General features: G+C 64.0%; 49 protein-coding genes and 1 pseudogene (2 of these 50 running past the window's edge). 25 read left to right on the forward strand and 25 right to left on the reverse strand.

The window, feature by feature from the left end; genetic code table 11:
* The 3 genes in view from AC58D2_RS11145 to AC58D2_RS11155 are tightly spaced (at most 58 nt apart) and all read right to left on the reverse strand, a layout consistent with a single transcriptional unit that may run on beyond the window.
* Positions 1-279, reverse strand: the beginning of a protein-coding gene (locus tag AC58D2_RS11145) for a 4-(cytidine 5'-diphospho)-2-C-methyl-D-erythritol kinase (RefSeq protein WP_497390248.1). It extends 561 nt beyond the left edge of the window; the window shows 279 of its 840 coding nt (coding positions 1-279); its start codon is at positions 277-279; the stop codon falls past the left edge of the window.
* Between the two features lie 10 nt (positions 280-289).
* On the reverse strand, positions 290-1,897 hold the full coding sequence (locus AC58D2_RS11150) for a tetratricopeptide repeat protein (RefSeq protein ID WP_497390250.1): 1,608 nt from the start codon (positions 1,895-1,897) through the stop codon (positions 290-292).
* 58 nt (positions 1,898-1,955) lie between these two features.
* Complete coding sequence (locus tag AC58D2_RS11155; RefSeq protein WP_497390252.1) at positions 1,956-3,611, reverse strand: electron transfer flavoprotein-ubiquinone oxidoreductase; 1,656 nt, start codon at positions 3,609-3,611, stop codon at positions 1,956-1,958.
* A 118-nt stretch (positions 3,612-3,729) separates the two neighbouring features.
* Between AC58D2_RS11155 and AC58D2_RS11160 the strand changes: the two genes are divergently transcribed.
* The 4 genes from AC58D2_RS11160 to AC58D2_RS11175 all read left to right on the forward strand — a co-directional run bounded on the left by AC58D2_RS11160 (position 3,730) and on the right by AC58D2_RS11175 (position 8,192).
* Positions 3,730-4,515: a uracil-DNA glycosylase family protein gene (locus AC58D2_RS11160; RefSeq protein WP_497390254.1), complete on the forward strand. Its 786-nt coding sequence runs from the start codon at positions 3,730-3,732 to the stop codon at positions 4,513-4,515.
* Positions 4,516-4,518: 3 nt separating this feature from the next.
* Positions 4,519-6,285 (forward strand): lytic transglycosylase domain-containing protein, encoded by a 1,767-nt coding sequence (locus AC58D2_RS11165; protein ID WP_497390256.1) that lies wholly within the window; start codon positions 4,519-4,521, stop codon positions 6,283-6,285.
* Positions 6,275-6,799 (forward strand): molybdenum cofactor biosynthesis protein B, encoded by a 525-nt coding sequence (gene moaB / locus AC58D2_RS11170; protein ID WP_497390258.1) that lies wholly within the window; start codon positions 6,275-6,277, stop codon positions 6,797-6,799. Before AC58D2_RS11165 ends, moaB begins: the two co-directional genes overlap by 11 nt.
* Before the next feature lie 565 nt (positions 6,800-7,364).
* Entirely contained in the window at positions 7,365-8,192 is an 828-nt protein-coding gene (locus AC58D2_RS11175) for an alpha/beta fold hydrolase (protein ID WP_497390260.1), read from the forward strand.
* 116 nt (positions 8,193-8,308) lie between these two features.
* Here the strand turns inward: AC58D2_RS11175 and AC58D2_RS11180 are convergent, their stop codons facing one another.
* From AC58D2_RS11180 to AC58D2_RS11200, 5 genes are all read right to left on the reverse strand, one after another.
* Positions 8,309-9,043, reverse strand: a complete 735-nt coding sequence (locus AC58D2_RS11180) for an IclR family transcriptional regulator (RefSeq protein WP_497390262.1) — start codon at positions 9,041-9,043, stop codon at positions 8,309-8,311.
* Between the two features lie 117 nt (positions 9,044-9,160).
* A complete protein-coding gene (locus AC58D2_RS11185; protein ID WP_497390264.1) occupies positions 9,161-10,324 on the reverse strand; it encodes an acyl-CoA dehydrogenase family protein in 1,164 nt (387 codons plus the stop codon).
* On the reverse strand, positions 10,321-10,716 hold the full coding sequence (locus AC58D2_RS11190; protein WP_497390266.1) for a DUF7508 domain-containing protein: 396 nt from the start codon (positions 10,714-10,716) through the stop codon (positions 10,321-10,323). Before AC58D2_RS11190 ends, AC58D2_RS11185 begins: the two co-directional genes overlap by 4 nt.
* Positions 10,677-11,081, reverse strand: coding sequence for a hotdog family protein (locus tag AC58D2_RS11195; RefSeq protein WP_497390268.1), 405 nt, complete (start codon positions 11,079-11,081; stop codon positions 10,677-10,679). The genes AC58D2_RS11190 and AC58D2_RS11195 overlap by 40 nt, the downstream gene beginning before the upstream one ends.
* 10 nt (positions 11,082-11,091) lie before the next feature.
* Complete coding sequence (locus AC58D2_RS11200) at positions 11,092-11,595, reverse strand: FAS1-like dehydratase domain-containing protein (RefSeq protein WP_497390270.1); 504 nt, start codon at positions 11,593-11,595, stop codon at positions 11,092-11,094.
* Positions 11,596-11,775: 180 nt separating this feature from the next.
* Between AC58D2_RS11200 and AC58D2_RS11205 the strand changes: the two genes are divergently transcribed.
* From AC58D2_RS11205 to AC58D2_RS11220, 4 genes are read left to right on the forward strand one after another with little or no spacing between them, the layout of a single operon-like run.
* Entirely contained in the window at positions 11,776-13,119 is a 1,344-nt protein-coding gene (locus AC58D2_RS11205; protein WP_497390272.1) for a spinster family MFS transporter, read from the forward strand.
* Between the two features lie 41 nt (positions 13,120-13,160).
* A complete protein-coding gene (locus AC58D2_RS11210) occupies positions 13,161-15,992 on the forward strand; it encodes a TonB-dependent receptor domain-containing protein (protein WP_497390274.1) in 2,832 nt (943 codons plus the stop codon).
* Between the two features lie 4 nt (positions 15,993-15,996).
* Positions 15,997-17,205, forward strand: coding sequence for a CaiB/BaiF CoA transferase family protein (locus tag AC58D2_RS11215; protein ID WP_497390276.1), 1,209 nt, complete (start codon positions 15,997-15,999; stop codon positions 17,203-17,205).
* On the forward strand, positions 17,202-18,989 hold the full coding sequence (locus tag AC58D2_RS11220; protein ID WP_497390278.1) for an acyclic terpene utilization AtuA family protein: 1,788 nt from the start codon (positions 17,202-17,204) through the stop codon (positions 18,987-18,989). Before AC58D2_RS11215 ends, AC58D2_RS11220 begins: the two co-directional genes overlap by 4 nt.
* 353 nt (positions 18,990-19,342) lie before the next feature.
* Here the strand turns inward: AC58D2_RS11220 and AC58D2_RS11225 are convergent, their stop codons facing one another.
* Positions 19,343-19,738 carry a hypothetical protein gene (locus AC58D2_RS11225; protein ID WP_497390280.1) on the reverse strand — a complete coding sequence of 132 codons (396 nt, stop codon included), beginning with the start codon at positions 19,736-19,738 and terminating at the stop codon, positions 19,343-19,345.
* Positions 19,739-19,943: 205 nt separating this feature from the next.
* On the opposite strand from AC58D2_RS11225, the pseudogene AC58D2_RS11230 reads away from it, so the two are divergent.
* Positions 19,944-20,057, forward strand: a pseudogene (locus AC58D2_RS11230) (flagellar biosynthetic protein FliQ); the annotation flags it as partial.
* A gap of 33 nt (positions 20,058-20,090) precedes the next feature.
* On the opposite strand, the gene AC58D2_RS11235 reads toward AC58D2_RS11230, so the two are convergent.
* Both AC58D2_RS11235 and traA read right to left on the reverse strand, forming a co-directional pair.
* Positions 20,091-20,795: a DUF6118 family protein gene (locus AC58D2_RS11235; protein ID WP_497390282.1), complete on the reverse strand. Its 705-nt coding sequence runs from the start codon at positions 20,793-20,795 to the stop codon at positions 20,091-20,093.
* A gap of 9 nt (positions 20,796-20,804) precedes the next feature.
* A complete protein-coding gene (gene traA / locus AC58D2_RS11240; RefSeq protein WP_497390284.1) occupies positions 20,805-23,759 on the reverse strand; it encodes a Ti-type conjugative transfer relaxase TraA in 2,955 nt (984 codons plus the stop codon).
* A gap of 172 nt (positions 23,760-23,931) precedes the next feature.
* Here traA and AC58D2_RS11245 point away from each other — a divergent pair, with 172 nt between their 5' ends.
* Genes AC58D2_RS11245 through AC58D2_RS11255 form a run of 3 tightly spaced genes read left to right on the forward strand, consistent with a single transcriptional unit; the run spans position 23,932 to position 25,400 of the window.
* Positions 23,932-24,237 (forward strand): conjugal transfer protein TraD, encoded by a 306-nt coding sequence (locus AC58D2_RS11245; protein WP_497390286.1) that lies wholly within the window; start codon positions 23,932-23,934, stop codon positions 24,235-24,237.
* 22 nt (positions 24,238-24,259) lie between these two features.
* The gene (locus AC58D2_RS11250) at positions 24,260-24,541 is read left to right on the forward strand and encodes a conjugal transfer protein TraD (protein ID WP_497390288.1); all 282 of its coding nucleotides are present in this window, start codon (positions 24,260-24,262) and stop codon (positions 24,539-24,541) included.
* Positions 24,531-25,400 carry a hypothetical protein gene (locus AC58D2_RS11255; protein ID WP_497390290.1) on the forward strand — a complete coding sequence of 290 codons (870 nt, stop codon included), beginning with the start codon at positions 24,531-24,533 and terminating at the stop codon, positions 25,398-25,400. Before AC58D2_RS11250 ends, AC58D2_RS11255 begins: the two co-directional genes overlap by 11 nt.
* Positions 25,401-25,429: 29 nt before the next feature.
* Here the strand turns inward: AC58D2_RS11255 and AC58D2_RS11260 are convergent, their stop codons facing one another.
* The 5 genes from AC58D2_RS11260 to AC58D2_RS11280 form a co-directional block, all read right to left on the reverse strand.
* Positions 25,430-25,885 carry a Ros/MucR family transcriptional regulator gene (locus tag AC58D2_RS11260; RefSeq protein ID WP_497390292.1) on the reverse strand — a complete coding sequence of 152 codons (456 nt, stop codon included), beginning with the start codon at positions 25,883-25,885 and terminating at the stop codon, positions 25,430-25,432.
* Between the two features lie 87 nt (positions 25,886-25,972).
* Positions 25,973-26,917, reverse strand: a complete 945-nt coding sequence (locus AC58D2_RS11265; RefSeq protein ID WP_497390294.1) for a sigma factor-like helix-turn-helix DNA-binding protein — start codon at positions 26,915-26,917, stop codon at positions 25,973-25,975.
* Positions 26,914-27,402, reverse strand: a complete 489-nt coding sequence (locus AC58D2_RS11270; RefSeq protein WP_497390296.1) for a hypothetical protein — start codon at positions 27,400-27,402, stop codon at positions 26,914-26,916. Before AC58D2_RS11270 ends, AC58D2_RS11265 begins: the two co-directional genes overlap by 4 nt.
* Positions 27,403-27,619: 217 nt before the next feature.
* The gene (locus AC58D2_RS11275) at positions 27,620-28,540 is read right to left on the reverse strand and encodes a nucleotidyltransferase and HEPN domain-containing protein (protein WP_497390298.1); all 921 of its coding nucleotides are present in this window, start codon (positions 28,538-28,540) and stop codon (positions 27,620-27,622) included.
* A 122-nt stretch (positions 28,541-28,662) separates the two neighbouring features.
* The gene (locus AC58D2_RS11280) at positions 28,663-30,411 is read right to left on the reverse strand and encodes a ParB/RepB/Spo0J family partition protein (RefSeq protein ID WP_497390300.1); all 1,749 of its coding nucleotides are present in this window, start codon (positions 30,409-30,411) and stop codon (positions 28,663-28,665) included.
* Positions 30,412-31,142: 731 nt separating this feature from the next.
* Between AC58D2_RS11280 and AC58D2_RS11285 the strand changes: the two genes are divergently transcribed.
* From AC58D2_RS11285 to AC58D2_RS11300, 4 genes are all read left to right on the forward strand, one after another.
* Positions 31,143-31,379: a helix-turn-helix transcriptional regulator gene (locus AC58D2_RS11285; protein ID WP_497390302.1), complete on the forward strand. Its 237-nt coding sequence runs from the start codon at positions 31,143-31,145 to the stop codon at positions 31,377-31,379.
* A gap of 46 nt (positions 31,380-31,425) precedes the next feature.
* Positions 31,426-31,572: a hypothetical protein gene (locus tag AC58D2_RS11290; protein ID WP_497390304.1), complete on the forward strand. Its 147-nt coding sequence runs from the start codon at positions 31,426-31,428 to the stop codon at positions 31,570-31,572.
* A 76-nt stretch (positions 31,573-31,648) separates the two neighbouring features.
* Positions 31,649-33,283, forward strand: a complete 1,635-nt coding sequence (locus AC58D2_RS11295) for a recombinase family protein (protein ID WP_497390306.1) — start codon at positions 31,649-31,651, stop codon at positions 33,281-33,283.
* Positions 33,284-33,336: 53 nt separating this feature from the next.
* A complete protein-coding gene (locus AC58D2_RS11300) occupies positions 33,337-34,425 on the forward strand; it encodes a PA0069 family radical SAM protein (protein ID WP_497390308.1) in 1,089 nt (362 codons plus the stop codon).
* Positions 34,426-34,667: 242 nt separating this feature from the next.
* Here AC58D2_RS11300 and AC58D2_RS11305 read toward each other — a convergent pair whose 3' ends face one another.
* The 8 genes from AC58D2_RS11305 to guaB all read right to left on the reverse strand — a co-directional run bounded on the left by AC58D2_RS11305 (position 34,668) and on the right by guaB (position 46,021).
* The gene (locus AC58D2_RS11305; protein WP_497390310.1) at positions 34,668-36,272 is read right to left on the reverse strand and encodes a long-chain fatty acid--CoA ligase; all 1,605 of its coding nucleotides are present in this window, start codon (positions 36,270-36,272) and stop codon (positions 34,668-34,670) included.
* Positions 36,273-36,350: 78 nt separating this feature from the next.
* A complete protein-coding gene (dnaE, locus tag AC58D2_RS11310) occupies positions 36,351-39,842 on the reverse strand; it encodes a DNA polymerase III subunit alpha (RefSeq protein WP_497390312.1) in 3,492 nt (1,163 codons plus the stop codon).
* A gap of 80 nt (positions 39,843-39,922) precedes the next feature.
* The gene (locus AC58D2_RS11315) at positions 39,923-40,396 is read right to left on the reverse strand and encodes a glutathione peroxidase (RefSeq protein ID WP_497390314.1); all 474 of its coding nucleotides are present in this window, start codon (positions 40,394-40,396) and stop codon (positions 39,923-39,925) included.
* A gap of 48 nt (positions 40,397-40,444) precedes the next feature.
* A complete protein-coding gene (locus tag AC58D2_RS11320; protein WP_497390316.1) occupies positions 40,445-41,122 on the reverse strand; it encodes an ABC transporter ATP-binding protein in 678 nt (225 codons plus the stop codon).
* A complete protein-coding gene (locus AC58D2_RS11325; RefSeq protein WP_497390318.1) occupies positions 41,115-42,365 on the reverse strand; it encodes a lipoprotein-releasing ABC transporter permease subunit in 1,251 nt (416 codons plus the stop codon). The genes AC58D2_RS11320 and AC58D2_RS11325 overlap by 8 nt, the downstream gene beginning before the upstream one ends.
* 376 nt (positions 42,366-42,741) lie before the next feature.
* Entirely contained in the window at positions 42,742-43,290 is a 549-nt protein-coding gene (locus tag AC58D2_RS11330) for a tetratricopeptide repeat protein (protein ID WP_497390320.1), read from the reverse strand.
* Positions 43,291-43,301: 11 nt separating this feature from the next.
* Positions 43,302-44,492 carry an RsmB/NOP family class I SAM-dependent RNA methyltransferase gene (locus AC58D2_RS11335; RefSeq protein WP_497390322.1) on the reverse strand — a complete coding sequence of 397 codons (1,191 nt, stop codon included), beginning with the start codon at positions 44,490-44,492 and terminating at the stop codon, positions 43,302-43,304.
* A 71-nt stretch (positions 44,493-44,563) separates the two neighbouring features.
* Positions 44,564-46,021, reverse strand: coding sequence for an IMP dehydrogenase (guaB, locus tag AC58D2_RS11340; protein WP_497390324.1), 1,458 nt, complete (start codon positions 46,019-46,021; stop codon positions 44,564-44,566).
* 239 nt (positions 46,022-46,260) lie between these two features.
* Between guaB and AC58D2_RS11345 the strand changes: the two genes are divergently transcribed.
* From AC58D2_RS11345 to AC58D2_RS11385, 9 genes are all read left to right on the forward strand, one after another.
* Entirely contained in the window at positions 46,261-47,634 is a 1,374-nt protein-coding gene (locus tag AC58D2_RS11345) for an MFS transporter (protein ID WP_497390326.1), read from the forward strand.
* Positions 47,565-49,676, forward strand: coding sequence for a glycoside hydrolase family 97 protein (locus AC58D2_RS11350; RefSeq protein WP_497390328.1), 2,112 nt, complete (start codon positions 47,565-47,567; stop codon positions 49,674-49,676). The genes AC58D2_RS11345 and AC58D2_RS11350 overlap by 70 nt, the downstream gene beginning before the upstream one ends.
* A gap of 2 nt (positions 49,677-49,678) precedes the next feature.
* Positions 49,679-50,758, forward strand: coding sequence for an ABC transporter ATP-binding protein (locus AC58D2_RS11355; protein ID WP_497390330.1), 1,080 nt, complete (start codon positions 49,679-49,681; stop codon positions 50,756-50,758).
* A gap of 115 nt (positions 50,759-50,873) precedes the next feature.
* A complete protein-coding gene (locus AC58D2_RS11360) occupies positions 50,874-51,896 on the forward strand; it encodes a LacI family DNA-binding transcriptional regulator (protein ID WP_497390332.1) in 1,023 nt (340 codons plus the stop codon).
* Positions 51,897-51,918: 22 nt separating this feature from the next.
* Positions 51,919-53,187: an extracellular solute-binding protein gene (locus tag AC58D2_RS11365; RefSeq protein WP_497390334.1), complete on the forward strand. Its 1,269-nt coding sequence runs from the start codon at positions 51,919-51,921 to the stop codon at positions 53,185-53,187.
* Positions 53,184-54,080, forward strand: coding sequence for a carbohydrate ABC transporter permease (locus AC58D2_RS11370; protein WP_497390336.1), 897 nt, complete (start codon positions 53,184-53,186; stop codon positions 54,078-54,080). The genes AC58D2_RS11365 and AC58D2_RS11370 overlap by 4 nt, the downstream gene beginning before the upstream one ends.
* Positions 54,077-54,889 carry a carbohydrate ABC transporter permease gene (locus AC58D2_RS11375; RefSeq protein ID WP_497390338.1) on the forward strand — a complete coding sequence of 271 codons (813 nt, stop codon included), beginning with the start codon at positions 54,077-54,079 and terminating at the stop codon, positions 54,887-54,889. The genes AC58D2_RS11370 and AC58D2_RS11375 overlap by 4 nt, the downstream gene beginning before the upstream one ends.
* A gap of 34 nt (positions 54,890-54,923) precedes the next feature.
* Positions 54,924-56,270 (forward strand): GH1 family beta-glucosidase, encoded by a 1,347-nt coding sequence (locus AC58D2_RS11380; protein ID WP_497390340.1) that lies wholly within the window; start codon positions 54,924-54,926, stop codon positions 56,268-56,270.
* The gene (locus AC58D2_RS11385; protein ID WP_497390342.1) at positions 56,267-57,136 is read left to right on the forward strand and encodes an endonuclease/exonuclease/phosphatase family protein; all 870 of its coding nucleotides are present in this window, start codon (positions 56,267-56,269) and stop codon (positions 57,134-57,136) included. The genes AC58D2_RS11380 and AC58D2_RS11385 overlap by 4 nt, the downstream gene beginning before the upstream one ends.
* Positions 57,137-57,155: 19 nt before the next feature.
* Here AC58D2_RS11385 and AC58D2_RS11390 read toward each other — a convergent pair whose 3' ends face one another.
* On the reverse strand, positions 57,156-57,671 hold the end of the coding sequence (locus tag AC58D2_RS11390) for an SGNH/GDSL hydrolase family protein (RefSeq protein WP_497390344.1). It continues 627 nt past the right edge of the window; 516 of the gene's 1,143 nt are visible here — the last part of the coding sequence; its start codon lies off the right edge, out of view — the gene reads right to left on this strand; its stop codon occupies positions 57,156-57,158.

Here is a 57,671-nt window from a genome sequence, read left to right on the forward strand (position 1 = left end):
GCTCTTCGTCAGACCGATCGCAAGCGTCGGAACCCGGGCACTTCCGTAACGATCGCGAAGCAGCGACAGGGTGCGCAATACCAGATTGTCCGCTCCGGTCCCCAACTCCGCGGCGAACTCTCCCGAAATCGTCAGCCTGTCGGCACCGGCGATCTCGACGACCAGCGAATCCCCCCGATCGACGAAAGCGAACAGCGTCTCGATATCGTGATAGCCGTCCCCCCGGCGCCCGCGCACATGAAGGGCCAGGTTGATCTTTGCCCAGGCGGTTTCCTGCATGTCCTGAACCTCAGGGAGCGAGGGTTGCGGGCGTCAGGCCGTCGCGAAGCTTGGCCTCGAGCCGCGTCGCCATATCCGCATCGGCCACGAGCGCCGCGGCGCGCCACACATAACGCGCCGAAAACTTTCGCCCGACCTTCCAATAGGCGTCGCCCAGATGTTCGACGATGACGGCATTTTCGGGATCGCCGCGCTGGGCGCGCTCGAGCAACGGCACCGCATCGCCGACGCGACCGGTCAACAGATACGCCCAACCCAGCGAGTCGGTGATGCTCGGGTCCTGGGGCTGCTGCTTCCAGGCCGCCTCTATTCGCGCCAGCGATTCATCGACGTTACGGCGACGCTCAAGCGCCGAATAGCCCGCGAAGTTCAGGATGGCCGGATCGTTCGGCCGCAGCGCAAGGGCCTGCTCAATCAACGGTTCGGCCTTTGCCCAATCGTCCGCGCGAAGCGCAAGGTCGGCCTCCGCCACCAGAATTGTCGCGTGCAAGGCCCGGTCGTTCTCGCTGTCGCCCAGCGCCTGTGCGAGCCGCGCATAGGCCCGCGCTGCCGCGTCTGTATCGTCCGACTGACGCGCGACATCGGCGAAACGGATCAACAGGCTGCGCGGCGCGGAGCCGTCCGCCACGGCGCTTTCGGCAAGGCGTACCGCCTCCTGCCGATCGTCCATCTTGGCCAGCAGTTCGGCGCGACGCATTACGAGCACCGGCGGCAGGTCGCCGTCTTTCGGCGAGAGGAGCGCGAGCGCCGCGCCGGTCCGGTCGCTGCGATCGAGTGCCTCGACCATCGTCGTGCGAACCTGCCAGTCGTCGGAATCGAGCCACCAGGCGGCGCGCGCAAAGAGGAGCGGCACCTCCGGGCTGCTCTGCGGAATCCGGGCCAGGCCGTCGGCCAGCAGGCCAAGCCAGTGCGCGACGCCCGCCCTTGGCGTCGTCACCGGCTGATCGGGCAGCAACAGCAGCGGGTCCTCCCGCTCCCCCGCCGCGAGGGCGATCCGGGCGCGCAGCCGGTCGGCTTCGCGGCCCCGTCGCAGCCCATCGAGCGATGCCGCGACGCGCAGCGCCACCAACTGGCTGGTGCGGTCGGTCAGCTTGATCGTGCCGAGAAGCGCGATGGCATCATCCGGCCGCCGCGCAGCCAGTTCGACAAGCACGGCTTCGAGTTGCAAGGCGGGCTGGGGCTTGTTCGCGGGAAACGCCGCAAGCAAGGGGCCTTCCGGCCGGCGTTCGCGAGCGCCGACATCGGTCCACGACGCGATTGCCGGCGCGATCATCCTGGATATCACGTCGACGCCGGCCTTGTCCTGCCGCCCCTGCATATAGGCGCGCACGGATTTCCAGTCCGACCGGCGCAGCGCATCGACCACGAGCACCAACTGCGCATCGAAGCGCCGATTTCCGCTCTCCCACAGCGCGGCGGCGGAATCGCGCGCGGCATCGAGGTCGCCCGCCGCAATCGCCTGTTCGAGCATCTTGCCGCGCAGGCCGGGAAGGTCGGGAGCATGGCTCGATACCGTCGTCAGCGCCGCCAGCGCCGCCGCCGGGTCGCCAGCGTGCTCCGCCATGCGTGCACGGACGAACGCATCGAGCGCCGTCTCGCCATTGTCCGCCGCCTGCACGGGCACCGCCGTCAGAACCGAGGCCGCAAGCAGCGACAGAGCGGCGGATCGAACGGTCTTACATATTCGGGTAATTGGGACCTCCGCCGCCTTCGGGAGTGACCCAGTTGATATTCTGGGTCGGATCCTTGATGTCGCAGGTCTTGCAATGCACGCAGTTCTGCGCGTTGATGACGAACTTCGGATCGCCCTCGTCCTCGCCGACCACCTCATAAACCCCTGCCGGACAGTAACGCTGCGCGGGCTCGTCATAGAGCGGCAGATTATATTCGATCGGGATCGACGGGTCCTTGAGCTGCAGGTGGCAGGGCTGGTCTTCCTCGTGATTGGTGTTCGAAAGGAACACCGACGAAAGGCGGTCGAAGGTCAGCACGCCATCGGCCTTCGGATAATCCGGCTTCGGCATCATATCGGCGCGATACAGCGTCGTATTGTCGGGATGATGCTTCATCGTGAACGGCATGCGGATACCGAAATTTTCAAGCCACATCGTGATGCCGGACAGGATCGTGCCAGCCATGTCGCCGTATTTTTCCACGAGCGGCAGCACGTTGCGGACGATGCCGAGTTCCTTCTTCACCCAGCTTTCGTCATAAGCGGCCTGATACGCCTCCAGCGTATCGCCGGCGCGCCCGGCGGTCACGGCGGCAAAGGCCGCCTCGCCCGCCATCATGCCCGATTTCATCGCCGTATGCGTGCCCTTGATCCGCGGCACGTTCAGGAAGCCCGCGCTGTCGCCGATCAGCGCGCCGCCCGGAAAAACGAGCTTCGGCACCGACTGATAGCCGCCGTCGCTGATCGCCCGCGCGCCATAGGACACGCGCTTGCCGCCCTTCAGAATCTTCGCGATCTCGGGGTGCGTCTTCCACTTCTGCATCTCCTGAAAGGGGGAGATGTGCGGGTTGCGATAGTTGAGCCAAGTCACGAAACCCAGTGCAACCTGTCCGTTGGCCTGGTGGTAGAGGAAGCCGCCGCCGTTCGCGTTGGCGTCGAGCGGCCAGCCCTGCGTATGGATCACGCGGCCGGGCGCATGGTTTCCGGGATCGATGTCCCACAATTCCTTGACCCCCAGGCCATAGACCTGCGGTTCGCAATCGGCGTCGAGTGCGAATTGCGGTTTCAACTGCTTGGTCAGATGACCGCGCACGCCTTCGCCGAAGAAGGTATATTTCGCGTGGAGTTCGAGCCCGGGGGCATAGTCCGGCTTGTGGCTGCCATCGCGGGCCACGCCCATGTCGCCCGTCGCGACGCCTTTGACCGAACCATCGTCGTTGTAGAGGATTTCCGCTGCGGGGAATCCGGGGAATATCTCGACCCCCAAGCCCTCGGCCTGTTCGGCAAGCCAGCGGCAGAGATTGCCAAGGCTACCCGTATAGGTGCCCTTGTTGTGCATGAAGCCCGGCGAGATGAATTCGGGCAGGCCGAACTTCTTCTTCTTGCTCAGGATCCAATGCTGGTTGTCGTTGACCGGCACCTCGGCAAGCGGGCAGCCGGACTCGCGCCACTCGGGGAGCAACTCGTCGAGCGATTTCGGATCGACGACCGCCCCCGAAAGGATGTGCGCCCCGACTTCGGACCCTTTTTCGAGGATGCACACCGACACGTCATTGCCCGCTTCGGCCGCAAGCTGCTTGATGCGGATCGCCGCCGAGAGACCAGCCGGCCCCGCGCCTACGATGACCACGTCATAGGGCATCGATTCCCGTTCGCTCACCGATAATACCTTTCTGCCGTCCCCGCGCCGATCATTCACCGCAACCGGCGCTCATTCTGTCACGAATTGCGATGCCCGCCAATTGACGTATCCGTCAACTCCTGTCTCAAACAAATTGATGGGTGGGCAGAATTCAGCCTTGTTGGCGCAAAGCTATTGCGACTGGTGGTCGCTCGCGGGTGTCGATGCCCTGGTGGGCGAGACGCCGGCCGGTTGGCTGACTCCGCCACCGGCGAACGACCCGCCCTCGAAGACGGGTCCCCTCGCCGCCCCCGAACCCGAGCCGATTCCGCTTCCCGCCGCGCTACAGCGACAGGCGCCCGCCCAGAAGAGCGAACCCGCGGGGCCGGTCGAATTGCCCCGCGAATGGGCGGCGTTTCGGGCGTGGCTGGCCGACCACCCCGACGTGCCCGGCAGTCAGTGGGACGCCCGCCGCGTCCTTCCGGTCGGCGACGTCGGCGCGCCGCTGATGCTGCTTACGGCGTGGCCCGAAATCGACGATCAGCGCGACGGCGAACTTTTCGTCGGACCGGCAGGTCAGCTTCTGGACGCCATGCTGCGGGCGATCGGCATGCAGCGTGCCGATTGCTACCTCGCCCCCCTCGCGGTCACGCGCCCACCCGGCGGACGCTGCGACGCGGCCGAGGCGGAGGCGCTCGACCGCCTGCTCTGGCACCACCTGACCCTTGCCAATCCGCAGCGCCTGCTGCTGATCGGTAGCGACATCGTTCGGATGGCGACGAAGACAGCCCTTCCCGATGCGCGCGGAAGGTTACTCGAAATTAACCATCAAGGCGGCAAGGTGGCGGCGGTGGCAGTCGCAAGCCCTGCGATGCTGCTCGCCAGGCCGGCGCACAAGGCAGCCGCCTGGGATAGCCTGAAACTGTTCAACCGGGGACGTTGACAGATGTTTAAATCGACCGTGACGCTGACCGCTTCACTTTTCATCGCCGCAGTCGCGGCGCCTTTTCCTGCGATGGCGGCCGATGCCGATCCCGCCATGAGCTTCGCGCCGCAGACGGTACCCGACATTCTCTCGTCGAAAGAGAAGCAATTTTATTCGCAGGTTCTCGCCGCAATCCGCGGGCAGCGCTGGGCCGATGCCCAGACATTGCTGGCGCAATCGAAGGACGGCCCCCTCGACGATTTCCTGCGTGCCGAATATTGGCTCGCGGCAAACAGCCCGCGCGCCGAGGTATCGGACCTGATGCCGATCCTGTCCCGGTCACCCTGGCTGCCGCAGGCGGCGCAACTCGGCCGCCTCGCCACCAGGCGGGGTGCGACCGATCTGCCGTCGCTTCCGACCGAAATCTCTTTGTCCTGGTCGGGCAGTGCGCCGCGCCGGCTGGGTGCCGATTCGGTGAGCGATCCCTTTGCATCCGGCCTCGCCAGCAGCATTCCCGACCGCATCAAGAATGACGACCCGGCAGGCGCCGAGGCGCTCCTCAACGCGGTCATCGACAAGCTCAGCCCCGACGCCCGCGCCGAATGGACGCAAAAGGTCGCCTGGTCCTATTATATCGAGAACGACGACGCGAACGCGCTGCGGCTTGCGCGCGATTGCACCGGCGGCCGCGGCGCTTGGTCGACCCAGGGGGCCTGGGTGGAAGGGCTCGCCTCGTGGCGGACGCAGGATTATCGCGGCGCGCTCGTTGCTTTCGACCGGGTCGCTCGCGAGGCGCCCGACAGCGAGTTGCGCGCCGCGGGCTATTATTGGTCGGCCCGCGCGGCGATCGCCGCCGGCCAGCCCGAACTCGTCCAGCCGCGCCTGCGCGCCGCGGCCGCCAATCAGGAAACGCTTTACGGACTGCTTGCGGTCGAAACGCTGGGTGAAGAACCGACGAGCCAGCGCGAGAACCTGCGTCCGGACCGCAGCGCGTGGCGGGCATTGGAGAAGCAGCCGAATGTCCGCGCGGCGATGGCGCTCGCCGAGATCGGCGAGGACGGCTACGCCGGGGAGGCGTTGCGCTATCAGGCCAAGATCGGCGACCCGAGCCAGCACGAGCAACTGATCGGCATCGCCGAGGCGCTGAGCCTGCCCGAAACGCAGCTTTGGCTTGCTCACAATACGCCCCAGGGCCGCCGCCTCGCAGCCTCGACACGCTATCCCCAGCCGAAATGGGAACCTGTCGGTGGCTGGAAGGTCGATCCCGCGCTCGTGTTCGCCCACACGCTTCAGGAATCGCGCTTTCAGCGCACCGTGGTCAGCGCGGCGGGCGCCTATGGCCTGATGCAGGTCCGCCCCGGCACCGCGAGCGACATCGCGCGCTGGGATGGCGACAAGATCAAGGCCGCGCTCAGCGATCTGAAAACCCCGTCGGTGAACATGGATCTCGGCCAGCGATACCTGCAATATCTGAGCCGTGAATCGGCCACCGGGGGCCTGCTGCCAAAGGTCATCGCGGCCTATAATGCCGGCCCCGCGCCCGTCGCGCGCTGGGAGACCGAAGTCCACGACAACAACGACCCGCTGCTCTATATGGAATCGATCCCTTATTGGGAGACGCGCGGCTATGTCGGCACCGTGCTGCGCAATTACTGGATGTACGAAGCGCAGCAGGGCAAGCCGTCAGACAGCCGCGCTGCGCTGGCGCAGGGCAAATGGCCGCGCTTTCCCGATGGCAAGGATCGCGTGCGGCTGACCTGGGCGGGCGGCCTCGGCCATGCCGATTGACGAAAGCCGGGCATTCAAGCCGGTTCGTATCGCGATCCTGACGATCTCCGACAGCCGTAGCGCGGCCGAGGACAGATCAGGCGACACACTCGAGGAACTGTTGACCGGCGCGGGCCATATCCTCGCCGCGCGCGCGATCATAAAGGACGAGGTCGACCTGATCGTCTCGCGTCTCCACAACTGGATCGACGATCCAGAGGTCGATGCGGTGATCACGACCGGCGGCACCGGCCTCACCGGCCGCGACGTCACGCCCGAGGCGCTGCATCGCCTCGACGGCAAGGACATTCCGGGCTTTGGCGAGCTGTTCCGCTGGCTCAGCTATCAGACGATCGGCACCTCGACGATCCAGTCGCGCGCCTGCGCGGTCGTCGCGCGCGGCACCTATATCTTTGCGTTGCCTGGCTCGACCGGCGCGGTGAAGGATGCGTGGGAGGGCATATTGTCGACCCAGCTCGACAGCCGGCACCGCCCCTGCAACTTCGTCGAGTTGATGCCGCGGTTGACCGAATAGGCCAAATTCACTTCGTCATCCCTGCGAAAGCGGGGGCCCAGAGCGACTCAGCGCACGCCTAGATGGCTGAACTGGGTTCCCGCTTTCCCGGGCACACCGATGTTATAACTCGCTTGAACTTGTCATTTGAAGTTTTTCCGAAGGCAAAGAATGGCGCCTTTGCGCCTGTTTTCGGTCGTTCAGGTACCAATTTGCGATCCCGAAAGGCGGTCTCGCTCGCTCAAGGCGCTGAGTATCCGGCCGAGGGGTTTCCGGCTGGCATCAGCAATTGCGTGCCCACCGCTGCCGACCTATGCGGAATGAGCCAAGAGACCTTCATTAGCGTGAACAAGGCCTGACTGAATTCCATTGGCTTTCATTGCGCCCGGATCAATCGAATAGCCAACATCTTCTGGCTTTGATCAAAGTGTCATGATCCTGGAACGATCGCTTGGAAAGCTGGCAGGATTCCTTATGCGTGGTCGTTTGATAGGGTCATCGATGAACCCGTGCATGCATGAGGAGAAGTGTGCCAGTGATTACACGGCCTCCATTTAGCGTGTTGTCCAAAGGGTCTCCAATCCCGGTGTTGACGCCCGATGGCATAAACATAGCGGCTTACGAATGGGGCAATCCAAATGGGTCGGAACTCTTGTTCGTCCACGGTTTCTCGCAAAGCTATCTCGCGTTCAGCAAACAGTTCTGCAGCGAGCTTGCCGAGCATTTTCGTATCATTGCCTTTGACTTGCGCGGGCATGGCGAGTCGGACAAGCCGACATCGCAGGAAGCCTATTCGGATGGCCGTCGGTGGGCTGACGACGTCGCCGCCGTTATCAAATCCGCCCAACTGACCAATCCCTATCTCATCGGATGGTCGCTGGGCGGCCGCGTGGTAGCACAATATCTCGACGTGTATGGCGATCATGCATTAGCGGGCGTCATTCTCGTCGGCGCCCGGGCGGCGGCCCCTTCGCCTTCCAGTTTTTTTGGCGTGGGCGCTGCAGCGCTGCCCCAAATGCTAGCCTTGGAGAGCGACGACAATATCCAGGCGACGATCCGGTTCCTTCACGAATGCTTCGAACAGCAACCATCCGCCAACGATTTTGCCTACATGTTGGCCTATAATATGCTGACTCCACCCTATGTCCGCCGGGGCATTCAAGCGTGGCATGGGGTGTTCAATGATGTGATGAAGCGCATCGAGGTGCCGACATTGGTCGTACACGGCACCGAAGATCGGATCGTCGCGAGAGACGCCGCCGAGTTCACGACCTCATTGATCGCTGGGAGCAAGCTGGTTTGGATCGAGGGTGCCGGTCACTCTCCATTTTGGGAAAACCCTGATGCGTTCAACGCAGAAATCCGATTGTTCGCCAGTTCGGCGCAAGCGTCGCAACTGAACCCGAAACAATGAATCGTCGATTGAAAATCTCAGGATTCTCATCACTCATGTCGCGACCTGAACGGGGTTCGTCTATGTTGCTTTCGCGATCGATGCGTTAGAGCCGTCCGCGCAGCCGCGAGATTTCATCATGCATTGAGCAGATCGTTTATCTGGGCACTGGCGGTTAAGACGGCGAGAGCGGCCTGAGGAATATTTTCATCGGGGAGCCGTTCGCTAGGTACCACCAAGGCGAGAGCGCCGAGCGGTGCCAGGTTGCGTACGCCGATCGCGCAGGCCACACTATTGATACCGCGCGTCCAGCCGCTGCGGCTGACCGCATAGCCCTGATCCCGAATGACCGCGAACTCATCCATCAGCGCGGCACGGTCAAGCTTCTTCGCCTCGGGCACCGTGGCGATGATCTGATCGAGCAATGCCTCGGCGTCAGGGTGGTGCGCAAGAATAACCTTTCCCGCCGCAGTAAAGGCGGCAGGCGCTCTTCCGCCTTCGCGCTGCGACACCCGTAATGGATTACTTGACTGGATACGATCGATATAGATGACGTCGGAATCGACGAGGCGAGCCAGCACCACGGTCTCGCCCGTCGCCTGATGTAGCTGTTGCAGAAAGGCCGACCCGGCGCGCTTGACGGGATCGCGATTGGCGATCAGCGAACCGAGTTCGAACAGCTTGATGCTGGCTACGTAGCGCCCCGAATCCAACTCCTTCACCGCATAGTCTTCTTCGATCAGGCTCTGGAGCAGTCGATGGATGTTGCTCTTCGGCAAATCGAATTCGCGTGCGAGGTCCGACAGGCGCTGAGCGCCATTCCGGGCGAGATAGTCCAGGATGCGCAGCGTTCGTAATACGGCTGGTGTCATGAAGTTGCACGGCCATCGGCAAGGAAGAATAGCGGAGAGAGGCTCACGATAGTCATGCGACGACGCTAGCCCGTCGGATGAAGCCAGTCCAGCGTCGGCCGCATGACGCGAGGGCCATCAACCGGCGACCTTCCCGAGCAGGTCGCGAGCGATGATCATCTTCTGCACTTCCGTGGGTCCTTCGCCGATGCGGCGAATGCGCAATTCGCGATACCAGCGCTCGAGCGGCAACTCCTTGCTGACGCCGAGTCCGCCGTGGATCTGGATCGCGCGGTCGACGACCCGGCCGGCCGCCTCGGTGGCCACGATCTTGGCGACCGCCGCTTCGGTGCGGAACGATTCGCCGGCATCGGCCTTGGCGGCCGCAGCCAGTACCAGCAGGCGCGCGCTGCGTAGATCGATTTCATTCTCTACCAGCATCCATTGGATGCCTTGGTGCTCGGCGAGACGTTTGCCGAAGGTTTCACGGATCTTGGCGTAATCGATCGCCATGCGATGCGCGACCTCGGCGACACCGATGCATTGCGCGGCATAGGGAATGCGCTGCGCGCTGAGCCGATCGTTGGCGAGCGCGAAGCCCTTGCCGGCTTCCCCAAGTCGCTGCGCATCGGACACCCGCACGTCGTCAAACGACATCTCCGTCGCATAATGGGCCGACCGCAGCGTGTGGACAACGCGTCGCACCTGGAAACCGGGCGTATCGGTATCGACAATGAAAGCGGTGATTCCCTCCCGGCCCTCTCCGGTACGTGTGAAAATGATGCCATAGTCGGCATCGTCGGCACCGCTGATCCACAGCTTTGCCCCGTTGATGACCCAATCGTCCCCGCTGCGCACGGCGCGCGTGCGGATCGCCCGGGCAGGGTCGCTGCCGCCACTCGGCTCGCTGAGACCGAAGAAGCCGCGCTTTTCGCCTCTCAGCGTCGGATAGAGATAACGCTCCTTCTGGTCGTCGGTCGCTTCATAAAGCTGGGCGAGACCAGCGCCGCCGAACACGCCGTAGCAGGCGGTGTATAGGCCCCCGCGATGCTGTGTCATTTCCATGGCGAGCAGCGCGCGTGTCGTGACGTCGAGACCCGGTCCGCCAAACTCCTCCGGGATGTCCATGCCATACAGGCCGAGATCCTGAACCTTCTTCTTCAGCCGGGCATAGTCGGCGGGTTTCAACTCGCTGGCATCGGGGTCGAGATCGGCTTCGAGCGGCACGATCTCCTCGCGGACGAAACGCCGGACGACGTCGATCAGCGCCTGCTGCTCCTGGGTGGGTGTAAAATCGATCATGATCGTGTTTCCTCAGATTGCGGACCAAGACGGCCAAGCGCGAATGCGTCCTCGGCGGGATTGAGCGGGGGCAGCACGCCATGCCGGGACCGGTGGTCCATCAGCAATTCCTTCCACCGCGAAATATATTGCATGTTCAACTCGACGCGGAATTGCGTCCCCTGCCCGGCATATCCGGCCAGATAGTCGCCCAGTGCGGAACGCAGGCCGAACAGCGACCGCCCGCCGGCATAGCCGATATAGAGTGTGCTTCCGTCCGCATCGCCGATTTCATAGACGCCAAGCGTCGCGGGCAGATCGGCGATCGCCGCCTCCGTCAACGGCCGCCAGGCCTCTCGGATGCCGAGCCCGCTCACGAACGCCGCCGCACCGTTGCGGTGCCCTCCAGGCATGTTTCACCATCCTGATTTGTCTCGGTCATGGAGAGATGCAGCGTCCGTCCAGAGTCCGCGACAGCGGTGATGGCCGCCGATGCCGTCAGCGTGTCCCCCGCGACGGCTGAGCGCGTGATGCGATAGTCGACCTGAGCAATCGTCCAGTCGGGGCCCAGTCCCTCGGTCAGCGCCCTGAGGGCGTTCGCCGCGTGCAGATGGGAATGGACGACCAGCCCCCGATGCCCCTCATGCTCGGCCCAATCGCGGTCGAAGTGGATACGGTGCCCGTTCCAGGTCACCGCGCTATAGCGGAACAGTTGCAGCGCGGTCGGCTGCATGGTCACGTCGGGAAGGCGATCCCCGATCTCGTGCGTGTCGTTCATCGGAACTCCCCTAAGGCCGCGCGAGGATCGTGCGGCGGTTGCGATTGAAGATAGTGCCGGCGGCATCGACGAAGTCGTGGCGCGTGGTAACGAAGACGATGGGGCCGCTACGTCCTTGCTTTCTCTCGACCTTCTCGATGACTTCCTCGTTATAAAGATCGAGGCCCTCGGTCACCGGCGCGAGTAGCTCCATTTCCTCGCCGGCTCCCATTACGCGCAGGGTCCCGGTCGATGCCTCACGCGCGATCCCGTCGGATGTCAGTTCGGATTCCGGAAGCCCGGCGCCCCATTCGACCACAGCGGACAGAAGGTTGGGAGGTGCTACCAGCCCCGCATAGCCGGCAGACCGGGCCGCCGCTTCGTCATGGTGAATCGGATTCGTCTCGCCGATGGCGAGCGCATAGCGCCGGATCATGCGCCCATCCACCACGCCCAGATGCCGCCGATGCATCTGGCCGATGCGCTCCGTCATCTGCGCCTGATAGGTGTCGAGTGCCGCGAGATTTTCCATCATGCATCCTCCATATTTATTCCGATGTTCTATAAGGTAGAATATAGGAACGGATTTATGTTGACAATGGAAAAATTATGATCGATTTTTGACATGGTGATGCGGATATCTGCGATTCTTTTGCCATTTTCGTAGATATAGTTCTGTATCATAGAACAATATAATATTATTTGGGAGAGACCGGTGCACAGCCCTGGCGCCTTTGAACAAGAGCGGACGATCGCGCCGCAGCCCACCGGCTATCGCAGATATGCCGTGTCCCTGCTGCTTGTGCTGTTTGTCCTGAGCTTTCTCGATCGACAGATCATCAACATCCTTGCCGAGCCGATCAAAAACGATCTCAAGCTCGCCGACTGGCAGATCGGCATCATGTCGGGGTTGGCGTTCGCGGTCCTCTACACGGTAGCCGGCATACCCATTGCGCGCCTGGCCGAACGCGGCAACCGGCCGCGGATCATCGGCATTTCGGTGGGGGTCTGGAGCCTATTTACCGCGGTTTGCGGGTTGGCCACCGGATTCGGCTCACTCCTGGCTGGGCGAGTTGGCGTGGGTATCGGGGAGGCGGGCCTGACACCGCCTGCCACGTCGCTGATTATGGATTACGCACCGCCGGAAAAACGCGCGTCCACACTGGCTCAATATCATTTGGGCGTCCCGATCGGCTCCCTGCTGGGGCTCGCGCTGGGCGGGATCCTGGTAGATTGGGTGGGGTGGCGGCACGCCTTCATGGTGGTCGGCCTGCCTGGCCTCCTGCTGGCGATACTGGCCGGGTTGACGCTGCGCGAACCGCGGCAGCGGCTCATCGGCATGTCGACAGGCGCGGTACCGGACGCACAAGGATCGTTTCTGTACGCTGTTCGGACGTTGGCGCGGATTCGCAGTTATCGCCTGTTTGTCCTTGCCACAGCGTTCCAAGCATTCGTCTCCTATGGTCACGCCCCGTTCACCGCATCCTATTTTTTTCGCATGCATGGTCCCGCGATCGATAGCATCGGCGCAATGGTCGGGCTTGAGCGCGCCGGTTTCCTTGGCTTGGCCCTCGGGCTTTCCACCGGGGTCACTGGAGCGCTGGGGGTGTGGCTGGGCGGCCAGATCGCCGATCGCATAAGCCGTGGAGATGTTCGCGCCCACGGCACTCTCCCGGCGGTCGCTGCATTGCTGACGGTTCCGACATATATCATCGCGGTGCTCGTGCCCGACGCGGGCCTGGCACTTGCACTGCTCGCCATCCCCAGCCTGTTCAACGCGATGTGGTTTGGCTCGGTGCACACCACCCAGCAGGGCGTTGCGCCACCGCACATGCGCGCCACCGCCACGGCGCTGCTGTTGCTGGTGCTCAACCTCATCGGATTGGGTCTCGGCCCGCTCGCGGTCGGTCTGTTGAGCGACTGGCTCGCCGGCGCCTGGCATCTGGGGCCCGCACGCGGGGTGCAATGGGCGCTGGTTCTGTCGAGCTTTGTCGGCCTGGTGCCCGCCTACCTGTTCTGGACAGCTCGCCGATCGATTCCGTTGGAGCTGAGGCAGTGACAGCCAGCAAAAATCAATGACAAACAAATCGGGAGAGAAATGTGAAAAAGGGACTACTGACTTCCTCGGCGCTCGCGCTGGTCATGTTCGGAATACCCGCCGCCGGCGCGGCGCAGACTGCACCTGCACCCACCGCAATGCCGTCCGATCCGCAATCGATGCCGCAAGAGGAATCCGGTTTCGAGGATGGCGAAACATCGGCATCGGGGGATACACCGTCGACCGACATTATCGTAACGGGTTCGCGCCTGCGCTCAGGCTTCGGCTCGCCTACGCCGGTCACGGTTGCCAGCACCGATGATCTGCGTGCCGCGGCGCCAACCTCATTGACCGACGCGCTCACCCAGCTTCCACAATTCCGCAATTCTTCGCGCGCCTCGACCGCAGGCCCCTCCGGCGTTCGCGGAAATGGCGCAAGCTTCCTGTCGCTGCGCGGCCTAGAGCCACAGCGCACGCTGACCCTGCTCGACGGCCGCCGCGTCGTTGCGGCCAGCAGCGCGGGTTCGCCGGACATCAACCTGTTTCCGCAGGACCTCGTCTCGCGGGTGGAGGTCGTGACTGGCGGCGCATCGGCCGCCTATGGTTCGGACGCGGTCGCCGGCGTGGTCAACTTCATCCTCGACAAGAAATTCACTGGCCTTCGCCTGCGTGCCCAGAGCGGCATATCGGACGAGGGCGATGGCGCGTCGCGTCAATTCGCGGTGACGTTCGGCACATCGTTCGGCGGGGATAAGCTGCACCTCATCGCCAGCGCCGAATATCGCGACACCGATGAAATACACGCCGGCGATAGCCGGCCTTGGGCAGATGCCGCCTATGCGATCATCGTCAATCCCAACGGACCACCTGCGCGATTGATTGCGCCTGCCGTGGCCTCCAACGCGACCTTTGGCGGGCTGATTGTCGGCGGTCCTCTCAACAATACGCAATTCCTGCCGGGCGGTCTTTCGGCCCCGTTCAAATTGGGCAGTGCGGTGACGGGCACGACGATGATCGGCGGCGACGGAGCGCCGTTGCAATATGGCTTCACTGCCGGCCTAAAAAGCTACAATGTCTTCGGGCGCCTGACCGCTGAGGCCGGCAGCAATCTTGAGCTGTTTGTCGAGGGATCCGCAGCGCGTTCGACCTCCAGCTATGATGTTGCAAGGTCGTCGCAGACGGCAGGCACGGCATTCACCATCTTTAGCGATAATGCGTATCTGCCGGCCGACGTCAGGGCACGCATGGCCGCCGCCAATCTTGCCTCGTTCCGGCTGGCGCGCGTCGATCGCGACTTCGGCTATGCGCGCGTGAACGGCCGCAGCGACACCTGGCGCCTGACGGCTGGGTTCAACTGGAATATCGGGGGCAACTGGGAAGTTGACGGCTATTATGCCCATGGTTCCAATAACTATCGGGTCGATACCTACAACAATCCGATCTATCGTCGGCTGTTCGCTGCCGCCGACGCCGTCGTCAATCCGACCAACGGTCAAATCGTCTGCCGTTCGACGCTGCAAGGCTATGATCCTGGCTGCGTCCCGATTAATCTGTTCGGTGACGGGTCGGCGTCACGGCAATCGCTCGACTGGATCATGGGAACCGCATCGCAGCTTCTGAAGTTGCGGCAGGACGTCGCTTCGCTGACGGTGCGTGGGTCGCCGTTCGAATTTCCGGCGGGGCCGGTCAGCGTTGCAGCGGGAGTCGAGTATCGCCGGGAAAGTGCGGTTCAGACATCGGATGCCCTGTCTCAGACCGTGATTTCCAACGTCGGCTTGCGTGGGCTTCCGTCGTCCTTCGTGGGGCAGAAAGGTTCATTCTTCCTGTCGAACCCACAGCCGCTGCAAGGCAGCTACAACGTCAAGGAGGGCTTCCTCGAACTCGAACTGCCGTTGCTTCAGGACAGCCCGGTCGGCAAGTCGCTGACCATAAATGGGGCCGCTCGCGTGATCGACTACAGCACGGTCGGATCACTGCTGGCGTGGAAAGTGGGCGGTTCTTATGAGCCGTTCAGCGCGCTGCGGCTGCGTGCAACGCGGTCGCGGGACATCCGCGCCGCCAACGTGTCCGAACTATATACGGGGCCGGTCAGCATCCAGGGCACGGTGCTTTACAACAACGCAACGACCGCCTTCATCGGCCGGCGCAGCGGAAACCCGAACCTGGCACCGGAAAAAGCCGATACGCTGACCATCGGTGCAGTGTTGAAGCCGCTGCCCGGCTTCAACCTGTCGGTCGATTTTTACAATATTTCGCTCAAGGGTGCGATCGCGCAATTGACGCCGCAGCAGACCATCGACCAGTGTAGCCAGGGATTCCAGCCGGCCTGTGCCCAAATCACCAATCCCGGCCAGCTCACGCTTCAGATTCCGACGCTGAACCTGTCGTCGATCAAATCGCGCGGCATCGATGTCGAGGCGCTGTATACGACGGCGATCGGCGGCGGCAACCTGAAGCTGCGTGGGTTGCTCACCTATCTCGACAAATATGAAACGACATTGCCCGGAACCGCACCGATCGAACGCGCCGGAGACATTGGCATCACGGGTACGCCGCGTTGGGGCGGGACGCTGTCGGCCACGCTTAGCCTGCCGCCCTTCGAACTCTATGTGCAGGAGCGGTATATCGGGTCGGGCAAGATCGACACGGCGGCGCCGGCTGGGACCTTTGCCGACAATCATGTCGGCGCCATATGGTACACCGACCTGACGGCGCGCTGGGATGTCGCCGGACTGGGCGGGAAGGGCCAGTTTTTCGTCACCGTCAACAATCTGTTCGACCGCGCCCCGCCGATCGTGCCGACCATCCCCTATGGAGGATATCGCAGCACGAATTTCGCACTCTACGACGTGATCGGCCGATACTTCACGGCCGGCTTCCAGATGAAGTTCTGATCCAATGTTTCACCATCAAGCTTTTTCCGGCATTCGCGTTCTCGACATGGGGCAGATCTACAACGGCCCCTATTGCGGGCTGCTGTTGGCGCTGCACGGCGCCGATGTCATCAAGGTGGAGCCGCCCGGGGGCGAGCGGCTCCGCTATCGGTCTACCGATGGGATCGAAACGCACGAGTTCATGATGCTGAACTCCAACAAGCGAAGCCTCGTGATCGACCTGAAATGCGAGCAGGGACGGGCGCTGTTTCTCGACTTGATCGATCAAGTCGATGTGGTGATCGAGAATTTTGCGCCTGGCGCGATGGAGCGGCTGGGGCTTGATCCCGCCGCGCTGATAGCCCGCAACCAGCGCCTCATATACGCATCGGGAAAAGGGTATGGCAATGACGGTCCCTATGCCCATATGCCCGCGATGGACATCACCGTGCAGGCGATGTCTGGCGCCATTGCATCGACCGGCTTTCCCGATGGCCCGCCGGTCAAGGCCGGCCCCGCCTTCGCCGACATCATGGGGGGCGTCCACCTGTTCGCCGGCATCGCCACGGCTCTCTATCAGCGGGAAAAGACCGGGCGCGGCCAGATGGTCGAGGTGTCGATGCACGATACCATCTATCCGGCGCTCGCCTCGATACTGGGCGGATTGTATAACGATCCCGCCCACCAGCCGCCGGAACGAACCGGAAACAGGCATAGCGGAATGGCCGTGGCACCCTACAATGTCTATCGCGCGGCGGACGGCTATATCGCAATCATGTCGGCGAATGAGCGTCACGCACTCGGCGTGCTGGAGCTTGTCGGCGGGGAAGCTATGACGCGCGATCCGCGCTTCGCCGAGCGGCGCGCGCGGCTTGCAAATATCGACGCGCTGGACGCCGAGGTAGAGGGATGGACCAGTCGATTCGACCGCTGGACGCTCGTCGCAAGGCTGGCTGACGCTGGCGTGCCATCGGCACCGGTGCTGACAATCCGCGAGGTTGCCGACGATCCTCATCTGCGCGCGCGCGGCATGATCCGCGAGGTCGAGCATCCGGTGCGCGGCACGGTGCCGGTGCCGGCATCGCCGATCAGGCTCAGCGATTCGCCCGTGGAGGTGCGCCGGGCCCCGGAGCTCGGTGATGGCACGCGATCGGTGCTCGCCGACCTGCTCGGAGCGGACGATGCGCGTGTGGAAGCCTTGCGTGAACACGGCGCATTTGGGGGAACGAGATGACCAAAGAAGCGAAGGCTGCACGGCGGCCGGTTCGGATCGCCAATTGCTCAGGATTCTACGGCGACCGTCTGAGTGCCATGGCCGAAGTTCTTCACGGGGGAGAGGTCGACGTCATCACCGGCGACTATCTCGCCGAGGTCACCATGCTGGTGCTGGCCAAGAACCGGTTGAAGAATCCAGAGGCGGGCTATGCCCGGACGTTCGAAAAGCAAATCGAGCCCTTGCTGGAAGAGATCGCGGCACGGGGCGTCAAGGTCGTGGTGAATGCCGGCGGTCTCGCGCCAGCAACATTAGCGGCGCGTCTGCGTGCGACATGCGTCGCGCGCGGAATTTCGCTCCGGGTTGCCCATATCGAGGGCGACGACATCCTGTCTCGACTGGACACTCTCAAGGCAGAAGGTCACGAACTCGCTCACCTCGATACGAGCGCACCACTCGATGAGTGGGGTCATAGCCCACTCACCGCCAACGCCTATCTTGGAGCCTGGGGGATCGTCGCGGCGCTCAACGCCGGCGCCGATATCGTGATCTGCCCCCGCGTCACCGACGCATCGGTGATCGTCGGTCCGGCGGCGTGGTGGCATGGCTGGGACACGGATGACTGGGACGCACTGGCGGGCGCGGTCGCAGCCGGACACGTCATCGAGTGCGGCACGCAGGCGACCGGCGGCAATTATTCGGGGTTTACACGCATTACCGACCTGATCCGCCCGGGCTTTCCACTGGCGGAGATCGCCGCCGATGGCGGGGCGATCATTACCAAGCATCCCGGCACGGGAGGCGCGGTCACCGCCGGGACGGTCACCGCGCAGTTGCTCTACGAGATTCAGGGACTGGACTATCTTAATCCCGATGTCACCACGCGGCTCGACACGGTCGAACTCGAGGAACTTGGCGACGACCGCGTCCGCATCACCGGGACGCGCGGTGCACCGCCGCCGGCCACGACGAAGGTCGCGATTACGGCGCTCGGCGGGTTCGAGAACAGCATGATCTACGTCCTCACCGGGCTCGATCCTATGGGTAAGGCGGAACTGATCGAGGCAGGGTTTCGCGCGCAGCTGCAAAATGCGGATATCAGCGAGTTGCGGTTCGATCTAATCGGCGGGTTCGACGCCGATCCGGCCGACCAGCTCGCAGCGTCGAGCTTCCTAAAGGTCAGCGCGAAGGGTTCGGAAAAAGCGGTGGGGCGGAGCTTTTTCGATGCGTCCGTAGAACTGGGCCTGGCCAGCTATCCGGGACTATTCTCCATCCGTGCCGATGCACGCAGCGCGAGTGCCTTTGGCGTATATTGGCCCGCCGTGCTGGACCAGGATGTACTCGATCATGTGGCAGTGCTTGAAGACGGCACGCGGCTAAAGGCGCCTCGTCCGGCGTCGTTCGGTTCTATTGAACAGCGGACGCACCGCTCGACGGTGGAGATCGAAGACCTGGGTGAGACGAGACATGCTCCGTTGGGACTGGTCATCGACGCACGATCGGGCGACAAGGGCGGTAACGGCAATGTGGGAGTTTGGTCCAGAAACGAAGCAGGCTATCGCTGGCTGGCAGCAACACTGACCGCTGATCGCTTGCGCGCTCTTCTACCGGAGGCTCGCGACCTGATTGTCGAACGTTACGAACTGCCCAATCTTCGTGCGCTCAATTTTGTCATCAGGGGATTGCTTGACGGCGGCGCTACCGAGACGCTGCGCTTCGATCCGCAGGCGAAGGCCTTGGGCGAATATCTTCGCGCGAAGTTATTCCAGATCCCGCTGACATTGCTGGAGCCCGCAGGAGAATAGGTGCAACTCTTCGCCACAGGATATTTCCGTAGAGCACCGCTTCTTCGTGAAAGCTCCACTATGTGACCGCTAGCGTGGTCAGCTGATGATTGATTTGCGTGAGTATGGCGCCTCTGTGAGCGGCGTCAAACGGAAGCTCGAAGAAACGGGCATCACTCCGACCGAGAAATGCGAGTTGGTGGCCACCCAGCGTCTCCTTTTTCCGGTTCCATCATGCAAACCTGACGGGCCGCTCTCGGCCAAAGCGTGCGACAAGCTGTTCCCGTTGAAGGCGTTCGAACTCGTTGGAGCTACGCGAAGGGGGGATTAGAACGGCATCAAAGTCGCCAGTGTCATTTTAAGCCGCCACATGTTTAGATCCCGGCTGGGCCAAGAGAAAGAGGCCGATCAGTGCTGCGCATGGCGCCTGCATGGTTGCGCAGGAAGGTGGCCCAGCCCTGAGCCGGACGACCATCGCGCGGCAGCATGTAGCGCGAGACCGTCGATTGGGCGACGCGGTAGCCGAGTTTCAGAAGCTCGCCATGAATGTGCGGCGCTCCCCAAAGCGGGTTTGCGTCGCTGAGTTCGCGGATGCGTGCGATCAACACTGCGTCGATCCGCGGCCGTCCGCCGCAGGACCGCGATTTGCGGCGCCACCACAGGCGCCAAGCCTTGCGATGCCAGCTGGGAATGGCGTCCGGCAAGCGATCCCACATCTCCAGCCGGCCGCACAGAAAGCACAGGACGCAAAGAATGATACACCCGATCATGAACTATAGTCCGCCGAAGGGCTCCGATGTTTAGGGCGCACGCCCGAAGCTGTGCTCCGCCGGATCCGTATCGGTCGTTCGACCGGCAATTTCGTCGATTCGCGCGGCGCAATCCGATTGACATTATGGCGCCGCTCGGCTGACTGAAAATCATGGTTAACAGCCGCCGACTCGCCGGCTGGTCGGGGGACGCGACGGGGGAATAATGCAACAGGGGCAGGCCCTCGATTTGCTCGACCAGATGCTGTGGGCGGCGGTGCTGCTTGCGGCGCCGGTGCTGGTCGCAACGCTGATCGTCGGCCTGATCATCTCGATCTTCCAGGTCGCGATGCGATTACCGCGCCCTGTTCGGTCAAGGTTGCCGGTTCCTGACCCTGATCGTGCATCGCACCGGCTGATTGGACTTGGCGGCCTGCTGCACGCAGGCGTCGATGGCCTTGCGGTTGTCACGGCGCATCTCTGCGGCCTCGGCGATGGCTTGCCACGCCTCGGGGCTGTCGGCGTGCATGATCCGGATTCCCGCTTCCCATAGGGTCGGCTCGCGAACGGTGCGGGCGGCGATGCGTTCAGGAAGATACCAGCTTGTCGGAAGGATGCGCGCAACAAAGCCGGGAACTACCGACCACAAGAGGCAACCCGCGAGCAAGCCGCCGCCGACATGCCAACAACGAAGACGCTTTTGTTCGTAGAGGGTGTTGGCGGTGCCGATCATCGCGCGCAAGTCGCGGGCCGCTTCGCCATGCTCGCGCTTCACTTGGGCTAGCGCGGCCTGTTCATCGCGCCGCACCCGTGATGCCGCCGCCGTCATCCGCGCCTCGAAGTCTTCCGGGGTCATCTGCATGGCAGGCTGGTGCTCGATGCCGACAAGCCGGTTCGCCATCTCGCCGAGCGTATGGCTGTAATCCGGAATATCGATCTCGGCCTTCTCGGTCGCGAGATGCTCGACCGCGCGGCGCATGAGGGCCATTTCGCCTTCGAGCCGGTTGAACGCCTGCGTCGCTGGATCGGGGGCGGGCGTGTCATAGGGCAGTCGGGGTAGCTGTCTGTCTTCGGTCATATTGCCCTCCTATCGGCTCATGCCAAGGCTCCGCCCGTGATCGAACGGCACCGAGTCCGCGAGATCGCGCGCCACGCTGCGCCCCGGATCGAAGTTGATGCCCAGTTCCCGTCCGCGCCCGCGCAAGAGCGATTCGACCTGCGCGTCGCGTTCGAGGCCCTTCGCCATGCCCGCCAGCGCCTGCCCGGCGCGCTTCGCGCCCCGGAAGTCGCCGTCGCGCCGTAGATCATCCTGCGCCTGTCGGAGCCGCTTCCAGCCCTCGACGAAGCGGTCGGCGCGCTGGAACGGATCGGCGCGCAGTTCGGCTTCCTTGTTCATCGCGCGCACCGCGCCCTGGCCACGCCCCTCCGCGACCGCGCGGATCAGCTCGGGCTGGCGTTGGAGGGCATTTGCCAAGTCAGCGGAGGCATGGGGCCGGATCGCGTCCAGTGCCTCTCCCGCCCTGTTCAGGGCGTCATGCTGGTGCGGCAGCACCGGCAAGCCCCGATCGCGCATCCGGTCGATCTCGCTCACGGCGCGGGCATAGCGCTCGACGGCGCGGCGCTGGCCGTTCGCATGCGACGGCGCCGCCTGCGCCTGTTCGCCCGTCCGCTCCGGCGGACGGAACCCCGCGAACATGCCTGCCTCGCGCTGCTGGCCGGGCAGCGCGAGGCGCAAGCCGTCGAAGATCCCGCGCGCCTTCTCGGGTACGGCTTTGATCATGTCCGCGACGCGCTCGCCGATGCCGCGACGCTCGGCAAACTCCTTGGCGGGATCGAGGCGCGTATAGTCGCTCGTCATGTCCTTCGTGCGCTCGCGCGACAGGGTGCGGACAAGGCGAGCATCGTCCTTGAAGTCGTCGCGACCATAGTGGAGCGCCATGCCCTCGCGGTGGCGGGACATGCCGACATAGGCGCCGTGGCGGTCCATGCCGGGTGTCGCCAGCACATGCGCGCGATCCACGGTCATGCCCTGCGCCTTGTGGATCGTGGCGGCATAGCCATGATCGACATGGGCATAGTCTTTCGTGTCGAATGCAACGGGGCGCCCGTCATCGGTGCGCACGGTCATGTGCTGCTCGCTGACGCGTTCGATCGTTCCGAGGGTGCCATTCTTGACTTCAAGGCTGCGTTCGTTGCGCAGGAACATGATGCGGTCGCCCGACGCAAAATCGCGGTCGCCACGTTCGACCTTGAGGCGAACATCGTCGCCAAGATCGCCCGACGCGCGCATTGCACTGCGCGCCGCCTCATTGAGTTCGCGGACCTCGGCATTGGTGTGGGTGAGGATAATCCGGCTGGCGTCGGGGTTCGCCTGCCGGTCGCGGTCCCAACGATCGATCAGTTCGCCCCGCGCCTGCTCGCGCGTCTCGGCGACATGGACCACGCCGCGCTCCGCATAGGCATGGATCGCCTCGCCGGTTCGCCCGGTGGCGAGGTGCCGCGTCGCATCCTGCTGCCAGCCTTCATGCTGGCGGCGAACCTCGGTGATCTCGACGCCGCCATGCCGCTCATGGATCGCGCGGAACGCCGCGCCCGCCTCGATCGCCTGCAACTGCTGCGGGTCGCCGACCAGCACCACCTTGGCGCCGGCGTCTGCGGCGTGCGACATGACGCGTTCCATCTGGCGGGTGCCGACCATGCCTGCCTCGTCGATGACGAGAACATCACGCGAGGTCAGAAGGTCACGGCCCTGCGACCAGCCATGTTCCATGCTGGCGATGGTCCGCGACGCGATACCGGAGCCGTTCTCCAACCCCTCCGCCGCGATGCCGGACAAGGCCACGCCGCGCACCTCATACCCGGCGTGCTCCCACGCCTCCCGCGCCACGCCCAGCATCGCGCTCTTGCCGGTCCCGGCATAGCCGATCACGATTGCGAGACTGCCCTCGCCGGTTATATGTTCAAGCGCCGCCTGCTGCTCGCGACCAAGCACCAGGCCGGTCGTCCCGGCGGCGTTCCGCACTCCCTGCGGGAATGCCTCCGGGACATACATGTCGCGGCGCTCGGCGAGTCTTTCGGCGGCGCGTTGCAACCGCTGTTCGGTGTCGATCATATCGCGGCTGGTAAACCGATCGTCGCCGCGTCCGTCCTTGCCGAGCGCGATCAAATCGGGCGAACCGCGAACCGCACTCATCGCCCGGTCATATTGATCCTTCCCGTCCGTGTGGCGATGCACGAACATCGCAAGGTCGCGATTGGTGAACGTCGCCTGCTGGTGCGTGATCGCGTCGAGCGCGACGCGCGGCTCCGCGATGATGCGGTCGCCGTTGCGCTGCGCGATCGCGCGGTGATCCTCGATGCGCTCGGACTCAAGCCCACGTTCGCCCATGCGCGATGCGGCGGGGCCGATCTTGTCTTGCGGCTCAAGGTCGATGCCCTGTGCTTCCAGGGAACGGTGATCGATGCGGGCATCTATGTCGAGTTCAGCAAGGCGGGCGTTGACATGATCGGCCCAGCGCTCGCGCCATTGCTCGACAAGTTCGGTGCGATTCCAGTCACGAACCTTTGCGCCGAACCCGGCTTCGCCATCCTTGTCGACGACGATCTCGCGCATCGTGAGCATGACATGCGCGTGCGGCTTCGCCATGCCGTCCGCACCGATATCCCAATGCACATTGAGGTCGGCGATCATGCCGCGTTCGACGAACTCGGCAGTCGCGAAGTCGCGGGCCAGTTCAATCCCCTGCGCCTGCGTCATCTCGCGCGGAATGGCGAACTCGACCTCCCGGGCAAGCTGCGCGTCCTTGCGCTTCTCGATTGCCTCGACTTCGTTCCACAGCGTTGCGCGATCGCCGAACCGTTCGGGCGCGCCTTCGGGCAGCATGATCTCGCTATGCTCGACGCCCGACTTGGCGCGAAAATCATGATCGCGATCGAGCCGTTCATCGTGCAACCGTTCGCCCGCACGATAGGCCGCAGCGGCGACAGCGCTGCGCCCGGCAGCGCGCCCGATGACTTTCGCGGAGAAGTGAAAGATTGCCATGACGGCAATTCATCTACGCCATGAAGCGCACGTCGGCACGACGTATAAGCGCGCCCTCCTCGAATAAATTCTCGGCAGGGACTAGGCGGTGTCAGACTGTCCCGGCGACTCTACTGCGCTGGCGTCACGCTTCTTCTATCATGGCTGCATCGTCACTCAATGGAGACTTGCGATGCGTAAGCCACGGGATTTTGATTCGGAACTGAGGGCACTCGCCGACAAAGCGAAGGCCATCAAGGAACGCCGTGTGCGCCAGCTCGGCGAACTCGTCATTGCGACGGGGGCTGACGCGCTCGACGCCGACACGCTCGCCGGTGTGTTGCTCGGCGCGGTCGCGGCCAAGGATGCGAGCGTTAAGGAGGGCTGGCGCAGGACGGGCGCGGCCTTCTTTCAGCGAACGGCACGCAAATCTGCACCGCGATCTGAACGCCAGCCGGAGGGTACTCTGCCGCTCGAAGGCGGCGCGGCATCGCGTTGACGCACGAAAGGCCCGGACCGACATGCGCGAATGGATGGTGAAGCGCCGCGAGCGTACCAAGCAGCTCATTGAAATCGGCGGGCTCGTCGTGAAGGCCGGGCTCGTCGATCTCACCGACGACGATCGCGCCACGCTCTATGGTGCGTTCCTGGCGGTCGCGGAAAAGCTGCGCGGCGAGGATCGCGACTACGCACTTGCTCGCTGGCAGCGCAAGGGCAAGCGGGAGTTCGAGGCGGAGCAGGAAGCGACGCGCGGCGAGCATTCTTCACCTATCCCGGCGCGAGGACAAGTCGATGTGGGATAGCCACGGGCAGACGATATTCACGGCGGGCCAGCACGCTTTGCTGACGGCCGATTTCGAAGCATCGGGTATCGATCCGGGCACGTTCGGCTTCTATAATCAGCTTGGCTTTCTAGCTCGCGAGAATCAAAACCCTGCCTATCTCGACCGATATGCAGAGTGGGTGCTGACGCGACCGATGTCTGCCGAGTATGCGGCGCATGTCAGGGCGACCGTTCCGAAGCTCGCGCATCTGCTGAGCGACGCCTTCGCGGCCCATGATGCACACGGCCGCTGCCTCGCTGCCGGTTCGATGATGGTGCGGATGCTCGACCTCTTGCAGGTCTGGAGCTTCGGCCTGTTCGGATCGGTGGTCATCGAAGCCCCCGACCGGAGCACCCGGCGAGCGATTCAGACGATCGCTTGCAAACGCGGCCCCGACTCCGATGCCGCCGCTGGTCATGCATGGGTCTGCGCGCCGCCCTTCCTTGTTGTCGATATAACCCTCGCGCTGCAACGCTGGGACGGAGCGATAGCGCCGTGCATTCCGGACATCATTCTGGCGGGTTCAGAAGCCTCGAAAGTCGAGGCGCGCGCTGAGGATATTGTCGATGACCGCGTGCGGATGCTGTTCGCCGAGGTAGAGGGCTGGCACGACCCCTGGTTGCATCATCGCATCGATCCGAGCCTGCGGGGATTCCACCAGACATTTCCGGCGCGCGAGGTCATAATGCGGGATATAAACCTGCGCTTCGTTCCGGCCCTGATCCGGCTACCCGATGAGAGGCTGGCCGAGATCGGCGTGAAGCGCGGCGGGCCATCGGGGCGCGACCTTTGGAACAGCGTCGTCGCCCCGGCCTTCGGCCTGGCGCCCCTGCCATAGGGCGCGGCGGGGATCGCCGCGGCGCTCGATCATTTGGCGGGAAAGGCCGGAGACAATTTCGCGCGGCGCGCAGGCGCTTTCTTGCGTCCGCCACCGCGGCCCTTGGTGCCAAGGCCGATTTCCTTCGCAAGCGCGCGGCGCGTCTCGGAATAGCTGGGCGCCACCATCGGGTAATCCTTCGGCAAGCCCCACTTGGCGCGATAGTCTTCGGGCGTCATGCCGTAATGCGTCATCAAATGGCGTCGCAGCATCTTAAGCTTCTTGCCGTCTTCGAGACAGACAATGTAATCGGACTTGACCGATGAGCGGATCGACACAGCAGGCTCCTGCTTCACTTCGGGCTCGATCTTCGCTCCAAGTCCCGCAAGCGCCTCGTGAACCGAGCGGATGACGAGCGGGATATCCGATATCGCAACGCTGTTGTTGCTGACATGCGCGGCAACAATATCAGCCGTCAGCGTGACGAGCGTTTCCTGATCTTCCATTTCGCGTCTCCGTTCCCGGTTCGATAGATTTCTATCGATCCGCGACATGCACGCATGTTGTCGTCGCGACAAGGGTCGCGCCGTTCTTCAATCCCGAAAGGCGGACCGGATGATGTCCCAACGCCACGCGAGCAACAGGTGCTTCCGCATCAGCGCGAAGCGGATGCGAAAAGCGAGCGACGGATGTGGTACGCCGATGATCGCATAATCGGCCCGTTCGCGAAGGCGTCTGACGCTCCGGCGGCCGATCCCGAGCCGCCGCGCAATCTCCTCGGACGAGCGACCATAGAGGTGAAAGAGTATCCAGACTTGCCGGGTAAGCTCAGGCACATTGACCAGCCGCTCGGGTATCTGCACCGTGTCGGCGAACTCGGCGCCATTCTCTTCGGCCTCGGTCAACGGCCTTTCCTCGGGCAACGGGCGCCTGCGCCGCCGATAGTCCGTATAGCCATGCGGATAGCTCCGACCCGGCATCAGGCGCTCCGCGATCCATTCGTCGAACGGCTCCCAGCCCGAACATCGCAAGGCATCCGTGACGCGCAGCAAGCGCCGGCGCCGATAGCGGCGCCACGGCCACACGGTGCGCCAAAGATCGATCGTGGCGACGTCACTCTGGCCCGAGCGGGCAACCGCCCTCTGCATAGATGTCGGCAACAGTGCGACGACGAATGCGGCGGCTGCGGCTTCGTCGGCGGTGATGTCATCCGGGGGCATGGGCCATTCGACTGCACCCAGATAACCGGCTTCGGCGAAGGCTGTTTCGAGCGAGTTCCGATAGTCATGCTGTAATCGCGCCTGCAACGCCAGGGGCAATGGCCCGAGATCGGGAACCGGGTCTGTGTAGCAGATACGAGCATGAAGGATCGCACGCGCGTCGGCGAGGCAGGCTTCAATCGTCCCCCGATCCTCGCCGAGCGTTTCGGCCATCGTCCCGAGATCGACTCCGTAGAAGGTGTGGAGCAGGAACAGGGCGCGTGGGAGCGGAGGCAGCCTCTCTATCGCTTCGGCGCGGTTGGTGTAAAGGTGCATCATGGCCGGTGCCTCTGTTCCCGCACGTTCAGCGGCGCATCGCGCGAGGCGCGATAGAGGGTGATGCCGGCCTCGATCCGGTCGAGGATGAAGGTGTCCCGCTCGGCCTTGGCAATGCGGATGTCCGCTTTGGAATAGACGGAGAGGTCGACCGCGCAGCGATTGCCCAGCTCGCGCTGGAGTACGTTACGCGCGCGGGTCCAGCAGCATTCTTCCGTGAACAGCGGATGATTGACAACGATCCAGAGTTCGTAATCGGAAAAGTCGATCGTCCATCGATCTTCATACCAACTTCTCCGCGCATAGGGTCCGATCAGGATGATACGTCTGATCTCACCCCGCTCGGGGGCCTGCACCTGATCGGGATCGAAGGACGCGCGCAGGACGCGGGCGATCCGTTCGACCTCCTGCTGTTTGCGGCGGATAAGATGGCCGACGCGCGCCATCACGACTTCGCGCGCGTAAACGTCGTTCGTTGGGGTAGGCATAATAAGCTCACGCACCAGCGGTCCGCGCGTTCGTGCGCGAATGGGCAAGCGGTGTCCGCTGTGCGCCGCTAGTGCGGTCTACAGCAACTGTCCGACCTCAGGGCCGGACCTGCATGATGCTGGCAGGATGTTCCTCGGGATAGCCGCCAGTCATTCCATCCCGTGGGTGGGATAATGCCAGAATCTCGGAGTCCCGGCAAGCTGGGCGGCGGCGCGGCTATTCGCGCGCTGCCCTTTCGAGTTCGGCAATCTTGTCGGAGCAGACCTGATGGACGACGCGGCCCAGTTCCTCGACGCGCTCGCCGAGCCAGGTGAGTTCCTCTTCGCTGATCTTGTAGTGCTTGGCGTAACGCGCCTTGGTGTAGGCTTCCTTCAATTTCTGGAACATCGCGCGTTCGCGGCGATTGGTCTCGGGCCAGATGCCATACAGTCGGCGGTCGAGCCCTTCGGCAAGCGACCGCAAGAAGGCGATGTTATGGTTATACGGCGTGTAATAGGTCAGCGTAAGGAGCAGACCTTGGTATAGGCTTTCGACGGCCTGATGAAGATTGAATGCGGCCTTTTTCCAGCTCCGACGCGCCATGCAGAATTTGAAGATTTCGACTTGCTCGGCAGCACTTGCCACATGCTCCTCGAAATATTCTGTCGCCGTATCGAGCGCCTGCGCCGGAGTTTTGGGGCGTGGCGTTGTGAGTTCGCTGCCGTCAGCCTCGTAGATCGCGATACCATCCTTCGCGACCTCCATGAAGAAGACGCGCCCATGCGCGAGCCCATCATTCACTTCATGCAGTGAGTGAATAATGAAGTTGACCGGCGTCCGCAGTGTCTTCTCGATCGTGTAGGCACGGATCAGCCGTTCCTCGGCCTTCGCCCAATAGGCGGCGCGGTCGGTCAGTTCCTTCTGGCTGACGATGACGAGGATGTCATAGTCGGATTTATACTGGTTCGCCGACAGCGGCGCATCGATCCAGTCGCCGCGGGCGTGGCTACCGAACAGGATGATCTTTAAAATGCGGGCGCCCTTGCGGCGCCCGGTCGCGTTTTCCGTCGCCTGCCCGAACTCGTCGAAGAGGATTTCGACGATGCGCTCGAGTTCGCGTTGCTTGGCGGCAGGAAGATGATCGACGTCGGTGCGCATGGGCCCGGAATCTTCGGGCAATGCCCGCGACTTGGCAAGAGCAGAATGCCCGGCGCTCTGCGCCGGGCAAAAATCTGGAGGAACGGCAAAGCCGCTCCCCCGATGACGATAGTGGGAACGAGTCAGGCGGCTTGGCGCATCTCCGGCTCCTCCTCGACCGGGGCAGTGAGGGCCGCGATGCGTTCGCTGCGCTCGACACAGCCGATCCCGCCGCGATCCGTGTAGCCCGACGGCGGAAAGACGAACCAGCGAGGCAACCAGCCCTCGATCTTCGTCCGGCCATTGCTGCCAGTGAGGCAATCGACGAGGATGCCGCGCTGCACCTTGGCGGTCGCGTCGGCATTGGCTTCGGCAACGTCGGCCCCTGCGACCTCGGCGACGATGGCAGTCAGAAGCTGTTTGTCGCGGATCAGGTCGGGCAGAACGGTGGTATCGTCCCAACAGGTCCGCATGTCAGTGCCGAGTGTCTGGCCCAGCAAATCTACCTCGGCGCTGGCGACGGCCAACGTCTCGCCCATTACGACGGGCAGAATGCCCATCACCGCCTCGTCGGACAGCGCCGCCAAGCGGACGAGTAGCCCCGCGACACCATGATCGCCGTCATAGCCACCAACCACGGTCGGTGCTTCGGGATCGAACCCGAGTAACGCCAGTATCTCGCGGCGCTTCGCATCGAACGCCGCCTCGCTCGCCGACACCTCGACGCTCTCGGCAATGGCATCGCTCGCCGCGCGCTGCTTCTCGACATCGACCCGCCATAGCTGCGATCCGACGATGGCATGAGCGACCATCATGCGAAGGGCAATGCCGGTATCGGACAGAAGCGATCCGCGAACGGCGGCATGACGATGAAGGTCAATGTAATTTCCGAGCGCCGCGCTGACCTCGGAGCGGACCGGCTTTGTGGTGTCGATGCCCGCTGTCCCCTTGGCGCGCTGCTTTGCTTCCTTGGCGGTGATATAGCCTTCGTGGAAAGCAACTTCGCCGCGATGGCTGATGGTTACGAAGATCTTGCCGCCCTTCTTCTTCGGGCAGCGTTCATGCTCCCAGCCATTGAAATACACCCCGCGCTCCATGACGACGACATCGCTCCAGCCGCTATCGCGGTAGAAGTGGGCTTGTTTCTCGACCTCGGCCATCTGCGCGGTCCAGAAAACTTCGGCGTCGGCAAAATAGCTGTCCTCGCCGAACAGGTCGGAGACGATCTCGCCGCTGTAGCTCGCGACATCGAACATCGCGACCTTGGCCGCAATCGCGCTGCCGCCGAACAGCCACGCCTTGAGCTGGCTTCCTGTCGGCGCGTGCTTCTCGGGACAATCGACCAGCGCCAGCCATTCGCGCTGCTGCGCCTTGGTCGCGAGAGTCAGATGTCGCATCGTCACCGCATCGATCTTCTCGGTGCGATACATATTGCGAATGCGAGGGAGCAGATTGCCGATGGCGAGCGTCCGCTTCACCTGCAACGGAGTCAGTCCGAAGGTGAGTCCGATGTCCTCGATGCTCCGCCCTTCGCGAACGAGCCGGGTGAAGGATTCACAGCGGTTCACCTCGTCGGGGTCCAAACGGGCGATGTTCTCGATCAGCGAGGCTTCCAAGGCCGCCGCGTCGTCACCTGCCTTCATCACTGCGCAGGGCAGCGGGTCGATGCCGTCCTGTTCCTCGGCAACGGTCAGCGCACAATAATAGCGCCGTTTCCCTGCGACGACCTCGTAGTTGCCGTCCTCTGCTCCGGGCCTGACGATCAATGGCACGAGGATACCGCGCGCCCGCACCGACGGCAGGATATTGGTGATGTCGGGTTTCTTGGCGATCCCGCGCATGTTGGCGGGCGACACGACAAGCCGCGACAGTTCGATATGGATGAATTCCATTGTCTCTCTCCTTGCTCAAAACCACCGCAGCCCCGGCTGAGCGGGGGGAGCGGCGAGAGCGACCGGAGAGGCCCGCCTGCGAGGCAGGGCGCACCCGAAGGGTCGGAACAAAGAGGAGAACCCCGTAGGGGTTGCCCGCTGCCGGGCGGGCCTCAGAGGAGAGCGACGCTCCCACCGCACGGACGGAGGCCATCGCCATCGCGCGGCACGCGCGATGTCCTTCGGGCTGGAACCAGGCTCCGGCCCTTCGCGTCAGTCGATCGTTACGGCGCCAGCCGACGAGACGGCGCGAAGCGGTGGCTCGGTGGAGCGAAGCGGAATAGAGCGCGGTCGCCGAAGGCGGGACGCCATTTTCGATACCGCGGCACCATAATCAGCCCAATCGGCACTGCAATGCCCCACCCATTGCGGGGATCGGGCAAGGTGATGCAGACTGACGCACGGCGGGCAGACCAAGGATAGGAAGTCTGCGACGATATGCGAACGGACATTGCGAACGGCTCATCGGTCGGCGTTTTCGCCATGACACTACGCGGTTCGTTTCCAGACTTTCCCATTGCCGCTTGTCGGCGCCGCGAGCCGCCGATTGGGCGACGTTGTTCGCGGGCGCCTGTTTTTGCATCCTATGCTTCGATTGCGGCGAACGACGGCGCAAAGGCAGTTGCACAGCAAACGTCCATGTTCAAAATTTGCTCGCAGGGGGCGTCGTCAACTATCGGCTGTTGGAGATAATGTCTGTGCCCTCTCCTGAACGTATCATCCGCCTCAAGACCGTCCTCGACCGCACCGGCCTGTCGCGCTCGACCATTTATCGCAAGATGGCCGAAGGCACCTTCCCGCCGCGATTGAAGATCGGCGTCCACGGGGCCGGTTGGCATGAATCGGCGATCGATCGCTGGGTTGCGAACCCAGCCGCCTATCGCCCCGACAATGAAAATGATGCGGAGCGCGGCGATGCACGAGGATGATCCTCTCCCGAAAGGGGCCATCGCTGCCGCCAATGATAATACGCCGATGCTGCGCGCCGCGCAGGTTGACGCGGCGCTGACGCGCATCGCCGAGGCGCTCGGGCGGCATATCGCGTGCGAACATATCCGGGCGCGGAAAGCGGCCAACGACAATGAACCGGGCGAGGAAAACCTAAAGCCCCCGAAGCATTGACGCTAGGGTATCGGCGCGCGACACTGTCTTGTCAGTCGTGCGGGACTTCCGTTCCGCCACTCCAAAGGAAGACATGATGATCCGCGCCGCGCTCTATGCCCGCTATTCCTCCGATCAGCAGAGTTCGGCGTCGATCGCCGACCAGCAGCGTATCTGCCGTGAGCGCGCGGAGCGCGAAGGCTGGCAGCTTGTCGGCAGCTACGAGGACGCGGCCATCTCGGGCGCGAGCATGATCCTGCGTCCCGGTATCCAGAAGCTGCTGGCCGATGCTCAAGCCGGGAAGTTCGATATCGTCGTCGCCGAGGCGCTTGATCGCGTATCACGCGATCAAGCCGACGTTGCGACGCTCTTCAAGCATCTCCAGTTCGCGCGGGTACCGCTCGTCACCCTCGCCGAGGGAGAAATCTCCGAGCTGCACGTAGGGCTCAAGGGGACGATGAACGCGCTGTTCCTGAAAGACCTTGCAAAGAAGACGCATCGCGGGCTGCGCGGGCGGGTCGAACAGGGCTTCTCCGCTGGCGCAGTCGGCTATGGCTACCGCATGGTCCGCCGCCTCACGAGCGAAGGCGAACTGGTGCGCGGCGAACGCGAAATCGATCCGGCGCAGGCGCTGATCGTCGAGCGCGTCTTCCGCGAGTTCGCGGACGGCAAGAGCCCGCTTGCGATCGCGCGCGATCTCAACGCCGATGGCATCCCCGGCCCGAAAGGCCTTGCGTGGCGCGACACGAGCATCCGCGGTGACGTGCGGCGCGGGACCGGCATCATCAACAACGAGCTTTATGTCGGGGTCCGGGTCTGGAACCACAAACATTATGTTACCGATCCGGGCAGCGGTAAAAGCGTCACCCGCTTCAATCCTGAATCCGAATGGATCAGGAACGAGGTGCCGGAGCTTCGCATCGTCAGCGATGAGATGTGGCAAGCGGCCAAGCGCCAACAGGCGACGCTTGCCGAGCGCTATGCTGGCGTCAAGGAAGCTGCACAGGCGCGTGCGCTTCTGAACGCCCGGCGTCCCGCCTATCTGCTGTCCGGGCTCCTCGAATGCGGCATCTGTGGCGACAACTATGCGATCGTCGTCGACGACCGCTATGGCTGCGTCGGCCACCATCGCGGTCGCTCCTGTTCCAACGGTCGGACGATCCGGCGCGAGGCACTGGAGCGCCGGGCGTTCGCCGGCATTGCTGACCGGCTCGTATCGGCCGACAAGATCGAGGCGGCCGTGGCCGCCTATGCGGCGCATATCAATCGCGAGAACCGCGAGCAGCGCATCCAGGCGGACGCAGACAACCGCGCGCTGGCGAAGATAGACAAAGCCGTCGCGGGCATCATGGCGGCGATCGAAGACGGTCTGTATCAGCCGACGATGAAGGCGCGCATGGCCGAACTTGAACGCGACCGCGCCGAAATCATCGCGCGTCTTGCAGTGGCGCCGCAAGGCATCCCGGATATCCATCCCGGCATCGCCGAAATCTACAAGCGCAAGGTCGCGGCGCTGACTGACACGCTCAAAGACCCCGAAACGCAGCTCGATGCCTCAAGCGACATCCGTTCGCTCGTCGGCAAGATCGTCCTGCATCCCGGCGAGAAGCGCGGCGAAGTTCATGCCACCCTCCACGGCTCGCTCATGGGGATTCTCGACTTCGCAAACGATACCCCCCAACCCGAGGCTCGCCGAGTTATAACATCGGTGGCCCCGGGTTCGCGGGAATGACGAAATGGAATATTGTTCTTTCTTTGTTCTCGGCGGCACCTTATCTTCGGCGGGTGGAATCGTCGAAGCCCCTGCCCCCGATCGCCGGCCGCGGCGCGCCGACGAATCTGCGCCCGACGCGGACCGGCTCGCTCGAGCGCGCGGCGGACGGCGACTGGCTCGACGCGGCCGAAGAGATCGACGGCGCGGCGGCGCCGCTACGTACCACGGTGATGGTCGAGTACCCCAAGACGATCATCGCGCGAAATAAATCGCCCGACATCGGCTTCGACCGCTCGATCAATCCCTATCGCGGCTGCGAACACGGCTGCATCTATTGCTTCGCGCGCCCGACCCACGCCTTCCACGACCTGTCGCCGGGGCTCGATTTCGAAAGCCGGCTGTTTGCGAAACCCGATGCCGCGAAACTCTTGCGACAGGAACTGGCGAAGCGTGGCTACAAACCCGCTCCGCTCGCGATCGGCACGAATACCGACGGCTATCAGCCGATCGAGCGCGAATGGCGCGTCACCCGCTCGGTGATCGAGGTGCTTGCGGAGACAAGGCATCCCTTGCTGATCACCACCAAGTCCGACCGGCTGCTGCGCGATATCGACCTTCTCGCCGATATGGCGCGCGACAATCTGGTCGGCGTCGCGATTTCGGTGACGACGCTCGATCCGAAGGTCGCGCGCACGCTCGAGCCGCGAGCGCCGCATCCGCAGCGGCGGCTCGCAGCGATACGGACGCTGATCGACGCCGGGGTGCCGACGCAGGTCAACATCTCGCCGATCATCCCCGCGATCACCGATCACGAGATAGAGGCGATCATGGCGGCGGCAGCCGGGGTCGGAGCGATTCGTGCTTCGTACATTCTGATGCGCCTGCCGTTCGAGGTTGCGCCGCTGTTCCGCGCCTGGCTCGACGCGCATTTCCCCGACCGCGCCGCAAAGGTGATGAACATGGTGCAGGACATTCGCGGCGGGCGCGACAATGATCCGAACTTCTTCACTCGCATGAAGGGACACGGGATCTGGCCGCAGCTGATCCGCCAGCGCGTCAAGCGCGCCGCGCGCGAACATGGCATGGACCGCAGTTTTCCATCGCTCAGCTGCGACCTGTTCCGCCCGCCCGAACGCGACGGGCAGATGGAGTTGTTTTGAAAATCCCGTCGCCCCCGCGAAGGCGGGGGCCGCTGGCGTCGCGCTGAAGCGATAGAGCGCGATCAACTTTGAGTGAAGCGTTTGCAAAGGGCGTGTGTCCCCGCGAAGGCGGGGACCCATCTCCGGCCGGTTCAAGCTGGCACCAGCAGCAGATGGGCTCCCGCCTTCGCGGGAGCACACGCGTTTCAATGAAAGAGGATCATGCTCTAGCGGCCCCAGCCTTCGCTGGGGCGACGGGTGGTTCAAGCCCCCACCAGCGACTTCAGCTTGTAATCCTTGTAATCGTCGCGAATCTGGCGCTTCAATATCTTGCCGGTCGCGGTGTGTGGCAGTTCGTCGACGAAAACGATTTCGTCGGGCAGCCACCATCTCGCGACTTTGTCCTTCAAATAGTCGAGGATGCTCGCCTCGCTCACCTCTGCGCCCGGCTTCTTCACGATCAGCAGGATCGGCCGCTCGTCCCACTTGGGGTGATAGACGCCGACCGCCGCGGCCTCCTGCACCCCCGGCGCACCCACCGCGGCATTTTCCAGCTCGATCGAGCTGATCCACTCGCCGCCCGACTTGATGACATCTTTTGCGCGGTCGGTGATCTGCATGACGCCGTCGGGGTGGATGACCGACACGTCGCCGGTGTCGAACCAGTCGCTCCCGTCGACCGCATCCTCGTCGGCGCGGAAATAGCGCTGGATGATCCACGGCCCGCGGATCTGCAATCGACCGCTCGTTTCGCCGTCGCGCGGCAGTTCGTTGCCTTCGTCGTCGACGACCCGCAACTCGACGCCAAACGGCGGACAGCCCTGACGGCAGACCATGTCGACCTGCGCGTCGAAGCTCATCTCGTCCCAGTTCCACGGGCGCTTGCCCATCGTTCCGATCGGGCTGGTTTCGGTCATGCCCCAGGCATGGCCAACGTCGATGCCGGCGCGCATGAAGCGCTCGATCATCGCGCGCGGCGCCGCCGAGCCGCCGATGATCACGCGCTTGAGCTTGCCGTAGCCGATCCCCGTCGCGTCCATATGCGCGAACATGGCGATCCACACGGTCGGAACCCCGGCGCTGTGCGTCACCCCTTCGTCGTGCATCAGGTCGCAGAGCACTTGCGCGTCGTTGGTCGCCGAAAAGACAAGCTTTGCGCCCACGGTCGCGGCGGCGTAGGGCACGCCCCAGCTGTTGGCGTGGAACATCGGCACGATCGGCAGCACCACGCTGCGGTTCGAAAGGTCGAACACGTCGGGCTGGATTTCGGTGATCGCATGGATGACGTTCGAGCGATGCTCATAGAGCACGCCCTTGGGATTGCCCGTCGTGCCGCTGGTGTAGCAAAGTCCCACCGGGTCGCGCTCGTCGAGTTCGACCCATTCAAAGCGTCCGTCCTCGGCATCGAGCAGATCGCGGTACGAGAGATAGCCATCCCGCGCGGGCGCATCGAACAGCACGAAATGTTCGACTGTCGGCAGCTGGTCGCGCAGCCGCTCGACGATCGGCAGGAAGGCGGCGTCGAAAAAGAGCATCCGGTCTTCGGCATGGTTGACGATATAGACGAGTTGTTCGTCGAAGAGCCGCGGGTTGACCGTATGGAGAACCCCGCCCATCCCCGCGGTGCCGTACCAGCTGACAAGGTGGTGACCGTGGTTCATCGCGAGCGTCGCGATCCGGTCGCCCTTCTGAATGCCGAGCTTCGTGAGCGCGGCGGCGAAACGCCGCGCATCGACGCCCACCTCGCCCCACGTCGATCGCGTCATGCTGCCGTCGGCCCAGCGCGTGACGACCTCGCGGCCGGCATGCTCGCGCGCGGCGTGGTCGATCAGGCTGGTAACGAGTAACGGCTGGCCCTGCATTCCCATATCGGCATCCTCTCTGGCGTTTCCCAAGGGATAAGCGGGATTTTGCGGGGTGCAAGCCTTAGAGTCCTGACCCTAGCCTCAGCCGCGGACCCTGAAATCACCCGGGGTATAGAGCGACAGCGCCGGTTCGCTGACGCCCGCCATCATCTCCAGCCGCGCGACGACGTCCGGGTTCAGCGCGAAGTTGCGGCCGAGCCGGATGCGGATCGTCTCACCCGTGCCCGCATCGCCGGTGGCCACGATGACGCGCCCGCGCGCATCGTCGCGGCGCTCGAGCAGCGCCGCCATTTCTCCGATCGCTTCGGGCAAGTCCACCCGGCATGTCAGTTGCAGCGTCGCCGTCGCGGCGATGTCCGTCAGCGATTGCGCGCCGCGCACCGTCACACGCGGTGTTTCTTCGCCTTCGAGCAGGTCGAGTTCGACGGCAAGCAGTGCGCAGCCCCCTTCGGCGGCAAGCGTTTCCAATATCTTGCCTGCCCCCTCATCGAAGCAGCTCGACTGAAATTGCCCGCTGCGGTCGGACAATGTCAGGTTCAGAAAGCGATTGCCGCGCTGCGACACGCGTGGACGCGCGCTTTCCACCATCGCCGCCATCGTCATGGGCACGCGCGTGCCCGGTACCATGTCGACATTTTCACAGATGTCGCCATAGCTTCGCGCACCGCGCGCCGCGACGATCGCCTCATATTGCTCGACCGGATGTGCCGAGAAGTAGAAGCCGAACGCGTCTTTTTCCCGCGTCATACGCTCGGCCAGCGTCCACGGTTCGGCGGCGGACAGCTGAAGCACGGGGGCAAGGTCGACGTCGCCCCCGAACAGCCCGCCCTGCCCCGTCGATCGCTCGTGCGCCGAACTGTTTGCACAGGCAAGCAACGCCTCGGCACCGGCGAAGGCGCGCGGACGGTCGGGCTCGATACCGTCGAACGCGCCGGCGGCGGCGAGCGCCTCGATCTGACGGCGATTGAGCAATTTCGGGTCGATCCGCCCTGCAAAATCGTCGAGGCTGGCGAAATCGCCGCGCGCCTGCCGCTCGGCGACAAGCTGTTCCATCGCCTTTTCGCCGACGCCCTTGAGCGCGCCGAGTGCATATCGCACCACCAGTCCCTCGTCGGTCTCGCTGACTGAAAAATCGGCCTCGCTCTCATTCACCGACGGCGGCGCGATCGCGACGTCAAGCCGGCGCATATCGTCGATAAAGATCGATAGCTTGTCGGTTTGATGGCTGTCGTACGACATCGATGCGGCAAAAAATTCATGGGGATGATGCGCCTTCAGCCAGGCGGTCTGATAAGCGAGCAACGCATAGGCGGCGGCATGGCTCTTGTTGAAACCATAGCCTGCGAATTTGTCGATCAAATCGAACAGCTCGTTCGCCTTTTTTGCGTCGATGTCATTATGTTCGGCGCAGCCGGCGACGAAGGTTTCGCGCTGCGCGTCCATTTCGGCCTGGATCTTCTTGCCCATCGCGCGGCGCAACAGGTCGGCGCCGCCAAGGCTGTAGCCGGCGAGAATCTGCGCCGCCTGCATGACCTGTTCCTGATAGACGAAGATGCCGTAGGTTTCGGCAAGAATGCCCTCGAGCAGCGGATGGGGGTAAGCGATCGCTTCCCGTCCGTTCTTGCGCGCGCCGAACAGCGGAATATTGTCCATCGGCCCGGGGCGATAGAGCGCCACCAGCGCGATGATGTCGCCGAAATTGGTCGGTTTCACCGCCGACAGCGTCCGCCGCATCCCTTCGGATTCAAGCTGAAACACGCCGACGGTGTCGCCGCGCTGGAGCAGCTGATAAACCCCCTGATCGTCCCACGCGAGCGTATCCAGATCGACGTCGACCCCGCGCAGCGCGAGCAGTCGCCGTGCCTCCCTGAGCACCGACAGCGTCTTGAGACCCAAAAAGTCGAACTTCACCAGTCCCGCGGTTTCGACGAACTTCATGTCGAACTGCGTCACCGGCATGTCCGAGCGCGGATCCCTGTAGAGCGGCACAAGCTGGTCGAGCGGCCGGTCACCGATCACGACGCCCGCCGCGTGGGTCGAGCTGTGCCGCGGCAAGCCCTCCAGTTGGCGCGCCATGTCGAACAGACGGCGTACCCCGTCGTCCTGCTTATATTCGGTCATCAGTTCCGACACGCCGTTCAGCGCGCGCTCGAGCGTCCACGGATCGGTCGGATGATTGGGCACCAGTTTTGCGAGCCGGTCGACCTGGCCATAGCTCATCTGGAGCACGCGGCCGGTATCCTTCAGTACCGCGCGCGCCTTCAGCTTTCCGAAGGTGATGATCTGCGCAACCGTATCGCGTCCGTATTTTTCCTGCACATAACGGATCACCTCGCCGCGGCGGGTTTCGCAGAAGTCGATATCGAAGTCGGGCATCGACACGCGTTCGGGGTTGAGGAAGCGTTCGAACAGCAGGCCGAGCTTCAGCGGATCGAGATCGGTGATGGTCAGCGCCCAGGCAACGACGCTCCCTGCACCCGAGCCGCGCCCCGGACCAACCGGAATATCGTGCGTCTTTGCCCATTTGATGAAATCGGCGACGATCAGAAAATAGCCGGGAAACCCCATCTGGGTGATAACGTCGATCTCGAAATCGAGGCGCTCGACATAGGCCAGCCGTTCTTCGGCGGTAAGCCCCTCGTAAAGCGCAAGCCGCGTTTCGAGACCGGCGTGGGCATCCGCCTTGAGCTGCGCGGCTTCGCCCTCGCGATCCCCCGCAAGGCTTGGCAGGATCGGCTTGCGCTTCGGCGCCATGAAGGCGCAACGCTGCGCGACGACCAGCGTGTTGCGGATCGCTTCCGGTAAATCCGAAAAGGCGTCCTCCATTGCCTCCGCCGGCTTCAGCCAGGCCTCGGGATTGGAGACGCGCCGGTCCTCGCTTTCGACATAGGCCGACTGCGCGATGCACAGCATCGCATCGTGCGCCGGGTGGAACTGCGGCTCGACGAAGTTTGCCGGATTGGTCGCGACGAGCGGCAACGCTCGCGCATAGGCCATGTCGACCAACGCAGCTTCCGCGGCCTTTTCGACCGGATCGCCCCGCCGCGACAACTCGATATACAGGCGCCCGCCGAACAGCGCCTCGAGTTGCTCGATATAATCATCGGCAGCCGTTTTCTGCTCGTCGGCCAGCAGCCGCGCCAATGCCCCTTCTCCGCCGCCGGTCAGGCAGATCAGCCCATCGGTCTTTCCCGCGAGCGCAGGCAATGCGACATGCGGCTCCTGTTCGATCGGTCGGTCGAGATGGGCAGCCGACACGAGGGCACAAAGATTGTCATAGCCGACATCGTCTTGGGCATAGAGCGCGATCCAGTCGATCAGCGGGGCGCCGCTGGCAAGCCGCTGTCCGGGGCGAGCCACGCTGAGAAAGGCGCCGACGATGGGCTGAACCCCTGCGGCCTTGCACGCGTCGCCAAAAGCCATGACGCCATACAGCCCGTTGCGATCGGCAACTGCAACCGCAGGAAAACCGCGCTCGCGCGCCGCTTTCGCAATGGCTTTGGGGTCGATCGCCCCTTCGAGCATCGTGTAGCTGGAAAAGACGCGGAGAGGGACAAAGGGGCTATAGGCCATCGCGGGACGCTAGGCACATGCGACGATTCGGGGAAGGCCCGATTGCGCTCCGTCGAACTCGCAAAGGCGAGGGCGGCGGTTCAGAGCAAGGCTTCAATCTCTTGCCTCAGCGCCTCGGGTTTGGTCGTCGGCGCGTGCCGCGACACGACCTTGCCGTCGCGATCGACGAGGAATTTGGTGAAATTCCATTTGATCGCGCTGCCGAGCAGACCGGTTTTTTGCTTTTTCAGATGCTTGAAAATCGGATCGGCATCGTCGCCGTTGACGTCGATCTTTGCCATCAGGGGAAAGCTGACATCATAGGTCAGCGAACAGAAATTCCTGATTTCCTCTGCATCGCCGGGCTCTTGAGCCCCGAACTGGTTGCAGGGAAAGGCCAGGATTTCGAGGCCGCGGTCCTTGTAATCCCGATACAGCTCTTCGAGCCCCTCATATTGCGGCGTGAACCCGCACTTCGAAGCGGTGTTGACGATAAGCAGAACCTTTCCCCTGTAGTCGGCCAGCGATTGCGCGCCGCCGCCGGGCAGTTTTGCCGAAAGATCGTAAAGTGCCATGATTCCCTCCCCTGTCGGTTGAAAGTCGGGTCGATGGGATGCCCGATCCTACGGCTCGATATGCCCCTCGTGCAAGCGCCATACGCGATCCATTTTGGATGCGAGCCGCTCGTTGTGCGTCGCGACCAGAGCGGCGGAGCCATGATCGCGGACCAGCTTCACGAACTGGTCGAATACGCGGTCGGCCGTCGTCTCGTCGAGGTTGCCGGTGGGCTCGTCCGCGAGGACGAGGAGCGGGCGATTGGCCAGCGCGCGGGCAACGGCGACACGCTGCTGCTCGCCGCCCGACAGCTTGCTTGGTTTGTGGTGAAGCCGCTCGGCGAGGCCCAGCCGTCCCAGCAAATCGGCCGCGCGCTCTTCGGCTTCCAGCTGCGGCGTCCCGCGGATGAGCTGCGGCAGAACGACGTTTTCGATCGCGTTGAAATCGGGGAGGAGGTGATGGAACTGATAGACGAAACCGATCTTTTCGCGCCGCGTCTTCGTCCTGTCGCCCTGGCCCAGCCGCGTGACGTCCTCGCCATCGATGCGGATCGTTCCTTCGAAGCCCCCTTCGAGAAGCCCGACGGCCTGAAGCATCGTGGATTTGCCCGATCCCGACGGGCCGAGCAGCGCGACGATCTCGCCACGCCGCAGCACCGCGTCGATGCCGCGCAGCACGTCGATCGTAACGCCGGCCTGTACAAAGCTGCGCTTGAGGCCCGCAAGTTCGAGCGTCGCGTCAGTCATAGCGCAGCACCTGCACAGGGTCGGTATTCGCTGCCTTGAATGCCGGGTAGAGCGTCGCGAGGAAGCTGAACACGACCGCCATGACCGCGATACCGACGATTTCTACCGGATCGGGCTTCGACGGCAATTCGGTGAGGAAGCGTATCGACGGATCCCATAAGGGCTGCCCGGTAATGAACTCGGCCCCGCGCAGCACTCCCTGACGGAAATAGAGCAAGGAAAAGCCGATGATCATGCCCACGATCGTGCCCGAGATGCCGATCGACAGCCCGATCGCCATGAAGATGCGCAAAACCGAATCCCTGGGCGCGCCCATCGTGCGCAGGATCGCCATGTCGCGCGTTTTGGCTCGAACCAGCATGATGAGCGACGACACGATGTTGAACGCCGCCACCAGCACGATCAGGGAGAGAATCACGAACATCGCGACACGTTCGACCGACAAGGCTTCGAAAAGACTGCTGTTCATCGATCGCCAGTCGGATATGACCGCCTGCGCCGCGACCTTCTGACGCAGGGGCTCCAATATCTCGCCGACCTTGTCGGGGTCCGTCGTCTGCACCTCGATCATCCCGATCTGGTCGCCCGACAGCAGCAGCAATTGCGCATCCTGCATCGGCATGACGACATAGGCCTTGTCGAAATCATACACGCCGATTTCGAAGACGGCCGACACGCGATAGGCGATTTCGCGATAGGTCGTTCCGAACGGCGTCGAGCGGCCCGACGGGTTGATGATACTGATCGTCGAACCGACCTGCGCGCCGAGGTTGCGCGCGAGCTCGCTGCCGATCGCGACATTGCCCGCCCCGGGGGACAGCGTATCGAGCCTGCCCTGAAGAACCTTTGCGTTGAGCGACGGATTCTTGAGGATGTCGGATACCAGCATCCCGCGTACGAGAACGCCTTCGACCCGCCCGTTCGACGTCGCGAGCAGCGGTTGTTCTATGATCGGGGTGGCCGAGGTCACGCCAGGGGTGGCCCGCGCCTCCTTCAGCACATCCTGCCAGTTGTCGAGCCTGCCGCCGAAGCCCTGGACAACCGCATGGCCGTTGATCCCGACGATCTTGTCGAAAAGGTCGGAGCGCACGCCGTTCATCACGCTCATCACGATCACGAGCGCCGCAACACCCAGCGTAACGGCAATGAAACTGAAAGCGGCGGCCACGAAGATAAATCCCTCGCCGCGCTGCGGAAGCAGATAACGTTTGAAGATGGCGCGTTCGTAGGGACGCAATATCATGGGATCGATCGGTCCTTCAGAACGCATGCGCAGTCACACATAGGCGGCTGCTTTAGGGACGCGAGCCGAACCTGGCAATGGTCGCGGATGCGATCAAGCTGCGAGTGATTCGCAAAATATGTTGCCGATCGGACACAGGGCGGCGCAAAAGCATCACTTACCCCGTTCCGAGGCGTGACAAAGCCCCGCCGGCACCCTAGCCCTTGGTTTCTGGTTCAACGCGGCCCAAAGGCCCGGCTCCAGGGAGTGTAGGCCATTCGCCTGGCCTGCATATAGGGGGATGGCGACGTTCGTCACAGGCGCCCGGGTCTCGAAAGAGGCCCGGGCGTTGTGATTCGCGAGGCACGGTGTCGCGGAGCCAGGATCGTGACCCTAGCTAGTTCTGGCCGGTCGTCGCGGTTGTCACAACCGGCTTTGGCGCGATCGCCTCGGCTGCAACGACGCGCTTGGCGTCCCCGGCAGCCGCGATTGTCTTTTCCAAAGCCGCGACCTGCGGACAGGTCCCCTTGCAGACGCGCTGCGCATCGGCGAGCTTTTCGCGAGCGACCGCAATCGCCCCCTTGTCGGCGAGCGCTTCACCCTGCCCCGCCAGCGCGATCACGTCATTCGGTTCCAGAAGCAGCGCCTCTCGATAAAGACCGACCGCCTTGCCCGGCAAGCCTTGCGCACGCGCGACCTGTGCGAGCGCGATGATCGCCGAACGGTTCCGCGGATCGGCCGCAAGCGCCGATTCATAATAGCCCACTGCGACGTCGAGGTCGCCCTGATGCTGGGCGGCCTCGCCCTGCTGTTGCAGCGCGACCGATGTCGGCAATATGTCGTTGTCGGCGCGTTGCGCGTCCGAAGCGGTTGGCAGACTGGCGAGGATCAGGCCGGCGGAGAGAGCCAGAAAGCTGACGCGCATTGCATTCTCCCATTTCTTCATGCCCGAAGATGCTAACATGGCGCCGTCAGCCTTGCGAGGAAAAAGCCGTCGCAGCCATCGCGGCCCGGAGTCAGCAGGAATCCTCCGCCCGCCGCGCGCCCAACCCCCTCGGGAAGAACGCCGCTATCGGCCGTCCAGCCGGGATGCCTGCCAAGAAAATCAGCCACCTGAGCCCGCCCCTCGCGTTCGATGATCGAACAAACAGCATAGAGGAGCTTACCCCCCGGGGCCACCAAAGCCGCGCCGATATCGGCGAGCCGCGCCTGATCGGCGATGTGGCGTTCGAGCCGCGCCGGGGTCAACCGCCAGCGCAGTTCAGGGCTGCGCCGCCACGTGCCGCTGCCCGAACAGGGGGCATCGACGAATACGTGAGTCGCCTCCCCCCGCCAGTCGGCGAGCATCTCGGCCTCTTGGCCGGGGTTGAGCAGCCGCGTCTCGATCCGCGTTGCGCCCGCGCGATCCGCCCGCGGCGACAACTGCTGAAGCCGTGCACGGCTGGCGTCGCAGGCGAGGATTTCTGCTGCATTTCCGGTGAGCGATGCGATCGCAAGCGTCTTGCCGCCACCGCCGGCGCAAAGGTCGACAACGGCCGAGTCGGGACCAGCGCCCAGCGCGGCCGACGCATATTGGCTGGCCGCGTCCTGAACCTCGAACGCGCCCTCCGAATAGGCCGGACTCTGCGTTACGGCGGTTTCGGGCGGCAGGCGCCAGCCATCGGGAGCCCCCGCGATCGGCTGCCCTTCGGGGAAGAGGGCGGCGAGCGCGTCGCGTTTCGATACGAGGCGGTTGGCGCGAAGGTCGAGGGGCGCGCGCGCAAGCATCGCGGGGGCTTCGCTTTCGTCGATCGAGGGATCGAACAGATCGATCAGCGCCGGAGACGCAAGCCCGGTTTCCGCTCGCGCCTCCTGGGCATCCGCGATGGCAGGTCCGTAAGGAGATCCATCGAAGCACGCGGCCAGGTCGGGATCGCGATCGGCGAGGGCGAGCATCGCAGCACGTCCGGTCGGCGGCGCCGTGCGGACAGCACGGATCGCATCATATACGTGCGCCCGGATCGCGCGGCGATCTTTCGATCCGGCATAGCGCCGGGCGCGCATCGCCTCCGCGAATATGGCGTCCGCGGGCGGACCGCCCTCTCGCGCCGCGGCTGCAATAACGTCGAGGATCTCGATCGCGGTCTGAACCCGCGCGGCAGGGGTCATGGTATCGACCTTTCTCCCGCGTCATCGCGAGGGACTTTGCGAAACAAAGACGCGCTGTACCTGATGACCGGTCAACCGACCGGATAATTGGGCGCCTCGCGCGTGATCGCGACGTCATGGACATGGCTTTCACGCAGGCCGGCGCCGGTAATCTGGACGAAGGTCGCGCGTTCGCGCAGATCCTTGAGCGTGCGGCTGCCGGTATAGCCCATTGCCGCCTTTACGCCGCCGACGAGCTGGTGAATTACATCCTTGGCCGGACCCTTGAACGGGACCTGTCCCTCGATACCTTCGGGCACCAGCTTCATCTGGTCCTTGATATCCTGTTGGAAATAGCGGTCGGCCGATCCCCGCGCCATTGCCCCGACGCTGCCCATCCCGCGATAGCTCTTGTAGGTCCGCCCCTGGTACAGGAAGGTTTCGCCCGGCGCCTCCGCGGTGCCGGCCAGCAGCGAGCCGACCATCACGCTCGACGCGCCCGCCGCGAGCGCCTTGGCGATATCGCCCGAGGTGCGCAGACCGCCGTCGCCGACAATCGGCACGCCCAGCTTTTCTGCCGTCTCGACGCTGTCGAGGATGGCGGTCAGTTGCGGCACACCGACGCCCGCGACGACGCGCGTCGTACAGATCGATCCCGGACCGATGCCGACCTTGACACCGTCGGCGCCCGCATCGACGAGCGCGCGGGTTGCCTCGCCGGTCGCGACATTGCCTGCCAGCACCTGAACGCGGTTCGACAGCTTCTTGATCTTTTCGACCGTCACACCGACCATCTTGCTGTGACCGTGCGCGGTATCGACGACGATCAGGTCGCATTCGGCATCGAGCAGCGCCTCGGCGCGCTCGACGCCGCTGTCGCCGGTGTTGGTGGCCGCGGCGACGCGCAGCCGGCCGCTCGCGTCCTTGGTGGCGTCCGGATAGGTCACGGCCTTTTCCATATCCTTTACCGTGATCAGGCCCACGCAATGATAGGCGTCGTCGACGACGAGCAGCTTTTCGATACGGCGCTGGTGGAGCAACCGCCGCGCCTCGTCCTGGCCGACGCCCGGCCGGACCGTCGCGAGATTTTCGGCGGTCATCAATTCCCGCACCGGCTGCTTCGGATTTTCCGCGAAGCGCACGTCACGATGGGTCAGGATGCCGACAAGCTTCCCGCCCGCCTCCACAACAGGAATGCCCGAAATATTATGCTGCGCCATCAAGGCGGTCGCATCGGACAGCGAAGCATCGGGCGCGATGGTGATCGGATTGACGATCATGCCGCTCTCGAACCGCTTGACCTGCCGCACCGCCGCCGCCTGCTCCTCGATCGTCAGGTTGCGGTGGAGAACGCCGATGCCCCCGATCTGGGCCATCAGGATCGCCATGTCGGCTTCGGTGACGGTATCCATCGCCGAAGACAGGATCGGGATATTGAGGCTGATCTCGCTCGTCAGCTTTGTCGCAAGATTGGCGTCCGACGGAAGAATATCCGACGGCCCCGGCACCAGCAGCACATCGTCGAAGGTGAGGCCGGTCTTGATCTGCATGAGGTGCCACTTTCTGCTGCGGCGCGGCTTCCGCCCCGGCAGCGAGGGGGCGGCGCGCGCGATTCGTTTGGTGGCGGCCCATGTAACCAGTCGCGACGCGACGCGCCAGTGGGCGCCCAAGGAATATTTCCGCACCGGACAGGAGGGATGGCGCGCGCCGGATGTAACCGGTTGCATCGGATGCGGGCGCCCGTTAGACCTGACACCTCATAGCATATAAGGGGAAGAGGACCAACCGCATGGAATTGCCGAACCAGACGCGCGCCGTGCCCGGCGGCCGGTCGACCGCCCTTGCCGCCTTCGCGGCCGTAACGGTCCTGTTCTTCGCCTGGGGCTTCATAACCTCGCTGATCGATCCGCTGGTCGCCGCGGTCAAGGGCATCTTCGCGCTGAGCGACGCGGAAGCACAACTCTCGGCCTCGGCCTTCTTCATTGCCTATGGCTTGATGTCCTTTCCGGCGGCTGCGCTTATCGCGCGCGTCCATTCGGTCCCGTCAATCCTGATCGCGCTCGCGACGATGGTCGGCGGCTGCCTCGTGATGCTGGCGGCGGCCAACCTCGCGGTCTATCCGCTGGTGCTGCTCGGGCTGTTCATGCTGGCGAGCGGGATCACCGTGCTCCAGGTCGCGGCCAACCCCCTCGCCGCGGCGCTCGGCGACCCGAAACGCAGCCATTTGCGCCTGACCCTGAGCCAGACGTTCAACAGCTTCGGGACTTTCCTCGGCCCGCTGATCGGCGCCCATCTGTTCCTCCAGGGGGTTGAGGTAAAGGAGGGCGTTGTCGTGACCGATGCGGTGCGCAACCAAGCACTTGCAGGGATCGATTCGGCCTATTTCTGGATATGCGGGCTGATTGCGGCGCTATTCCTTTTCTTCTGGGTCAGCCGGCGGATCGTCGACGCCGCGGTGCCGCCGCCACCGCTGGGAACCGCGCGCGCCAACATCTTCGAGCTGATGGGCGAGGCGTTCGCGTCGCGTTGGGCCAAGCTCGGCGCTCTTGCCATCTTCCTCTATGTCGGCGCCGAAGTGGCCATCGGAACCCAGATGGCGCTCTTCCTGAACAGCGACGCGATTTGGGGACAATCCGACGCACCGCTGGGTGTGCCCCTGCTCGGCTTCGCGATGGGTAGCGACGGCGTTCCCGGCGTTTCGCTTCAGCAAGCCGGCAAGGCCGTCGCCTTCTATTGGGGTGGTGCGATGGTGGGCCGCGCCATAGGCTCTGCACTGCTCGCGCGCGTATCGGCCACGAAGTTGCTCGCCGTCTTCACGGCCATCGCTTGCGCACTTTGCCTCTATGTCGTCACCGTCGGGGGCGTAAGCGCCGGTTTTGTCGCGCTGGCGATCGGGCTTTTCAATTCGATCATGTTCCCGGTGATCTTCACCCTGACACTCGAACGCGCCGGCGCGCGTGCCGAGGCGACATCGGGCCTGCTGTGCACCGCAATCGTCGGCGGGGCGGCCATTCCGGTGTTGGTCGGCGCGCTCTCCGACGCGCTCGGCTATGGAGCGGCGTTGATCCTGCCAGCACTCTGTTATGCGGTGCTTTGCGTCTTCGCGCTGGCAGCGGCGCGCACACCGCCGGTGCAGGCGGCGGCTTCGGCGACGGTCCATTGATCGACCGATCGCTTCTGACGCTGCTCGCCCTGGGAAGCGCGCTATCGGCCGTGCCCGTCGCGGCCCGCGACGATGTGACGCATCGCGTCTGCTCCCCCGACGAACGCCTGTGTTTCGAACTGACGACGGTCGGCGAAATCCCGACCTACAGCGTCACGCGCGACGGCAAAGCGGTCATAGCCCCATCGAAGCTGGGCTTCATGCTCCGCGGCGCCGGCAAGTTCGAGCATAGCACCGCCTTGGGCGACGCGAGCTATCGCGATGCCGACAGTCGCTGGGAACAACCGTGGGGCGAGAACCGGTTCGTTCGCGATCATTATCGCGAAATGCGGGTACCGATCGTCGAACTGATCGGCGGGAAGCGTCGCATCGACCTGATCGCGCGCGCGTTCGACAACGGCATCGGCTTCCGGTTCGCCTTTCCCGACCAGCAGTCCCTGCGCGATGTGCAAATCGACGAGGAGCTGACCGAGTTCGTCATCGCGCCGGAAGCCGAGGCATGGTGGATTCCGGCGGGAGAATGGAACCGCTATGAATATCTGTATCATCGCACCCCGGCGAACGAGGTGGGTACGGCGCATTCGCCGCTGACCTTTCGAACCCAGGATGGATTGCATATCGCGATCCACGAGGCTTCGCTCGTCGACTATGCCGGTTTCTGGCTCCAGCGGCTTGACGGGCAACGCTTTCGTACCCGTCTGGCCCCGTCGTCGCAGGGCGCGAAGGTTCATCGTACAGCGCCGTTCGAAACCCCTTGGCGCACGATCCTGATCGCCCGGGATGCACCGGGCCTTTACGCGGCCTCCGACATCATCCTCAATCTGAACGAGCCCAACAGGCTCGGCGATGTCAGCTGGGTCAAACCCCTCAAATATGTCGGCATCTGGTGGGCGATGCACCTCGACAAGGCCAGTTGGCACAGCGGGCCGAAGCATGGTGCGACCACGGCGAACATGATCGAATATATCGACTTCGCGTCGAAGCACGGCTTCGATGCCGTGCTGGCCGAAGGGTGGAACATCGGCTGGGACGGGAACTGGATCGGAGATCATGGCCAGAATTTCGAGTTCGCCAAAGCCTATCCCGATTTCGACATGGATCGCATCGCCGCCTATGCGAAAGCGAAGGGCGTCGCCATCATGGGACACCATGAAACCGCGGGCAACGCCGGGCGCTATGCCCGGCAGATGGAGGCGGCATTCGACTATTACCGGCGATACGGCGTACCGGCGGTGAAGACCGGCTATGTCGCCGACGCCGGCGGGGTCCTGCATCGGGGAGCCGACGGCGCCAATATCTGGGACTGGCACGATGGCCAGTATATGGCCCGCCACTATCTTTCCGTGGTCGAGGCGGCGGCGAAGCGACACATCGCGATCAATACCCACGAACCGATCAAGGATAGCGGGTTGCGGCGGACCTATCCCAACTGGGTGAGCCGCGAGGGCGCGCGGGGGATGGAGTATGCCGCGTGGGGCGATCCGCCGAATCCGCCAGACCATGAAGCGAATCTGGTGTTCACGCGCATGCTGTCCGGACCGATGGACTATACGCCCGGCATCGTCAGCCTGACCGGCAAGGGCGGGCGTCGCATCCCGTCGACCCTTGCGAAGCAGCTCGCAAATTATGTCGTGATCTACAGCCCCGTACAAATGGCAGCCGACCTGCCCGATAATTATGCCGCCCACCCGCGCGCGCTGGCCTTCATCGAAGCGGTCCCGGTCGACTGGGAGGCCACCCGCATGCTGGGCGGCGCCGTCGGCGACTATGCCGTCTTCGCACGCCAGCGGCGCGGCGGCGAGGACTGGTATATCGGCGGCGTCACCGATGAGCAGCCGCGCGATTTCACCGTGGATTTCGGATTTCTGCCAAAGGGCAAGCATTTTCGCGCCAAGATATGGCGCGACGGGGCGGGCGGCGGCATCGGAGGCAATCCGTTCGCCATGACGGTCGAGGAACGGGACGTGACGGCGGACAGCCGGTGGCCCGTTCGGATGGAAGCCGGGGGTGGCTTTGCCATGACCCTCATCCCGGCCCACTGATTGTGGCAGGCCTTTCGATCGAGCGCGCGGTAAAGCGCTTTGGCGCGATAGGCGTCCTCAACGACATTTCGGTCGACATCGCCGACGGGGAATTCGCGGTGATCGTCGGACCGTCGGGGTGCGGAAAATCGACCCTGCTACGTTCGGTCGCGGGCCTGGAAGATTTGACCAGCGGCCGTATCCGGATCGGATCGCGCGACGTCACCGACATGCAGCCGTCGCAGCGCGGCATCGCAATGGTGTTTCAAAGCTATGCGCTTTATCCGCATCTGTCGGTGTTCGACAATATGGCGTTCGGATTGCGCATCGCCAAAACCGACACCGCCGAAATCGATCGCAGCGTCCGGCAGGCTGCCGAAATCCTGAATATCGAAAGCCTGCTCGATCGCAAGCCGGCGGCCCTGTCGGGCGGGCAGCGGCAGCGCGTTGCGATCGGTCGCGCAATCGTCCGTCAGCCGCAAATCTTCCTGTTCGACGAACCCCTGTCGAACCTGGATGCCGACCTGCGCGTGCGGATGCGATATGAATTTGCTCAATTGCACCGCACGTTGGGCACGACCACTCTTTATGTCACGCACGACCAGGCCGAGGCGATGACGCTGGCCGATCGCATCATCGTGCTGCGCGACGGACGGGTCGAACAGACCGGTTCGCCCCGCGAGCTTTACGAGCGGCCCGCGAACGTCTTCGTCGCGCAATTCCTGGGCACCCCGCGCATGAATATCCTGCCCGCGACGGTGGCGGACGCCGCGACCGCGATACTCGCCGACGGGCGATCGGTCGCCATTCCGGCTGCCGCACCGCTCGCCCCGGGCACACCCGTTTCGATCGGCATTCGCCCGGAAGACGTCGTCGTCGGGGACGAGGCGGCGGCCCTCCACCTGTCCGTCGCGTTCGTCGAGCGGCTGGGCGGTCTGGCTACCGTGCATCTTCGCGGCCCCGACGGCCAGAGCATCGCGTGCCAGCTGCGCGACGACGGGACGCTGCGCGAGGCCGACGCGGTCCCCGTGACCTTTCGGACCGAGCGCATCCACCTGTTCGATGCGGGCGAAAGCCGCATTGCGGAGGGAGCATCCGAATGAACTTGCCATCGGCCTGTGTAACCGGTTACTTTGGATATCTTCCATGCCCGGCAAGCCGAAAGAACGGAGTCGCAAAAGCGGCCGAGCGTCGTTGGGGAAAGAGGGGGAAGCGGATATGGCAACATTGAGGGACGTCGCCCGCGAGGCGGGCGTATCGGTGGCCACAGCGTCGCGCGCGATCAACGGCCACAGCAATGTCACCGCCCCGACGCGTGCCGCGGTGCTCGCCGCGGTCAAGAAGCTGAACTTCGTTCCGCACAGCGGCGCCCGCAGCCTGACCCGCCGAAAAAGCGATACGGTGGGCGTGATCCTGCCCGATCTGTTCGGCGAATTCTTTTCCGAGATCATTCGCGGCATCGACCTCGTCGCGCATGAATCGGGGATGCACCTGCTGCTCGGCAACATGCACGGCAGCGCGCACGAAACCGCAGCCGCAATCGCCGCGATGCGCGGGCGGGTCGACGGACTGCTGGTCATGCCGCCCGAACTCAAACCCGAAACGCTTGCAGCGCACCTCGATCCGGTACTGCCTACGGTCTTGCTGAATTATGACGCGGCGGCACTCGACCTGCCCTATGTCGCGGTCGACAATTATCGCGGCGCCTGGCTGATGACCGAAGCGCTGATCGAGCGCGGCGCGCGGCGCATTGTCCATATCGCGGGGCCGAAGCATAATCGCGACGCCCGCGACCGCCAGCGCGGCTTCGTCGATGCGATGGCGAAGATCGCGGGCGAGCGCAGCCCGGTGATCCTGCCCGGCGACTTTTCGGAGGAAGCCGGGGTCGAAGCGGCGCGCCTGCTTCTTCAGGGGCAACTGCCCGCCGATGCCGTCTTCGCCGCGAACGACCTGATGGCAGTCGGTTGCATCATGCAGCTCGTCGCGGCGGGCAAGTCGGTGCCGGGCGACCTGATGGTCGCCGGATTCGACGATATCCCGCTTGCGCGGCATGTCAGCCCGGCGCTGACTACGATGCAGGTAAAGATCGACCAGCTCGGATCGACGGGCATGATGATGTTGCTGCGGCTGCTTCGCGGCGAAACGCTGGGCGCGGCGAGCGCGACGATCCTGACCCCGACGCTGATCGAGCGCGGCACCACCGGAGTGCCGCTCGCGGTGCGCGAGGCGATCGCGCGATGACACCCGCGGCACGGCCAGCGGCGTGGAACTGACCCGGCGCCAGATTGCCGGGGGCCTCGCCTCGCTACCCTTTCTTCCCGCTCTTGCGGGATGCGGGCAGCATGGCGGGAAAGAGCTTACCATATGGGCGATGGGCAATGAAGCCGCCGCCCTGCCGACCCTGATCGGCGAGATGGAGCGCGTCCCGGATGCGCCCCGCATAGCGGTGCAGCCGCTCCCCTGGTCTGCGGCCCATCAGAAGCTGCTCACCGGATTTGCCGGCGGATCGCTTCCCGCGATCGGCCAGGTCGGCAACAGCTGGATCGCGGAAATGGCCGCGATCGGCGCCATCGCCCCGGTCCCCCGGGCGGTCCACGATCTTCTGGCCGATCAATTCGACGCGGTGGTCGAAACGAACCGCATCGGCGGCAGGGTCTGGGCCGTTCCCTGGTATGTCGACACACGTCTTCAATATTATCGCACCGATATTTTCGCACGCGCCGGCCATGCCGCGCCGCCGCTGCAATGGTCGGCGTGGAAGCGGGCGCTGCACGATGTGAAGCGTGTCGCGGGCGACGGCAATTATGCCCTGTTTCTTCCGCTCAACGAATTCGAGCAGCTCTTGACCATCGCCTTGTCCGCGGGCGCGCGGCTGCTGCGAGACGAGGACGGCCGCGGCGCGTTTTCGGAGCCCGAATTTCTGGAAGCCCTGGCATTCTACAAGTCGCTGTTCGACGAAGGCCTTGCTCCGCCCGTATCGGCGACCCAGGTCGCCAATATCTGGAACGAGTTCGCGCGTGGCTGGTTCGCGACCTTCACCTCCGGTCCCTGGACGATCGGCGATCTGAAATCGCGGCTTCCCGCCGCCGCACAAGACAGCTGGGCGACCGCGCCCAATCCGGGACCGCGCGGTATCGGTTCGGCGGCCCCCGGGGGATCGAGTCTGGTGGTTTTTGCAGACCACCGCGCCAATCCCCACGCCTGGGATTTCATCTCGCGCCTGCTCGCCCCCCAGGCGCAAATGCGCTTTCACGACCTGACCGGCGACCTGCCCGCCCGCCGATCGGCCTGGCGACGCGCCGGCCTTGCCGCCGACCCGATCGTCGCGCCATTTGCAACCCAGCTCGAGCGTGCACGCGCCCTGCCCAAGGTCCCCGAATGGGAACGGATCGTCAGCGAAATGCAGATCGTCGCCGAACGCATGGTTCGCGGACAGTTCACGGTCGAACAGGCGGCACGGGAAATCGACGTGCGCGCCGACCGCCTGCTCGAAAAGCGCCGCTGGATGCTCGACAAGGGGCGCGCGCTGTGAGCGCGAAGCGCAGGGCGGACGAGGTGCGCGCCGGCTGGGCGATGTCCGCGCCCGCGCTGGCGGCGATCCTGCTCTTCTTCGTGGTTCCCGCGCTTGCGTCGCTGTTCCTCAGTTTCACCGATTTCGACATTTACGCGCTCGCCGACATTTCGAACCTGCGCTTCGTGGGCTTTGAAAATTACGCGCGCCTGATCGAAAATCCGCTGTTCTGGAAAGCCATGAGCAACAGTGTGCTGTTCGTCGCGATCGGAACTCCGCTCGTCGTCGCGCTGTCGCTCTGCGCGGCCATGCTCGTCCATTCGCGCTGGCTTTCGTGGCGTCCCCTCTGGCGGGTTGCGCTGTTCGCGCCCTATGTGACCACATTGGTCGCAACCGCCGTCGTCTGGCGCTATCTGCTCAACACGCGCTATGGCCTTGTAGACTACCTGCTGTCGCTGTTCGGCGCCGGCCCGATCGACTGGCTCGGCAGCCCGACGGCATCGCTGCCGGCGATCCTGATCTTCGTTGCGTGGAAGACCTTCGGCTATAACATGATCATCTTTCTTGCCGCGCTCCAGACGGTCCCGCGCGAGCTGGAAGAGGCGGCGCGGATCGACGGGGCGGGACGGCTCGCCCGGCTGCGCCATGTTACCCTGCCGGCGATTGCGCCGACCGTCCTGCTCGTGTCGGTGCTCACCGTCGCCGCGATGTTCCAGCTTTTCACCGAACCCTATGTCATGACCGAAGGGGGGCCGGCGCAGTCGACCGTGACCGTCCTTTATTTCATGTATGAAGAGGGGTTCAAATGGTGGAACCTGGGCTCGGGCGCCGCGGTGGCCGTGCTGCTCTTCCTGTGCATCCTCGGCGTGACGCTGGTCCAGCTTCGCCTCGCGAAGCGCGGAGGCGCGATATGACGCGCCGTCTCGTCGTAACCGCCCTGGCAGGGCTCGTCGCGCTGGTCACCATCGCTCCCTTGCTGTGGATGCTGTCGGTCAGCTTCATGGCGCCCGGGGAGGCGGCCCGCTTCCCGCCGCCGCTGTTGCCCGCCCATGCGAGTCTGGAAAACTACCGGCAATTGTTCGGAAGTTATGGCGTCGGACGATTCCTCGCCAACAGCCTGTTGGTCTCGACCCTCGCGACGCTGCTCGCGCTGCTGTTCACCGTGCCGGCGGGCTATGCCTTCGCCAAGCTGCGCTTTCGCGGTCGCGACGCGGTGTTTCGCCTGCTGGTCGCCGCGCTCGTCGTGCCGGGCCAGATCGGCATGCTGCCCCTGTTTCTCGAGTTGAAGGCGATGGGGCTGGTGAACAGCTATGCCGGCGCCCTCGTGCCCTGGCTTGCCGGCATTTTCGGAATTTTCCTGGTCCGGCAATATTGCCTGTCGATCCCCGACGAGATGCTGGAGGCGGCCCGCATCGACGGCGCTAGCGAAGCCGCCATCCTGCGCCGGATCATATGGCCACTGTTGACCCCGGTGGTGGTCACGCTGGCGCTGTTCGTCTTTCTGTCGAGCTGGAACGATTTCATGTGGCCATTGATCGTCTTTGCCGACCAGGACCTTTACACCCTTCCCGTCGCGCTCGCCGCGCTCAGTCGCGAGCATGTGCAGGATAACGAACTGATGATGGCGGGCGCGGTGGTGACCACCCTGCCCGTTCTCATCCTCTTTCTGGCGCTTCAGCGCTTCTACCTGAGCGGCCTCCTTGCCGGGAGCGTCAAGGGATGAGCCGCTTTCCCTCCCCAAACGATAAGGACGACGAATGACAAGCACCGCTTTCCCCGACGATTTCCTGTGGGGCGCCGCGACAGCCGCCTATCAGATCGAAGGCTCTCCGCTCGCCGACGGTGCGGGCGCGAGCATCTGGCAACGCTTCTGTCACGACCCGCGCCTGATGGCGGCGAAGGGCGACACCGGCGATGTCGCCTGCGATCACTATAATCGCATGGAGAGCGACGTTGCCCTGATGAAGGCGATCGGGCTCAAGGCCTATCGCTTCAGCGTCAACTGGGGGCGGATACTGCCCGACGGGGTCGGCCGCGTGAACGAAGCGGGGCTCGACTTCTACAAGCGGCTCGTCGACGAGTTGCTGAACCACGATATCGAGCCGCTGCTGACGCTCCATCACTGGGATCTGCCGGTTGCGCTCGACGACCGGGGCGGCTGGCTCAACCGCGACAGCGCCGACTGGTTCGCCGATTATGCCGGGGTGATGTACCGCGCGCTCGACGGCCGCGTGCGGAAGTGGGTCACGCTGAACGAGCCGTGGGTCATCACCGACGGCGGCTATCTGCACGGTGCGCTCGCCCCCGGGCATCGCAACCTGTTCGAAACCCCGATCGCGAGCCACAATCTGATGCGCGCGCATGGCGCGGCGGTCGCCGCCTATCGTTCGGAAGGCGCGCATGACATCGGGCTGGTGGTCAATATCGAACCCAAATATCCCGCCAGCGACAGCGCCGCCGATATCGCCGCGACCGAACGCGCGCATGCCTATATGAACCGCCAGTATCTCGATCCGGCGCTCAAGGGGCGCTATCCCGCCGAGATGGCGGAGATATTCGGCGAAGCCTGGCGCGAATGGCCCGAAGAGGATCTGGCGACGATCCGCCAGCCGCTCGATTTCGTCGGCATCAACTATTACACGCGCAACGTCGTGAAGGACGACCCGAACCAATGGCCCGTCGGCGCCTCACCGGTGCGGCAGAATGCGACGCACACGATGACCGACTGGGAGGTCTATCCGCCTGCGCTGACCGACATGCTGCTGTGGTTCAAGGACAGTTATGGCGACATCCCGGTCTATATCACCGAAAATGGCGCCGCCTTCTATGACCCCCCGCAGGCCGGCCCCGACGGGATCGACGATCCGCTGCGTTGCGATTATCTGCGCACCCATATTTCGGCGATCGGCGACGCCATCAAGAAGGGCGTCGATGTGCGCGGCTATATGGTGTGGTCGCTGCTCGACAATCTCGAATGGTCGCTCGGCTATTCGAAGCGTTTCGGCATCGTCCACGTCGATTATGAAACGCAGATCCGCACACCCAAGCGCAGCGCCCGCTTCTACAGCAACATCATCGCCGCCAACGGCGGAAATCTGGCATGAAACGCTGGGCAATCCTGTGCCTTGCCGCGCTCCTCTCCCTGCCCGCTGCGGCAAAGGGCAAGGCCGACCGCGTAAGCGCGATGACGTACAACATCCGCCTCGACCTGGCCTCCGACGGCGAGGATGCCTGGCCGCACCGGCGCAAGGCGCTGACCAGCCTCGTCGCCTATTATGGCCCCGATTTCGTCGGGATGCAGGAGGTATTGCTGCACCAGAAGCGCGACGTCGAGGCCGACCTGCCGGGTTATAAGTTCGTTGGCGTGGCGCGCGACGATGGCAGGCAGGCGGGCGAATATTCGATGCTCGGCTACCGGACCGACCGGTTCACACCGCTCGGTTCGGGCACATTCTGGCTGTCGCCGACCCCCGACGTGCCCAGCAAGGGGTGGGACGCCGCCCTGCCCCGGATCGCGACGTGGGCGCGCCTCCGCGATGGGACGGGGCAGGTGTTTCTCGTCGTGAACACGCATTTCGACCATATCGGAGAGATCGCGCGCATAGAAAGCGCGAAGCTGATCCGGCGCTGGGTCGGAACGCATCGTCGGCCCGGCGACGCGGTCATATTGATGGGCGATTTCAACAGCGCGACAGGCAGCGCGCCCTACAAGGCCATGCTGGCTCCGATCGCCGGCCTCATCGCGCTCCATGACACACAGGATCTCAGCCGCACGCCCCATTTCGGTCCCCAGGGCACCTTTACGGCCTTCCGGATCGACGCCCTGCCCGACAGCCCCATCGACCATATCTTCGTGACCGATGGCGTCGCCGTGCTGCGCCATGCGACGATTACCCAGCAGACCGGCGGCCGCCTGCCGTCCGACCATTATCCCGTGCTGACCGACCTGTGCGTCGGTGCGGCCTGCTGATGGCCGGGCCGGGCTTCCGCTAGTCGAAAAGCGATAGCGGGATCGCCTCTCCCATCGCGCGCTGCCCCGCGGCATTCGGGTGCAGATGATCGTCGTGCGCCAGGTCGGCGCGCAAGCGCAGCGGGTCGGCGGGATCGGCCACGACCTTTTCAAGATCGACGACGCCGTCGAATATATCCGCGGTGCGGATCCAGTCGTTGAGTTTCGCGCGGATGTCGTCACGCTCGGGCCGGTAATAGCGCGCGCCCTTGAAGGGGAGCACGGTCATCGCGATCACCTTGATCCCCCGGCCATGCGCGCGCAGCACCAGCTGGCGATAGCCCTCGATCAGTTCGTCCGCGGTAATGCCGGTGTCGCCGGACGTACCCATGTCGTTGACACCTTCAAGCAGCACGACATGCGTCACACCGGGAATGGCGAGCACGTCGCGATCGAAGCGCGCGAGGGCATCGGGGCCGGTCCCGGGGGTCAGGATCTTGTTGCCCCCGATCCCCTGGTTCACGACGACATGGGGCTTGCCCGCGGCCTTCAGCCG

The sequence above is a fragment of the Sphingopyxis sp. CR5 genome, from assembly GCF_059693785.1.

Excerpts from the sequence above, each read along its gene's own strand:
- AC58D2_RS11160 (WP_497390254.1), top strand. The coding sequence starts at position 3,730 with ATGGGTGGGCAGAATTCAGCCTTGTTGGCGCAAAGCTATTGCGACTGG.
- AC58D2_RS11165 (WP_497390256.1), top strand. The coding sequence starts at position 4,519 with ATGTTTAAATCGACCGTGACGCTGACCGCTTCACTTTTCATCGCCGCA.
- moaB (WP_497390258.1), top strand. The coding sequence starts at position 6,275 with ATGCCGATTGACGAAAGCCGGGCATTCAAGCCGGTTCGTATCGCGATC.
- AC58D2_RS11180 (WP_497390262.1), bottom strand. The coding sequence starts at position 9,043 with ATGACACCAGCCGTATTACGAACGCTGCGCATCCTGGACTATCTCGCC.
- AC58D2_RS11185 (WP_497390264.1), bottom strand. The coding sequence starts at position 10,324 with ATGATCGATTTTACACCCACCCAGGAGCAGCAGGCGCTGATCGACGTC.
- AC58D2_RS11190 (WP_497390266.1), bottom strand. The coding sequence starts at position 10,716 with ATGCCTGGAGGGCACCGCAACGGTGCGGCGGCGTTCGTGAGCGGGCTC.
- AC58D2_RS11195 (WP_497390268.1), bottom strand. The coding sequence starts at position 11,081 with ATGAACGACACGCACGAGATCGGGGATCGCCTTCCCGACGTGACCATG.
- AC58D2_RS11200 (WP_497390270.1), bottom strand. The coding sequence starts at position 11,595 with ATGATGGAAAATCTCGCGGCACTCGACACCTATCAGGCGCAGATGACG.
- AC58D2_RS11215 (WP_497390276.1), top strand. The coding sequence starts at position 15,997 with ATGTTTCACCATCAAGCTTTTTCCGGCATTCGCGTTCTCGACATGGGG.
- AC58D2_RS11220 (WP_497390278.1), top strand. The coding sequence starts at position 17,202 with ATGACCAAAGAAGCGAAGGCTGCACGGCGGCCGGTTCGGATCGCCAAT.
- AC58D2_RS11225 (WP_497390280.1), bottom strand. The coding sequence starts at position 19,738 with ATGATCGGGTGTATCATTCTTTGCGTCCTGTGCTTTCTGTGCGGCCGG.
- AC58D2_RS11235 (WP_497390282.1), bottom strand. The coding sequence starts at position 20,795 with ATGACCGAAGACAGACAGCTACCCCGACTGCCCTATGACACGCCCGCC.
- traA (WP_497390284.1), bottom strand. The coding sequence starts at position 23,759 with ATGGCAATCTTTCACTTCTCCGCGAAAGTCATCGGGCGCGCTGCCGGG.
- AC58D2_RS11245 (WP_497390286.1), top strand. The coding sequence starts at position 23,932 with ATGCGTAAGCCACGGGATTTTGATTCGGAACTGAGGGCACTCGCCGAC.
- AC58D2_RS11250 (WP_497390288.1), top strand. The coding sequence starts at position 24,260 with ATGCGCGAATGGATGGTGAAGCGCCGCGAGCGTACCAAGCAGCTCATT.
- AC58D2_RS11255 (WP_497390290.1), top strand. The coding sequence starts at position 24,531 with ATGTGGGATAGCCACGGGCAGACGATATTCACGGCGGGCCAGCACGCT.
- AC58D2_RS11260 (WP_497390292.1), bottom strand. The coding sequence starts at position 25,885 with ATGGAAGATCAGGAAACGCTCGTCACGCTGACGGCTGATATTGTTGCC.
- AC58D2_RS11265 (WP_497390294.1), bottom strand. The coding sequence starts at position 26,917 with ATGATGCACCTTTACACCAACCGCGCCGAAGCGATAGAGAGGCTGCCT.
- AC58D2_RS11270 (WP_497390296.1), bottom strand. The coding sequence starts at position 27,402 with ATGCCTACCCCAACGAACGACGTTTACGCGCGCGAAGTCGTGATGGCG.
- AC58D2_RS11275 (WP_497390298.1), bottom strand. The coding sequence starts at position 28,540 with ATGCGCACCGACGTCGATCATCTTCCTGCCGCCAAGCAACGCGAACTC.
- AC58D2_RS11280 (WP_497390300.1), bottom strand. The coding sequence starts at position 30,411 with ATGGAATTCATCCATATCGAACTGTCGCGGCTTGTCGTGTCGCCCGCC.
- AC58D2_RS11285 (WP_497390302.1), top strand. The coding sequence starts at position 31,143 with ATGTCTGTGCCCTCTCCTGAACGTATCATCCGCCTCAAGACCGTCCTC.
- AC58D2_RS11290 (WP_497390304.1), top strand. The coding sequence starts at position 31,426 with ATGCTGCGCGCCGCGCAGGTTGACGCGGCGCTGACGCGCATCGCCGAG.
- AC58D2_RS11295 (WP_497390306.1), top strand. The coding sequence starts at position 31,649 with ATGATCCGCGCCGCGCTCTATGCCCGCTATTCCTCCGATCAGCAGAGT.
- AC58D2_RS11305 (WP_497390310.1), bottom strand. The coding sequence starts at position 36,272 with ATGGGAATGCAGGGCCAGCCGTTACTCGTTACCAGCCTGATCGACCAC.
- dnaE (WP_497390312.1), bottom strand. The coding sequence starts at position 39,842 with ATGGCCTATAGCCCCTTTGTCCCTCTCCGCGTCTTTTCCAGCTACACG.
- AC58D2_RS11315 (WP_497390314.1), bottom strand. The coding sequence starts at position 40,396 with ATGGCACTTTACGATCTTTCGGCAAAACTGCCCGGCGGCGGCGCGCAA.
- AC58D2_RS11320 (WP_497390316.1), bottom strand. The coding sequence starts at position 41,122 with ATGACTGACGCGACGCTCGAACTTGCGGGCCTCAAGCGCAGCTTTGTA.
- AC58D2_RS11325 (WP_497390318.1), bottom strand. The coding sequence starts at position 42,365 with ATGATATTGCGTCCCTACGAACGCGCCATCTTCAAACGTTATCTGCTT.
- AC58D2_RS11330 (WP_497390320.1), bottom strand. The coding sequence starts at position 43,290 with ATGAAGAAATGGGAGAATGCAATGCGCGTCAGCTTTCTGGCTCTCTCC.
- AC58D2_RS11335 (WP_497390322.1), bottom strand. The coding sequence starts at position 44,492 with ATGACCCCTGCCGCGCGGGTTCAGACCGCGATCGAGATCCTCGACGTT.
- guaB (WP_497390324.1), bottom strand. The coding sequence starts at position 46,021 with ATGCAGATCAAGACCGGCCTCACCTTCGACGATGTGCTGCTGGTGCCG.
- AC58D2_RS11345 (WP_497390326.1), top strand. The coding sequence starts at position 46,261 with ATGGAATTGCCGAACCAGACGCGCGCCGTGCCCGGCGGCCGGTCGACC.
- AC58D2_RS11360 (WP_497390332.1), top strand. The coding sequence starts at position 50,874 with ATGGCAACATTGAGGGACGTCGCCCGCGAGGCGGGCGTATCGGTGGCC.
- AC58D2_RS11375 (WP_497390338.1), top strand. The coding sequence starts at position 54,077 with ATGACGCGCCGTCTCGTCGTAACCGCCCTGGCAGGGCTCGTCGCGCTG.
- AC58D2_RS11380 (WP_497390340.1), top strand. The coding sequence starts at position 54,924 with ATGACAAGCACCGCTTTCCCCGACGATTTCCTGTGGGGCGCCGCGACA.
- AC58D2_RS11385 (WP_497390342.1), top strand. The coding sequence starts at position 56,267 with ATGAAACGCTGGGCAATCCTGTGCCTTGCCGCGCTCCTCTCCCTGCCC.